Raw genomic sequence first — 57,671 nt, forward strand, 5'->3', positions numbered from 1 at the left:
TGTCGATGAAGCGCTGGTGGTCGCCGTAGACCGTGCGCATCTGGCCGGGCCAGGAATCGAGCAGCACCAGATTGCCCTCGGTGGCGCCTTCGAGCACCTTGCCCTCGCCATCGACGATGGCGGGGCGCACGCCGAAGAAGGGCAGGGTGGCCGAGCCGGGCTTCTGCGCGATCGCCCCGGGCAGCGGGGTGATCAGGATGCCGCCGGTCTCGGTCTGCCACCAGGTGTCGACAATCGGGCAGCGGCTGTCGCCGACCACGCGGTAGTACCACTCCCAGGCTTCGGGGTTGATCGGTTCACCCACCGAACCGAGCAGGCGCAGGCTGGCACGTGAGGTGCGCTTGACCGGCTCCTCGCCCTCGCGCATCAGCGCGCGGATGGCGGTGGGCGCGGTGTAGAACAGGGTGACCTTGTGCTTGTCGCAGACGTCCCAGAAGCGGCTGACGCTGGGGTAGTTGGGTACGCCCTCGAACATCAGGCTGGTGGCGCCATTGGCCAGCGGCCCGTAGACGACGTAGCTGTGACCGGTGACCCAGCCGACGTCGGCGGTGCACCAGAACACGTCGTCCTCGCGCACGTCGAAGATCGCTTCATGCGTCAGGCTGGCGTAGAGCAGATAGCCGCCGGTGGTGTGCAGCACGCCCTTGGGTTTGCCGGTGCTGCCCGAGGTGTAGAGGATGAACAGCGGGTCTTCGGCGTTCATGCGCTCGGGTTCGCAGGTGTCGGGCTGGCCTTCGACCAGCACGTCGTACCAGCGGTCGCGCGGGCTCTGCATGTCGATCGCGCCGCCGGTGCGGCGGACCACGATGACGGTTTCGACGCAGCTGGTCTCCGGGTGCTTCAGCGCCGCATCGACATTGGCCTTGAGCGGCACATGCTTGCCGCCGCGCATGCTCTCGTCGGAGGTGATGACGATCTTGCTGCCGCAGTCGGCGATGCGCCCGGACAGCGCGTCCGGCGAGAAGCCGCCGAACACGATGGAATGCACCGCGCCGATCCGCGCGCAGGCCAGCATGGCGACGGCCGCTTCGGGAATCATCGGCAGGTACAGGGTGACGCGATCGCCGCGCTTCACGCCGAGGTTGCGCAGCGCGTTCGCCAGCTTGCAGACGCGCGCATGCAGGTCGCGGTAGCTGACGTGGGCGGATTCCTCGGGGCTGTCGCCTTCCCACAGGATGGCGGTCTTGTCGCCGCGGGTGGCCAGATGGCGGTCGAGGCAGTTGACGCTGAGGTTGAGCTCGCCGTCCTCGAACCAGCGGATGTGCAGGTCCTCGGCCCTGTAGCTCACGTCCTTGATCTTTGTTGGCGCCTTGAACCATTCAAGGCGCTCGGCCATCCGCCCCCAGAAGCCCTCGTTGTCATCGACAGACTCACGGTAGAGCCGTTCGTAGTCGTCGCGGCGATAGCGCGCGTTCGCGCTGAATGCGTCGGAGGCGGCGTAGATCGGGCCGCTGGCAGCTTCGTTGGACATGGGCTTCCTCCCTTGGCAGAGCCGGTGCGGAGCTGCCATCGACGAATGCCGGGCGCCCGCGACTTCGAATGCATGGGTATCGAGTCTAGACCTGCGCGCGGGCAACAACACGCTTGCGTCGACCATGGTCGAAGGCATCTCGCGGGACCTTCGCGGAAGCGCTCGATCTATAGACCAATGTGGAATGGAATGCTGCAGTGCGGCGCGAACATGCTCGATCCGCATCCTTGGGAGGGAGTGCCTCATGTTCAGACTGAAAACAAGCAAACGGGCGGCCCTGGCCGTCGCCGTCATCGCTGCCCTGGGCAGCACCACCGCCTTCGCACAGACCGATCGCGAAGCCCAGCTCGAAGCACGCATCGCCGAGCTCGAGCGCATGGTCGGCGAGCTGGTGAAGCAGCAGGCCGCTGCACCGGCACCCGCAGCGGCACCAGCGGTGCCGGCGGGTCAGCAGCCGATCCAGGCCACGACCATCAGCACCGCCGCCAACCCGGGCACCAAGTTTAGCTATGGCGGTTTCATCAAGGTCAACAACTCGCTGTCCGACTACAGCGATGGCAATCCGCCAGCCTCGGGTCTGATCCGCGACTTCAATGTTCCCGGCGTGATCCCGGTCGGCGGGGTGGGAGAGTCGGCGACCTTCGACAGCCACGCCAAGTACAGCCGTTTCTGGCTGCGCACCGATACGGTGCTCGACAGCGGCGACAAACTCGGCTCCTACTTCGAGCTCGACTTCGGCGTGCCCACCGGCGGCGACGAGCGCGTCACCAACCGCTACAACCCCAGCCTGCGTCGCGGCTTCCTGACCTACAACAACTGGCTGTTGGGCCACGAGTGGTCGAACTTCATGGAGCTCGGCGCGCTGCCGGAGTCCACTGACTTCGTCGGTCCCACCGAGGGCATGGTGTTCATGCGCCAGGCGCAGATCCGCTACACCTCGGGTCCGTGGTCGGTGTCGATGGAGAATCCGGCCAGCACCATCATGCCGTTCGGTGGCGGAGCCCGCATCGTGCCGGACGAAAGCAGCCTTCCCGATTTCACCGCGAAGTACACCATGCGGGGCGACTGGGGCTTCCTCTCGGTTGCCGGCTTGCTGCGGCAGGTGAGCTACGACTCTCCCGCGGTGTCCGACAGCGTCACCGGGTTCGGCGTCAGCCTCACCAGCAAGCTGATGTTCGGACAGGACGATCTGCGCCTCATGGCGAGTGCCGGCACCGGTATCGGCCGCTACGTCGGCATCAACCTGTTCGAAGACGCGGTGATCGACGGCAGCGGTGATCTCGACGCACTCGATGTGATCGCCGCCTATGCCTCGTACCGGCACGTCTGGGGCGGCACCTGGCGCTCCAACTTCACCGTCGGCTATGCCTCGGTGGACAACGATCGCGCTCTCACGGGTCTCAGCGCCAATGCCGAAGCGAGCAGCGCGCGTGTGAACCTGTTCTGGTCGCCGGCACCGAAGTTCGATCTCGGCGTCGAGCTGTCCACCGTCAAGCGTGAACTCGAGAACGGCACCAGCGGCACCATGAACCGTCTGGACTTCCAGGCCAAGTACTCGTTCTAAACCCCAGGGCGTCCGCTGCGCACAACGCGCGGCGGACGACAACGGAATCCAGGGAGACACCCCATGTCAGGCAACAAGTCACCCGCCGAGTACTGGAAGGCCAATGTGCGGATCATCAGCATCTGCATGGCCATCTGGGCGCTCGTCTCGTTCGGCTTCGGCATCGTGCTGCGCCCGCTGATCTCGGGCATCAAGTTCGGCGGCACCGATCTCGGCTTCTGGTTCGCGCAGCAGGGCTCGATCCTGAGCTTCATCGCGCTGATCTTCTTCTACACCTGGTACATGAACCGGCTCGATCGCGAGTTCGGCGTCGACGAGCAGTAAGGAGTACGACCCATGGACCAGTTCACCATCAACCTGCTTTTTGTCGGCGGCTCGTTCGCGCTCTACATCGCGATCGCGATCTGGGCGCGTGCCGGCTCCACCTCCGAGTTCTACGCGGCCGGCCGGGGCGTGCATCCGGTCATGAACGGCATGGCCACCGCGGCCGACTGGATGTCCGCAGCCAGCTTCATCTCGATGGCGGGCCTCATCGCCTTCGTCGGCTACGGCAACTCCACCTACCTCATGGGATGGACCGGCGGCTACGTGCTGCTGGCCCTGCTGCTGGCGCCGTACCTCAGAAAGTTCGGCCGCTTCACGGTGCCGGACTTCATCGGTGACCGCTTCTACAGTCGCAGCGCGCGACTCGTCGCGGTGGCCAGCCTGCTGATCATGTCGATCACCTACGTCATCGGCCAGATGACCGGCGCCGGCGTGGCCTTCTCGCGCTTCCTCGAAGTCGACACCACGACCGGCCTGCTGATCGCATCGGCGGTCGTCTTCGTGTACGCGGTGCTCGGCGGCATGAAGGGCATCACCTACACCCAGGTGGCCCAGTACATCGTGCTGATCATCGCCTACACCATCCCGGCGGTCTTCATCTCGCTGCAGCTGACCGGCAACCCGATCCCGCAGCTGGGTCTGTTCTCCGAGCACACCTCGTCCGGCATGCCGCTGCTGGCCAAGCTCGATACCGTGCTGAAGGAGCTGGGCTTCAACGACTACACCGGCAACCACGGGTCCACCCTCAACATGGTGCTGTTCACCCTGTCGCTGATGGTGGGTACCGCCGGCCTGCCGCACGTGATCATCCGCTTCTTCACCGTGCCCAAGGTCTCCGACGCCCGCAAGTCGGCCGGCTGGGCCCTGGTCTTCATCGCCCTGCTGTACACGGTGGCGCCGGCGGTGGGTTCGATGGCGCGTCTGAACATCATCGACACCATCTACCCGGAAGGCACCACCGCACAGTCGGTCTCCTACGATGAGCGTCCGGACTGGATGCGCAACTGGGAGAAGACCGGCCTGCTCAAGTTCGAGGACAAGAACCAGGACGGCCGCATCCAGTACTACAACGAGGCCAGCGCCACCTTCAAGGCCGAGGCCGAAGCCCGCGGCTGGAAGGGCAACGAGATGGTGACCTTCAACCAGGACATCCTCGTGCTCGCCAACCCCGAGATCGCGCAGCTGCCCGGCTGGGTGCTGGGCCTGATCGCGGCAGGTGGCCTGGCGGCGGCGCTGTCGACGGCAGCAGGCCTGCTGCTGGCGATCTCGTCGGCAATCAGCCATGACCTCATCAAGTCGACCTTCAAACCGGACATCACCGAGAAGGGCGAGCTGCTGTGGGCGCGCGTGTCGATGGGCGTGGCCATCGTGGTGGCGACCTGGCTCGGCATGAATCCGCCCGGCTTCGCGGCCCAGGTGGTGGCGCTCGCCTTCGGTCTGGCGGCGTCCTCGCTGTTCCCGGCGATCATGATGGGCATCTTCTCGAAGAAGATGAACTCGGCCGGTGCGATCACGGGCATGCTGGTCGGCCTCGGCTCGACCGTGCTCTACATCTTCACCTACCTCGGCTGGTTCTTCATTCCGGGCACCAACATGCTGGAGAACGTGCCCGCCAACTGGCTGTTCGGTATCTCCCCGCTGTCCTTCGGTGCGGTCGGTGCGCTGCTGAACTTCATCGCCGCCTACGCGGTGCTGGCGATGACCAAGCCCGCTCCGATGCATATCCAGGAGCTGGTGGAGAGCATCCGCGTGCCGCGCGGCGCCGGCGCTGCCACCCACCACTGAGGTTCTGCCCTGCAGCCGGCGCAAGACCGGCATGATGTGGCGGCCCGTCCCCTCGCGGGGGCGGGCCGCTGCGTTTCCGGCTTGGACAATTGGTGCTGGGGGTCGACCGCCCGGGCTTGCGGCTGCTGCGGCCGCGCACTATTGATGAGCGGGTTTCGACACCCGCCTCCACAGGAAGTCTCGAATGCTGTTTGAACTGATCGCCACCTTCGCCGCCGGCTTCTGCCTCGCAGGTCTGGTCATGGCCCTGCGCTGGCTGCTGCGCGGGCGCGGGCTGCCGGCCTGGACGGTGCCGCTGGCGGCGGGGCTGGGCATGCTGTCGTATGCGGTGTGGTCGGAATACACCTGGCTCGATCGCGCCAGTGGCACCCTGCCGCCCAGCGTCGAAGTGGTGTCGACCAATGAGGTGCAGGTCTGGTACCGGCCTTGGACCTATGTGGTGCCGCAGGTCGATCGCCTGATCGCGCTGGATCGCGCTGAGCTCAAGCGCAATCCCGCGCAGCCGGGCAAGGTGCTGGGCGGCGTGATCCTGATGGGCCGCTGGGAGCCGACGCGGCGCTTCGGCGCGATGTTCGACTGCCGGGAGCGCCGCCGCGCCGACCTGCTGGACGGAGTCCGTTTCGACGAAGCGGGTGATCTGGTCGATGCACGCTGGATCGACCTGCCCGGGGACGATCCGCTGCTGGCTGCGGCCTGCCGGGAAGACCCGGCAGCCTAGGTCCGGAAGGCGACAGCGGCTGCTGCGGGCCCTCGCGACCCGGTTTCCAGCCGTAGGCGGAGCAGGGAAGCTAGGAAGAAACAGAACGCTCGCGACTCCCTTGATCGTCGCCCCCACGCAGGTGGGGGCCCAGTACCGCTTGCCTCAGCCGCACGAGTCCTGGATCCCCGCGTCCGCCCCGGCCCCCGCCTTCGCGAGGGCAGGCTCTGCGCGGGGATGGCGCCCCCATGTTTCTTCGAGAACACCCGCCCCGACGCGGGGCTGAGAGGCTCTCAAGAAACAGAACGCCTGCGACCCCATTGATCGTCGCCCCCACGCAGGTGGGGGCCCAGTGTCGCTTGCCGCAGTCGCACGAGTCCTGGATCCCCGCGTCCGCCCTGGCCCCCGCCCCCGCCTTCGCGAGGGCAGGCTCTGCGCGGGGATGACGCCCCCATGTTTCTTCGAGAACACACGCCCCGACGCGGGGCTGAGAGGCTCTCAAGAAACAGAACGCTTGCGACCCCATTGATCGTCGCCCCCACGCAGGTGGGGGCCCAGCATCGCTTGCCGCAGTCGCACGAATCCTGGATCCCCGCATGCGCGGGGATGACGACTCCGTGTTTCTTCGAGAACACCCGGCCCGCCGCGCGCGGGGCTGAGAAGCTCTCAAGAAACAGAACGCCTGCGACCCCATTGATCGTCGCCCCCACGCAGGTGGGGGCCCAGTGTCGCTTGCCGCAGTCGCACGAATCCTGGATCCCCGCATGCGCGGGGATGACGACTCCGTGTTTCTTCGAGAACACCCGGCCCGCCGCGCGCGGGGCTGAGAGGCTCTCAAGAAACAGAACGCCTGCGACCCCATTGATCGTCGCCCCCACGCAGGTGGGGGCCCAGTGTCGCTTGCCGCAGTCGCACGAGTCCTGGATCCCCGCATGCGCGGGGATGACGACTCCGTGTTTCTTCAAGAACACCTGGCCCGCCGCGCGCAGGGCTGAGAAGCTCTCAAGAAACAGAACGCCTGCGACCCCATTGATCGTCGCCCCCACGCAGGTGGGGGCCCAGTGTCGCTTGCCGCAGTCGCACGAATCCTGGATCCCCGCATGCGCGGGGATGACGACTCCGTGTTTCTTCGAGAACACCCGGCCCGCCGCGCGCGGCTGGGAGGTTCACAGGAAGCAGCACGCTCGGCGCATCATCGATCGCCGTCGTCCGCGCGAAGGCCGGCGGCGGCGCCAAGTATCTCGAAGCCCCGCCCCAGCCTCAGGCCGAAGCGGAGTCTTCGCTCGGTGCGCTTTGCTGGGCGCGCTTGCGCGCTTCGGCCTGGGCGCGCAGTCGCGCCACCTCGACCGGGTCGATCATCGGGCCGGCGCTCTGCGAGCTGCCTTCGATGCGCGACTGGATGAGCAGCAGGGTGCCCCAGACCATGGTGACCAGGGCGATCGCCAGCAGCAGCAGGGCGAGCCCGGCGGACTGGCTCTTCAGCACGACGGCGAAGCAGAGCAGGGACAGCCCGTACAGGGCCCAGGGTTTCCATGCCATCGGAAGCTCCAAACGCGCAGGCGCGCGGCGGCAGAGGTGGACTGGCCGACGCCGGAGCGCGACCGCGGGGCGCCAGTGTAGTGCGACTGCCGCCGCCTCGCCGGGCCGTTCATCGGCGCTGCGATGCGCCGGCCGACGCCGCGATGTCGTTTTCCGCCCCCGGATTTCGTACTTGCTCCGCAGGAGGGCCCGCCCAGGCATGTCGCCTGTCGCGCCGCCCGGCCGAGCCACGGAGCTGCTCCCATGAACTCTTCCACGATCCGCGCGACCCTCGCCGCACTCGCGCTCGGCCTCGCCCAGCTCGGCATTGCCGGCCCAGGCTACTGGACGGGCAGCGGCCCCGACGGCGGCTGGATCTATGACATCAAGGTCCACCCGACCACGCCGGCCATCGTCTATGCGTCCTCGCGCGGCGGCATCTACCGCAGCGTCGACGCCGCGGTGACCTGGCAGCGCATCGAGAACGGCTTCGGCGGCGGCACCCAGGTCGACGTCAAGCTGACCCTGGATCGCGAGGCGCCGTCGACCCTGTGGGCGCTGAACTATGGGGGTCGCCTGTTCCGCAGCGGCGACGGCGGCGACAACTGGGCGCCGACCGGCTGGACCGCACCCAGCGGCACCTGGGTGGTGCAGATGGCCGATGTCGCCGGCAGCAGCGGCGGGCTGTACGTGATGCTGGGCAACGGCAGCCTGCTGCGCAGCAGCGACAACGGCGCCAGCTTCAGCCCGACCGCGCTGGCCCTGCCCGCGCTGCCGCTGTCCGACGTGCGCCTGTGGACCGATGCCGCGCATGCGGGCGAACTGGTGGTTGGCGTGTCCTACCAGAACTTCAGCGCCGATCCCGCCGCCCGCGTCGCGCTGTACCGCAGCGGTGACGGCGGCGCCAGCTTCGCGCCGCTGCTGACCCTGCCCCTCGATCCGTCCTTCGGCACCGTCGACTTCAGCCGCGGCCCCGGCCTGCGGCGCTATGCAGCCGCCAACTACCAGCTGTGGCGCAGCGACGACGGCGGCGTCAACTGGACTTCTACCAGTCTGACTGCCGAACGCGTGCGCGCGCATCCGACCGTGGCCGACACGGTCTGGATCGGCCAGAGCCGGCAGGAAGGCACGTCCAACCTGCGGCGCAGCATCGATGCCGGCGTGAGCGCGGTGGATGTCGCCACCGGCCTTGCGCCGAACCCGAGCTATGGCTCGACCGTCGCGGTCTCCGAGATCGTGCTCCACCCGCAGTACCCGACGGTGCCGCGGGTCTATGTGGCCGCGATCGACGGCGGCCTGTACGTGTCTGACAACGACGGGGCGAGCTTCGCTACCGCCCAGCAGGGCCTGAGCTCGGTCAACGTGCGGGCGCTGGCCGTGCTGCCCAATCCGGCGTTCAGCGCGACCGCGAACCGGCGGATCTTCGCCGGCTATGGTGATGCCTTCCTGCCGGCCCTGCCCCTGCACTGGAGCGTCAACGGCGGTGTCGCGTGGAGCGGCCGCAGCAACGGCCTGCGTGCGCACCAGATCCGCAGCCTGGCGATCGATCCCACCACCGTTGGCAGCAGCGCGGCCAGCCTGGCCTCGACGGTGATCTATGCGGGCGGTCGCTCCTCGATGGCGCCGTCGCTGCGCAACGCCGGCCTGTACAAGAGCAGCGACGGCGGCGCGAGCTGGAGCGTCATCGATGCCGGCTTGCCGACCTCGGGCGTGCCGGCCTCGAGCTTCCTCGGCACGGTCAGGCAGATCACCCTCGATCCGCGCTCCTGCGCCGCGCCGCCGGTGTCGGGCCCCTGCATCAGCGGACCGCTGCAGACCCTGTACGCGACCAGCAACGGCTTCCAGGTGACGGTGGTCGACGTCGACGGCGTGCGTCGCCAGCAGCTCAGCCACCGCATCATCAAATCGAGCACGGCCGGTGCCGCCTGGGCCAATGCCGAGTCCGGCCTGCCGCTGCAGTACGGCCCGGTGCAGGGCACGCCGCCGGACCAGTTCCAGAACCTGCGCAGCTGGGCGGTGCCGGTGCCGCTGGTGCTGAATCCGCAGAACCCGCAGGTCGGCTACGCCGGCACCTTCCTCAGCACCACCGACGACATCACCGCGACGCCGCCGACGATCGCCAGCGGCGTCTTCAAGACCACCGACGGCGGCGCCACCTGGACCCATGCCAGCCTGGGCCTGCCGACCTATCCAGGCAGCGCAGCGACCGCCTTCGACGTGCTGGCCCTGGCCATCCATCCGACCAGCCCCGACACCCTTTGGGCCACCGCGGTGAACCTGCGCGACAGCAGCGGCCCGCGCCAGGGCTATGTCTACAAGAGCACCAACGGCGGGCTCAGCTGGAGCAACAGTTCGACCGGCCTGAGCACCGATGTCGATATCCGCGCTCTGCTGGTGGATGCCGGCAATCCGGACGTGCTGTACGCCGCTGGCGCCGGCACCCTGGCCAACCCGGGTTCGGTGTTCAAGAGCGAGGACGGCGGGGCCAGCTGGCGCTCGCTCAGCGTCGGGCTGCCGGCCGACGCGGCGCTGGCCCTGCACATCGACCCCTTCAACCCGACGCTGCTCTATGCCGGCACCAATGCCGCGGTCTGGCAGATCGAGCAGGTGCCGGATGCCGATGGCGACGGGGCTCCCGACCAGACCGAGGGCAATGCGCCCAATGCCGGCGACGGCAACGGCGATGGCCAGGCCGATGCGCTGCAGGCCAATGTCGGCTCCTCGATCGTCCTGCTGGCCGGGCGGCAGGGTGAGGCCGCACAGCTGGTCGCGGGCTCCTTCACCGCCACCGTGGTCAGCGGCAGCGGCAGCGGCTGTCAGCGCCTGAACGATGTGCAGGGCGTGGTCGCCGCCCGCAACGGTCGCGACTGGCTGCCCGGCGGCGAAGGCCTGGGTCGCTTCTACGCCTACCCGCAGGACCTGGTGCGCTTCGAGCTGCGCGACTGCAGCCAGGCCGTGGTCGACATCCGCTTCCATGCCCCGGGCCTCGACTTCGGCGGCCCCGACTGGAGCCTGCGCATGTACGGCCCTTCGGTGCCGGGAGATGACGCGAGCATGGGTTGGCACGATCTCTCGATGCGCGCGCAGCGCGTCGATGCCCGCACCTGGCGCCTCAACCTGCAGGCCAACGCCTTCGGCAGCTACCGGCCCAGCGACAGCGCCATCCTGTTCGTCGGCGGCCCGGCCTTCTTCGCCACCGGCGTGTTCGGCAACGGCTTCGAGGCAGTGCCCTTGGGGCAACACTGATCAAGTCCATCCTGGCCTTGATCAGTCGTCGCGAGTCCGGCACAGGTCCGGACTCGCCTTCGCTGGATCAAGCACTTCCGTGCTCGCTCCGCGGGCGCGCCCTCCATGGCGCGCGACAACGCTGAATTCTTCAGCGTTGTCTGAGGCGCAGGCGACGGTGGATGAAGCCGATGTCGCGAATGGCGCGGTGGCGCCGTAGCACGGCGGTGCGCTCTCTCAAGGAACAGCGATGAAGAACGGAAAACTCCTGGGCGGCTGTCTGGTCGTGGCCCTGCTGGTGCTCGTGGTCGGCGCGGGTGCGGTGTACTGGATCGTGCTGCGGCCGCTGTGGCAGGGCGCCAGCGCGCTGGTCGACAGCGCGCAGCAGTGGCAACAGGTCGCCCAGCTGGAGCAGCAGGTCAGCAAGCGAGAGGCCTTCCTTGAGCCCCCTGACGCGCGTCTGCAGTCGGCGCAAGTCGCCGCCTTCATCGCCGTGCAGCAGGCCATGGCCACCCAGCTGGGCGACCGCTGGCAGCAGCTCGAAGCCAAGTACGCCGAGCTCAAGGCCAGCCAGCAGCGCGACGGTCGCGAGCCGGGCGTGCAGGATATGTTTGTCGCCTATGCCGACCTCTCCGGCCTGATCGTCGAGGCCAAGCGCGCCCAGGTCGAAGCGCTCAATGCCCAGGGCCTGTCGCTGGACGAATACCGCTGGATCCGCGGCCAGGCCTTCGCCGCGCTGGGGCTCGCCGCGCAGGACACGGCCGCGCCCGCCATGGCGGGCACCGCGCTGGGGCACAACGCCGAGCTGCTGCGCCCGCATCGCGAGCTGCTGGTCAAGACCGCCGCCAGCGCCTGGCTGGGGTTCTGAGCGTTTCCGAGCCCCGCTTGGCCGGTCAGCGGTACCTGCGGAAACCCGGATTCGTCATCCGCGCGGAGACGGAGATCCAGTGGTCTTGCAACTGGCACGGGCCGGAACCCGGCCACGTCTCCGCCCCTGCGAGGACCGGCTCTGCGCGGGGGCGACGATTCACGGGGGCACACGTTCCACTACCAGAGACCCTCTCGGCCCCGCGTTGCGGATCAGGTGGTCTCAAAGAAACATCGGTTCGTCATCCCCGCGAAGGCGGGGATCCAGAGCTCTTGCGACTGAGGCCACTACTCTGGGCCCCGTCTCCGCCTTCGCAAGGACAGGCTCTGCGCCGGGGCGACGGTCCACTGGCTCGTGAGCGTTCTGTTTCCTGGGAGCATCCTGGCCCCGCTGCATCGGTCAGGTGCTCCGGGGAACACCTCGCACCTGCCTTCTGCACACTTGAGCGCGCTCGGCCGCTGCGATTCCGGTGGCAGGTCTGATCCCCGCCGGTGGCGGCATCGGGAATCGGTGGCCACGCGATGGGAGGTCCGTCGAACCGGGCGGCAGGCCTTTCGACTCTTCCGCCATGCAGGCGGGCTGACCCATACTCCGGCGTATTGCCGCTGGAGCCTGCCCCCGAATGCACAGCCATACCTATGCCGGCGCCTTCGGCCTGCGCCTTGCCGCCAGCGTTGGCGGACCGATGGAAGGCCAGCCGATCGTGCTGCTGCACGGCGGCGGCCAGACCCGCCACGCCTGGCGGCATGCCGCAGCCGATCTCGCCCGCGCCGGGCGTCGCGTTATCAGCCTCGATCTGCGCGGCCATGGGGACAGCGAATGGTCGCCCGAGGCCGACTACAGCTTCGACGCCTTCGCCGCCGACCTGCGCGCGGTGCTGGCGACGCTTGAAGAGCCCCCGGCTCTGGTCGGCGCCTCGCTCGGTGGCTTGACCGCGCTGCTGGTCGCGGGCGAAGACCCGCCGCTCGAGCTGCGCGCGCTGGTGCTGGTCGACGTGGTGCCACGGCTGGAGCGCGAGGGCGTGATGCAGATCGTGCGCTTCATGCTGGCGCATGCCGATGGCTTTGCCAGCCTCGACGAGGCGGCCGATGCGGTCGCCGCCTACCTGCCGCACCGCCCGCGCCCGGAGAGCACCGCCGGCCTGCGCAAGAACCTGCGCGAGGGTGAGGACGGCCGCCTGCGCTGGCACTGGGATCCGAAGCTGCTGCTGGGTGAGCGCGTGCCCGACCCCGAGCCGGCGATCGCCCGCTTCGAGGCGGCCTGCCGACAGGTGCGCGTGCCGACCCTGCTGGTGCGCGGTGCGCGCAGCGAAATGGTCACCGAGGCCGGCGTGCAGGACTTCCTGCGCCTGATTCCCGCCGCCGAGTTCGTCGACGTGCGCGAGGCCGGCCACATGGTCGCCGGCGACGATAACGACGCCTTCAACGTGGCGGTGGAAGGGTTCTTGGCGAGGCTGCCGTGACCTCAGCCCTTGGCATGGCGCACCCCGCGACTGTCATAGGGTGGGCCCTGGCCCACCACCGGCTTCATTCTTGCCTCGGTCTTACTTCATCGCTTCGTGTTTGGAAGCAAAGTGCAAGAGCTTTCGGTCCGCCCTTCGGTCGGCCCGAGTTACTTTTCTTTGCGTGGCCAAAGAAAAGTAACCAAAAGAAAGGCCACCCCTCGTCCGCGCCCTTCGCGCATCCGTGCGCGAAGGGGTCGCGTGAGTCGGTCGGGGTTTTCGGACAGGCCGTCCCTGGCCTGTCGAAAACCTTGGCCGCATCCCTGCGGCCAACCCTGCGGGCGGATCGACCGCCTCCCGCCGCTCCCCAGGGGCCCCTTGAAGAGCGCGGGCTCCTGCCCGCAGAAGCCACAGCGCGCGAGCGTTCTGGCTGCTTCCACATCCAGAGTGCGTTGGCCCAAGCCCAGGCTCGCTGCAGTTCAGTCACGAACCGACGTGCCGCGACCGCGTTCTGTCTCCCCTCTCCCCTACCCCTCTCCCGCAAGGGGGGAGGGGCTCGCCGCGGTGGCTTGCGACGGTGCACCCGAGCCCAAGCCCAAGCGACAGCCTCCCGCGCGCATCTGTAAGCGAATCCCGCCACTCCCTCCCCAAGCCACCGGAGCCCCCATGCCCCTTCCCGCCCTGCTCGAAAACCGCCTGCGCCTGCCTCTGGTGGGCTCGCCGATGTTCATCGTCTCCGGACCCGAGCTGGTCGCTGCGCAGTGCAAGGCCGGCATCGTCGGCAGCTTTCCTTCGCTCAATGCCCGGCCGCTGTCGCAGCTGGACGAGTGGCTGGCCCAGCTCAGCGAGGACATCGGCGCGGCGCATGCGGCGTCGACGCCTGCCGATCCGGTGGCGCCGTTCGCGGTCAACCTGATCGTGCACGCCAGCAACAATCGCCTCGCCGAGGATTTGAAGCTGGTCGAGAAGTACCGGGTGCCGGTGGTGATCACCAGCCTGTCGCCACCGTCCGAGGTGGTCGCAGCGGTGCATGGCTACGGCGGCGTGGTCTTCCACGACGTGATCAGCCGTCGCCACGCCGAGAAGGCCGCTGCCCAGGGCGTGGACGGGCTGATCGCGGTCTGCGCCGGGGCCGGCGGCCATGCCGGCCCGCTGAGCCCCTTCGCCCTGGTGCGCGAGATCCGCCAGTTCTATCCGGGCACGATCCTGCTGTCGGGGGCGATGGCCTCGGGCGCGGACGTGCTGGCGGCGCAGGCGATCGGTGCCGATCTCGCCTACCTCGGCACGCGCTTCATCGCCACGCCGGAGGCGCGCGCAGTCGACGACTACAAGCAGATGCTGGTCGACTGCCGCGCCGAGGACATCGTCTACAGCTCGCTGTTCACCGGGGTCAAGGGCAACTACCTGAAGCCCAGCATCACCCGCGCCGGCTTCGACGCCGACAATCTGCCCGAGGCCGACAAGTCGAAGATGGATTTCGGCTCCGGCGGCAACACCGACGCCAAGGCCTGGAAGGACATCTGGGGCGCCGGCCAGGGCGTGGGCGGCATCGACGCGGTGCAGCCGGTGCGCGAGCTGGTGCTGCAGATGCAGGCCGAGTACCGCGAGGCGGTGGCGCGTCTGGAGCGCATCCGCTTCCGCTGAGGCGCCGGGACAGCCTAGCCCGACGCACTGCAGCATCTGGCCGCGGGCGCCCCCCTCCGGTATCGTGCCGGCGCATGAACTATGCCTCGGACTCGCCGGTGCGCGCGCGGCAGCGCGATCCCTGGCGCGCGCTGCGCTATGCGCTGCGCGTGCCGGTGCTGCTGCTGCATCTGCTGCTGTGCCTGCCGCTGACCGTGCTGCTGATCAATCCGATCACCCGGCGCATCGGCCGCGGCCGCGATCGCCTGGACTTCCGCGTGATCCGGCTGTGGTCCACCGGTCTGCTGCGGATCTTCGGTTTCCGCGTGCGCCAGGTCGGGCAGCCGCTGCCGGGCGGCGTACTGTTCGTCGCCAACCATGTCGCCTGGCTGGACATCACGCTGATGCACAGCCGCCATGTGGTCGGCTTCGTCGCCAAGGCCGAGATCAGCCGCTGGCCGTTGATCGGCTGGCTGGCCGGCCGCGCCGGCACCATCTACCACCACCGCGGCAACAACGAGTCCCTGCACGGCGTGATGCACCAGATGGTGAGCCGCCTGCAGTCCGGGCTTCCGGTCGGCGTGTTTCCCGAGGGCCGCACCACCGACGGCCTCAAGGTCCACACCTTCCACGCGCGGATCTTCCAGCCGGCGCTGGCGGCCAACGTGACCGTACAGCCGGTGGCGCTGCGCTACGGCGAGCGCGGCAGCGCCCAGGCCCTGGTGGCATTCCAGCCGGGCGAGAACTTCCTGCAGAACTTCCTGCGCGTGCTGGGCGACCCGCCGCGCGTCGCCGAAGTGCATTTCCTGGCCCCGATCGAGCCCAGTGAGGAGGGCCGGCGGCGCATGGCCGAGACCGCGCGCGCGCGGATCGCCGAGGCGATGGACAGCTGATGCAGGCCGAGTTCCAGCCGCCGCGCCTGCTGCGCAACCCGCACCTGCAGTCGGTGCTGGCCAGCAGCCGGCTGCGCCGCTACGCCCTGCGCAGCCGCTCGCGGCTGGAACACGACGCCGACGTACGCGAGCTGCACTGCCCGGGCGGCGCCCGCCTGCAGGGCTATATGACCCGCCAGCAGGCCCTGCCCGAGAGCCGCGGCCTGGTCGTGCTGCTGCACGGCTGGGAAGGCAGCGCGCGTTCGAACTACATCCTCGACACCGGCGGTGAGCTGCTGTCGCGCGGCTTCGACGTGTTCCGCCTCAACTTCCGCGACCACGGCGACACCCACCACCTGAACCCGGAGCTGTTCAGCTCGAACCGCATCGAGGAAGTGGTCGAGGCGGTGGCCCTGGTCCAGCAGCAGTACGCGCCGCGACGGCTGGCGGTGGCCGGTTTCTCGCTGGGCGGCAACTTCGCCCTGCGGGTGGCGCTGCGCGCGCCAGCGGCGGGCATCCGCCTCGACCACGCCGCGGCGGTCTGCCCGGTGGTCAGTCCTGCTGCCGGGCTGGCCGCGATCGAGCGCGGGCCGTGGTTCTACCACCACTACTTCATGCTGAAGTGGACGGCGTCGCTGAAGCGCAAGCAGCAGCTGTTCCCCGACCGCTACCGCTTCACTCCGGCCGAGCTGCGCAGCGGCATCCGCGAGCTCACCCGCATCCTGGTCGAGCGCCACACAGCGCTGGGCAGCCTTGAGGCCTACCTCGACAGCTATTCGATCGCCGGGGATCGCCTGGCGGCGCTGCAGGTCCCGGCCAGCATCCTGACCGCGGCCGACGACCCGGTGATTCCCGTAGAGGATTTCCACCGGCTGCAGCTGCCGGCGCAGGCGCGCCTGCAGATCGCTGGCCACGGTGGCCACTGCGGCTTCTTCGACGGTTTCGGCGCCCGCAGCCACGCCAGCCGCTGGGTGGCGGATCGTGTGCAGCAGGCCCTGGGCGACGAGGCCTGAAAGCGCCCCTCGGAGGCGGACTTCGGCGCCGTCCGGCGCACTGGTAGACTCGGCGGCTTTCGTCTTCCAGGCCCACCCCCATGCTGCAGCCGATCCAGGATGCCCTGATCCGCAATGACCACGACGCCGCCATCCGCCTCGCCCGCGAGGCTCTGGCCGGCATGCCGAGCAGCCCCGACCTGCTGCATCTGCTGGCGCTGGCCCTGCTGGGCAAGGGAAAACAGGAGGAGGGCGAGGACGCGCTGGCGCAGGCGATCGCGCTGGCGCCGCATCGCGGCGCCTTCCTGATCACGCGCGGCGAACTGGCTTTTGCGCGCGGCAAGTACGATTCCGCCCACGAAGACCTGAAGGCCGCGATCGAACAGGATCCGAACCTGCTGGCGGGCTATGTCGGCCTGGCCCGACTTGAGATGCTGCGCGGTGATCTCGACGCTGCGGAAGGTCGCGTCAAGTACGGCCGCCGCGTCGATCCTGAGCATCCCGCGTTGCTTCGCATCGAGGGCGAGATCGCGATGGCGCGAGGGGACTTGGATACCGCCCTTTCCGTGCTTGACCGCGCCGTCAGGCAGCAGCCCAACAACCCCGAGCTGCATTTCGACCTGGCCCTGGTTTTCCAGCGGCGCGGCCTGCCGGCGGTGGCGGCGCAGGCGCTGCGCAACGCCCTGAAGTTGGCACCCCATATGCGCGTCGCCCAGCGCCTGCTGGTCACCGTGCTGCTGGATGCCAACGAACCCCAGGCCGCGCAGGAGCAGCTGCTGCAGATCCTGCAGCGCGAGCCGGGCGACGCCGGCGGCTGGACCCTGCTCAGCCGCATCGCCATGGGCCTGGGCAATATCGCCGGCTGCGAGCAGGCGCTGCTGCAGAGCCTCGCGCTGGAGCCCGAGCAGCCCGCGCTGCTGAACGCACTGATGGAACTCTGGGAGCGCGCCAACGCCCGCGATCGTGCGCGCGTCGGCCTGGATGCGCTGCTCCAGCAGCATGCGCAGTCGGTGTCGCTGTGGAACGCGCGGTTCAGCCTCGACGTGGCGCTTCCCGAGGGCGAGGCCGTGCTGAAGCGGTGGCGCGATGCGCAGCCGGGCAGTCTCGATGTCGAGGAAGCGACGGCCCAGCGCGCCAACCTGTTGGGGTGGCGCGACGAGGCCGAGGCCATCGCGCGCGCACTGCTGGAAAAGGACCCGCAGCGCGTCGGCGCCGAACTGGTGCTGGTCCGCGCCGAGCGCGAGCGCGATCCCGAGGCCGCGCTGGCGCGGCTTGCCGCCCTGGCGCAGCGTCCGCTCAACACCGGACTGCTGCGCGGCATCGCAAGCCTGCGCGGAATGCTGCTCGATCAGCTCGATCGTCCGGACGAGGCGTTTGCGGTGTGGTTGGGTGTGCACGGCGTTGAACCCGGGCAGTCGCCTTTGGGCCTGCCGCTGCCGGGCTTTCTGCCCGCCGGGCCCGAGCTGTCCGCCGACGCACCGCGCGGCGCCGAGGCGCGGTTGTTCTGGCTGCCTCCGGGCACGCCGGGTGGTGCGGTGCTGAACTGCATCGGCCCTCTGATGCCCTGTCTCGTTGACCGGTTCAACAGCAGCGAGCGAGCCGATGGCCTCGGCCCTCTGCGACCGCAGGCGGGTCACCATGGCGAACAGGGGGCCGAGCACCTGTGGCGCCAGCAGCTCGTCGGCCGCGGCATGCAGCCCGAACGGGTGATCGATGTGCTGCCGCATGTCGATGCGGAGATCCTGTCGGCGCTGCCTGAAGCCCGGCTGCTGGTGTTGATCGGCGATCCGCGCGACATGCTGCTGGGTTGGACCGCATTCGGCAGTCTGCACAACTACGCGATCGAGTCGCCTCGGCGCCTGGCCTCGTGGCTGGCCGAAGCGCTCTCGGTACTGCAGGCGCGCCTTCAGAACGCCCCCGCACTGACGCACGTCCTGCGCGTCGAGGATCTTGCCGCCAATGCCCAGCCAGCCTTGCTCGCGGCGGCCGGCTTCCTCGGCCTTGAGGGGGAGCCCGGCGACTACATGACGGCACGCGGTGAACCCGGCACGGTGCTCGATCTGGCGCCGGGACGCTGGCGCCGCTATGCCGAGGGCGAACTGGCCGAGGCCTTCGCCCTGCTGGCGCCGGCGGCACAGGCGCTCGGCTACGCGCCCTGATCGATGACGATCGCGCGGCGGGGTTCGCAGAACAGCACCCGCCGCGGCGCCCCGGGCGTGGCCAGCACGGCCGTGAAGCCCGGTGCCGGCTGCAGCCGCAGGAAGCGCCAGTCCGCCGCGCAGCCGGCCTCGGCGGGCGCCAGCAGCACGCACGGATCGATGGGGCTCGGGTCGACCTCGAACACCCAGGCATGCAGGCGATCGCGCAGGCCGCTGCCGGTGGCCTTGCAGGCGGCCTCCTTGGCCGTCCAGGCGTGCAGGAAGGCGAGCTCGCGCTGTGCCTCGGGCAGCGCCGCGAGCGCAGCGCTCTCGACGTCGGCGAAGTAGCGGCGGGCCAGGCGCAGCGCCGGCATCGCCCGATCGCTGCGCTCCACGTCGAGCCCCACCCGCAGGCCGCGCGCCACCGCCAGCAGGCAGCCGCCGACGGTGTCGCTCAGGTTGAACTGCAGGTCGGGCACACGCGCATTACGCAGGAAGGGCCGGCCGCGCGGCTCGCGGTCGAAGCGCAGGGCCGCCGGCGGCAGGCCGGCATAGGGCGCGAGCTGGGCGCGAAGATGCGCGTCCAGCCAGGCCCGACGGCCGCCGGGGCGGGGCTCCGGTGCGGGGCACCACAGCAGGTGCACATCGCCGGGCGCGAGTTCGGGGCAGTCGCTCATGGTCGGCAAGCATGCCACGGCCGTCCGCACCCCAACTTGCCGCGGCTGTCAAGCGTGGGCATAATGCGCGGCTCGCTGTGTCCCGCCGATCCGTCGGCCGGTGTTTCCGGGCTTGCGCAGTCGCCCCGAAAGCTCCGTTGGCCAGCGTCGTTGTCTCCCGACTGCGCGCGCCCGGCACATCCGTGTCGACGCGCGGGGCCGCTGCCGCCCTGGCCAAGGGCGGCCCCACAGCTACGATCGAGGTGCGCCATGGCACGTGTCTGCCAAGTGTCCGGAAAGGCCGTTCAGAGCGGCAACAATGTTTCCCACGCCAACAACCGAACCCGCCGCCGCTGGCTGCCGAACCTGCACGAGCGCCGGTTCTGGGTCCCCAGCGAGAAGCGCTGGGTCAAGCTGCGCGTTTCCACCCACGCCCTGCGCACCATCGACAAGAACGGCATCGAAGCCGTGATCGCCGAGCTGCGCGCCCGCGGCGAAAAGATCTAAGGAGCACACGTCATGGCATCCAAGCGCGACAAGATCCGCCTGATCTCTTCGGCCGGCACCGGTCACTTCTACACGACCGACAAGAACAAGAAGAACATGCCGACCAAGATGGAGATCAAGAAGTACGATCCCGTGGTCCGCAAGCACGTGATGTACAAGGAAGGAAAGATCAAGTAAGCCCGTCGAGCCCCGGCTCGACCGCTGCTGATCGACGACAAGGCCCGCCCAGTGCGGGCCTTGTTCGTTTCGGGCCGATGCCTGTCAAGTCGGATCGGGCTATGGCGACGCCAGTCGCCTGCCGCTCCAAGCCCCTCAGCGATACCGCAGCCGGATGCCTTCGATGATCCGACCGTCGGCGGCCGTGGCGAAGAAATAGTCGTCGCCAAAGTTGGCGAGAGGACCGATGAAGTAGCTGGAGGTGCCAACCGTCTCGCCACGGGTGCGGACAACGCAAAACACGCCAGGACCAATGCCCTCCAGGGCTTCATCCGGAACAAACGGAACGGGGGTGCCGGCAGCGAACCCTGCGCGGTCGTTACAGAACACCGAATAGTCGGTGATGATCTCGATGCTGCCCAACGGGTACCAGCGGAAGGATGCGATGACTGGCCTTCCAGCCGCTTCGCTCTGGCGGAATCCCGAGCTCCATCGAATTCCACCGGCACGGAATACATCCCAAGCATTTTGATTCTGAGGGCTAACAGGATCTCTGACTGAAATCTGCCATGGTGAGCTGTCAAAGAAGTGTGGCGGCGTCTCCGGGCTCTGAAACAGCCCTGCATCGGAGTGCTCAGGCGCCAGCTGCGCCATCTGGGTGCCGTACACCAGCGGCTGCACCCGGAACTCAGGCCCGCCGTCCAGCGAGTAGCTGATCAGATTGCGCTGCAGAACGGTCAGGCGCATGCGGTGCCGCACCTGCGGCGGCTGGTTGGGCCGGTGCGCGCAGTCGATGCAGCTGCCGCCGCTGAATTCCAGCAGGTCGGTTTCGACGGTCCAGTATTCACCCGGCTGTTCGGAGGGCTGCAGCGTACCGTTGAAGATGTACCAGGTGCGCGCACCCGTCTCGTCGAAGCCGTAGTAGGCGCCGGACAGAATCCCCCGCTGCATCTCGATGGTGAAGCCGGTGCCGGAGCGCTGCGGGTCGTACCAGAAGCCGGAGCGTGGATAGGGCCGCTCGACGGAAACCGGGCAGCCCTCGCAGGGCGGGACGCGGGGGCCTGAGTCGGCCACGGCCGGGGCGACCAGAGTTGTCAGAGCGGTAAGGATGATGGCGCGGAATAGCAGGTTCATGATGTTCTCCTGAAGTGGTTCACCGCCTTGGCGAGCAAAGAGCGGGGCAGCGGGCGGGCAAGGCGGTCGCCGACCGCCTTGCCCGCACCGATCACGGGCAGCCGCTGTAGCCGGCGCCGACAGCCTGTGGGCTGTAGCCGCTGCAGCCGCCCGCGTTGCAGGCCTGGGCACGCAGATAGCTGATGCCGCTGGTGCCGAGATTGATCAGGGTGGCCGTGCTCGGCCCTGAGTAGGCCACGGTCGGATTGCTGAAGTTCGACGACGTCGAGCGCGACAGCTGGTAGTAGGTGCTGCCGCTGACCGCCGGCCAGCCCACCAGAGTCTGACCGTTGCACGCCGCCGGGTTGGCCGTGAGCTGGCCCGGTGGCGAAGGCGGCGGCGGGTCATTGACCCAAGCGGATGCGGCGGGCATCAAGTCGTCGTCGAGCGCTCGGCTCATGTTGTGTCCGCCGTCGCCCAAGGGCCGGCCAAGGTAGCTCTGGTTGGGGTTGGACCAGCGCGGCAGGCGCACCGTGGTTTGGAGTGCGGGGTTTGGCTGCGAGGTGTTGAAGGTGCACTCGACATAGCCGCCCATCATCGTCTGCCAGCCGCACAACTTGAGCGCTCCTTGATGCTCATAGAAGCCGCGCGCGTCGCCAGGATTGGGGTAGCCCGAGATATCTTCGTGATGGCCGCCAAGGACGTGACCGATCTCATGCAGGGCAGTGAGATCGCCGAGCGCGTAGGTGTCGGTGCTTATAGCGATTGAAGGCGCGCCGTCCCCCTGATCCGTTGCGACGCCGCCCACGCGCCCGACCATCGGATGGCAGTCGATGTAGCTGGGCTCCGTCGATACGAGGATCAAGACCAAGTCTGCCGCATACGCTGCGCGGCGAACCTGCAGTTCGTTCAATGGAGAAGCGTTCTCTTCGATCAAGTCAGTTATGCGACCGCGGCATCGGTTGCCGAGCTCGCTGAGGTTGTGGTTCGACGTCTGCGCACTCGCCAGCAGTTCAAGACCCGCCAAGCTGAGATATCTGGTGCTGCCAACGCCGCTGCTCGCCATGCTCTGGTTGAACTGCGCCACGATGTCATTGGCCAGCAGGCTGGCGTTGTTGCGGGCAGCCACCGCCTGCGTGTACAGCACCAGCATCCGCACGTTTCCGCTGCCCGAACTCTTGGCAGAGGGGGCGGCTGTGGTTGCCCGCTTTGGCGGGCGCGGGGCGAAGTCGCGAAGCCCTGCCGGAGTGGGCCCGAACTTGCGGGTCATCGTGGGGCCTTCCTCCGGCAGCTGGGGCAGCCTGGCGCTGTCGACGACGGAAAGGCGGTAGTCGCTGCCCTCTTCGCCCTGCAGGATGTGGGTCACGCCTTCGGTGAGGATGCGCCCGAGCAGTGCCTCGCCCTGCAGGCTGAGTGTGACCAGCGAGGACGCGTCGCCATCCAGCGTGCCGGACCAGGTGATGACGCCGTCATCCGATTCTCGGACGGTGTCCAGACTGAGCCCGCGGCCGGGTTTGCTGAAGGGCAGATCCACCTGGAAGCGCAGGCCCGAGATGGGTCGCCGCAGGGGCTCGCCCTGGCGTATCGCGGCAGATCTGGCGGTACCGATCAGCGCGTTGGTGTCCAGGTGCAGGCGGAACTCCCCCAGCAGCTGCTCGCCGTAGTGCTGCGCGAGTCGCGCCTGGCGGGCGGGTGTTTCTTCACCGAGCTGAAACAGCTGGGGCGCCACGGCTTCGCCTTTGGGCTCAGGGGCGTCTTCCGCTAATGCGGGGGGGGGGGCTTAGGGCGACAAACAAGACGATTGCAGCCAAGGGCTTGGGCATGCGGGATCTCCAAACAAAAGTGAAGGTGCGCAATCGAAGACAACGCCGCCGGAGAACGCCGATGACGCCGGGCTGAAAAGTAGCATGGCAGTGCAGTCATGTGAGATTGACATCGTCGGTGTCGGCAGATCCAAGACGCCACGACTCGCGCTCACGAGCGCGAAGCGCATGTGCATGGCGGGCCGTCTTCGCCCAATCCCGCAACCGGCGGGGGCTGTCGCACGGTTTTGGTTTCAACCAAGCGTCGGCCTTCTCGGCGGTCTCTGCCCGCTTGTCGAAACTCCCCCACCTTGGCTGCCTCGATCTTCATGAGTCCCGCGCGTGCAGCCCCAGCCGCTACACTTGCGCGCGTCCTCTATCCCATGTTCGAGCAGGCGCGCTGTGCCGGCGCCCTGAACCAGACGCCCGGAGATCCGCGTGAGCGAAGTGCAGTCCAGCCCCGACCTCGAATCCGCCGGCGCTGCGCCCGTGCGCAGGCGCGGGCGCGGCGTGTGGGTGTTGGTCCTGCTGGTGCTGGCGGCGGTGGCTGCGGCGGGCGGCTATCTCTACTTCGAGCTGCAGCGTGCGCGCGAGCTGGCCGCCGAGGGCGAGGGTTGGCGCAGCGAGGCGGAAGCGCTGAACGCCCGATTGGTCGCGCTCGACCGTCAGCTCGCCGCACTTGACGGTGGCCGGCGTGGTCTGGATGAGCGCATCGCTGAAGTCGCCAGCAACCAGCGCGTGATCCGCCAGGAACTGCTCGGCATGGGCGAGCGCGCGGCGACCATCGAGGACGCGGTGGCGCGCCTGTCGGACCAGCGCCTGCGCGGCGAGACCGCGCTGAAGCTGAACGAAATCGAGGGTCTGCTGGTGCTGGCCGAGCAGCGTCTGCAGCTGGCGCGCGACCCCGAAGGCGCGCGCACCGCCCTGCGCCTGGCGGCGTCGGCCCTGGACACGCTCGAAGATCCCCTCTACGCCGGCCTGGCCCTGCCGCTGCGGGCGGAGCTGCAGCTGCTGCAGCAGCTGCCGGCGGACCCGCTGCCCGAGCTGCGCACCCGCCTCGGTGCGGCGCTGGCGGCAGCGCCCGCGCTGCCGCGCCGGCCGCTGGCGCAGGATGACGATAGGACTGCATCCGCGGTCGGCGGACGTTTGCAGCAGGCCCTGTCCGAACTGATCACCGTGCGTCGCCGCGGCGACGCCGAGCAGACCCTGTCGGGCAGCGCGCGCGAAGCCGCACTCGAAGCCCTGCAGCTCGATTTGCGCTCGGCGCTGCTTGCCGCCGAAGCCCGCGATGCGCAAGGCGTGGCTGCGGCGCTGGCGCGCGTGCAGCCGCTGTTCGAGCGCCTGTTCGATCCGGCCGATGCGCGGGTCGCGGCGATCGCCGAGGGCCTGGCCGGCATCGATGCCGCAGCGCTGGCACCCGAGCTGCCCACGCTGGGCGCCAGCCTCGCCGAGCTGCGCGCGCTGCGCGGCAGTCGCCAGCGCCTGCAGCCCTCGCGCCTCGAATCCGAAGCGCCCGCCGCCGACGCCGCGACAGACGCACCGCTGCCGCAGCCGGAAGCGGCTCCAGCGTCCGGCCCCTCTCCGCGGCTTGAAGCCGAGCCCGAAGTCGAGCCCGAAGTCGAGCTGCCCGAGCTGGAACGCGCCCGTGATCAAGGGTCGCGCGCATGAGGGGCTATCGCCTGCTGCTGTGGAGCCTGGCGCTCGCGGCGCTGGGCGCGCTGTTCTACGGCGTGCTCGCCGACGATCCCGGCTACCTGCTGCTCGAGTGGCGCAGCTACAGCATCGAATCGACCGCGGTCGCCGCGCTTGCCCTGGTGCTCGCCGGCTGGCTGCTGCTGCGCGTGCTGATGGCGGTGCTGCTGTGGCCGCTGCGCGCCTGGCGTCGCCACGGCGAGCGCTCGGCGCGACGGCGGCTGGCCGACGGCCTGCGCGCGGCGCAGCGCGGCGAGCATGCGACCGCGCTGAAACTGCTCAATCGCGCCGCCCGCCGCGCGCGCTTCCGCGTGCCCGCACTGGTGACTGCGATCGCCAGCGCCCGTGCCCTGGGCGACGAGGCCGCCGAGCAGCGCGCCCTGGCCAGCCTCGAAGCCGAGGATGGCGAGGCTGCTCGCCAGGCGCGCGCTGAAGCGCTTCTGCAGCAGGGCAACAGCGGCGCCGCCCTGGCCCTGCTGCAGGCCGCCGCCGAACCGCCCGCGCCGGCCCTGCGCCTGCTGCGCATGCGCGCCGCGCTGGCCGAAGCCGAGGCCCTTGCCGCCTTGGCCGACCTGCGCGCGCTCAAGGCCGCGGGGGTCAGCCTGCCGGACGCGCTCGAACTCGAGGTGCACTGCGCGCTGCTGCGCCATGCACCGGATCTGCAGGCCCTGCAGCTGCGCCTGGCCGAGCTGCCGCGTGCGCAGCGCAGCCAGGTTCCGATCGCGGCCGCTTTCAGCGCGCGCGCGCGCAGCTTCGACGCCGCAGCGATCGCCGACGACGCCGTCGAGCAGGCCCTGCGCAAGCAGTGGGATGAGGCCCTGGTCGCCGACTACGGGCGTGCCGCTCAGGGCAACCAGCGCGAGCGCATCCGCACGGCCGAAGACTGGCTGCAGGCGCATCCCGACAGCGCCGCCCTGCAGCTGGCGCTGGGCCGGCTGTGCCGCATCGACGGCCTGTGGGGCAAGGCCGAGGCGCATCTGCTGCGCGCCAGCCAGGGCCGCTTCGCGGCCGAGGCCTGGGAAGAGCTGGCCCTGGCCCTGGTCGCACAGGGCGAGGAGGCGCGCGCGCGCCAGGCCCTGCAGAACGCGCTGGCTGCGCGGCGCGGCCAGGCCGTCTCGGCACTGGCGCCACGGCCGCGCAGCCTGGCCTCCACCGGCAGCGAAGCGATCGAGCGCCGCAGCACCATGGGCGTGCCCCTGCTGGCCGACGGCAGCGCGCCGGAAGCGGACTAGTCGGCTGTTGTTGAAGGCAGCCTGCCAGCCCGGCCAGCGATGGCCGGGACGACGAAGCAAGCGCGCAATCGATTGATGTGTCGTGAGGCGGTACGGACCTGCGCCGGACCGCCGACCAGAAGAACTCCCCGGCAGGGCGTTCTTCGACGAGCTGCCAGGCGCCGCCGCAGCGCGGCCATCGAACAGCGGCGATAACAGCAGGCTCCGCAGCGTCGAGCACTGCAACCCACCGGCCGTCACTTGCCGACTACGGCCGGCTGGGCGATTCTCGGCGGCTTGCCCGGGGGGAGCCGGGCGTCCAACCGGGAACCCGCATGATCCGTACGTTGTTCGCGCGCCAGGCCAGCCTGGCGCTGGTCCTGCTGCTGCTGTTCGCCGTCCTGCCTGCCGCCGCCCAGACCGGCGCCGAGTCCGCCGACGGGCTGTGGCGCTGGAGCGAGGAGGCCGCCATCCAGCGCAGCAGCGAGCCGCGCCGCATTGTGCCGCAGCGCTACCGCACCGCCGCGCTCGATCTGCAGTCGCTGTCGGTGCTGCTGGCCGATGCCCCGCACGAGGACCAGGTCCAGGTGGAGAGCAGTGCGCGCGAGCTCAGCCTGCCGCGTCCGGACGGCAGCTTCGAGCGCTTCCGCATCGTCGAGTCGCCGATCATGGAGGCCGCGCTGGCGGCGAAGTATCCGGAGATCCGCACCTACCTCGGCCAGGGCATCGATGATCCCAGCGCCAGCCTGCGCTTCGACCTGAGCAAGCAGGGCTTCCGCGCCCAGGTCATCGGCTGGCGCGGCAGCTACTACATCGACCCCTACCAGCCGCGCGACACCGGCAACTACGTGGTCTATGCCAAGGCGGATGCGCCCGACGACGGCGAAGTCCTGCGCTGCGGCGTGACCGGCGAGGCCCTGCCCAAGGACCTGCCGAACTTCCAGCGGAAGGGCAGCCAGCCCAAGCTGAGCTCGGGCACGGTGCGTCGCACCTATCGGCTGGCGATGGCGGCTACCGGTGAGTACACCGCGTTCAACGGCGGCACCGTTGCCGATGGCCTCGCCGCGATCGTCACCACGATGAACCGGGTCAACGGCATCTACGAGCGCGAACTGTCGGTGCGGATGGTGCTGGTGGCGAACAATGACCTGATCATCTACACCGATGGCAACACCGACCCGTACACCAACAACAATGGCTCAACCATGCTGGGCCAGAACGCAACCAATCTGAACAGTGTGATTGGTTCTGCCAACTTCGATATCGGCCACGTGGTCAGCACCGGTGGCGGCGGCATCGCCGGGCTTGGCGTGGTCTGCGGAAGCGGCAAGGCGCGCGGCGTCACGGGTTCCGGCTCGCCGGTGGGCGACCCCTTCGACGTCGACTACGTCGCCCATGAGATCGGCCACCAGTTCCGCGGCAACCACACCTTCAACGGCTCCGGCGGCAGCTGTTCCGGCGGCAACCGCAACGGCACCACCGCCTACGAACCCGGCAGCGGCATCACCATCCAGGCCTATGCCGGCATCTGCGGGGCCGACAACCTGCAGCCGAACAGCGAGGACTATTTCCACCGGGTCAGCCTGAACGAGATGCTGGCCTTCACCACCAACGCCAGCACCGGCGCGAGCTGCGGCACCACCAACGCGACCGGCAACACCCCGCCGGTCGTGAATGCGCCGGCCGCCTTCACGATTCCCGCGCGCACGCCCTTCGAGCTGACCGCCAGCGGCAGCGATGCCAATGGCGACAGCCTGACCTGGCTGTGGGAGCAGTTCGACCTCGGTGCGGCCAATGCGGCGGGCTCGATCACCGACACCGGCTCCGGCCCGCTGTTCCGCTCGTTCGCGGCGACGCCCTCGCCCAGCCGCGTGTTCCCGAGCTGGCGCTACATCCTCAACAACGCCAATGTCGCGCCCGCTACCGCGCCGCTGCCGGGCACCAGCTCGCCGAGCTACCTCACCGCCGAGGTGCTGCCCAGCACCAACCGCACCCTGAACTTCCGCGTCACCGCGCGCGACAACCGCGCCGGCGGCGGTGGCACCAACGAGGCCAGCACCGCGGTGACCGTGGTGGCGGCAGCGGGCCCGTTCGCGCTCACCGCGCCCAACACCGCAGTGAGCTGGGCGGCAGGCAGCACGCAGACGGTCACCTGGGATGTCGCCGGCACCACCGCCAACGGCATCAATACCGCCAACGTGCGCATCACCCTGTCGCTGGACGGCGGCGCGAGCTGGCCGATCGAGCTGGCCGCATCGACGCCCAATGACGGCAGCGAGAGCGTCAGCATTCCCGCCAACACGCCGGCCAGCACGCAGGCACGCCTGCGCGTGCAGGCGGTTGGCAACATCTTCTTCGACGTCAGCGACGCCAACTTCAGCATCACCGGCGCCAATACCCCGCCCGCCATCAACGTCACTGCGGCGCTCAGCACCCGCCAGGGCAGCCCCACGGCGACCGCGAACGTCGCCACGGTCAGCGATACGCAGGATGCTGCCGGCAGCCTCGCCCTCGTCGTCAGCGGCGCACCGCCGGGACTCGCGGCCAGCGTGCAGAACAACGCCGGCACGGTCGCCTTGTCGGCCACCGCCAGCTGCGAGCTGGTGGCACCCGGCGGCAACCGCGCCTATCCGCTGCAGCTCAGCGTGACCGACAGCGCCGGCGCCAGCACCGTGGCACAGGTGGTGGTCAACGTTTCGCGCAATCTGACGCCGACGCTGGGCACCTATGCCAACCAGACCCTGGCGCGCAATGCGTCGGCCACAGTCGCGCCCTCGGCGGCACCCGCCGACGGCAACGGCAATCTGCTGGGCGTGAGCGTCAGCCCGACCACGCTGGCGGGCGGCGGCAGCCTCAGCGTCGCCGCAAACGGCCAGGTGACGATCAACGTCGGCGCCAGCACGCCCTTCGCCACCTATCCGATCGAGGTCGAGGTGGCCGACAGCTGCGGCGCCGTCGAGCGTCGCCTCTTCGATCTGGTGGTCGACGGCGTGCCGCCGGAAGTACTGCTGGTGCAGAGCGGCGGCAGCACCGCGGTGACGGAAGCGGGCGGCAGCGACAGCTACACGGTGGCTTTGAGCCAGGCGCCGACCGCCAACGTCAGCTTCACAGCCACACCGGATGGCCAGCTGCAGCTGAGCCCGTCGACGCTGCAGTTCACGACCACGAACTGGGCCACGCCGCAGACCATTACCGTCAGCGCGGTCAACGACAGCGTGGTCGAAGGCCCGCACAGCGGCGTGATCACGCACGCGGTCAGCGGCGGCGGCTACAGCGGCGTCAGCGTGCCGCCGATCACGGTGAGCATTACCGACAACGACAGCGCCACCCTCAGCACCGCGCCGGCGCTGGTGGCCGAAGGCGACAGCGGCACCCGCCCGCTTACCTTCACCCTGCAGCTGAGCGGGCAGGTCGCGGGTGGATTCAGCGTCGCCTACAGCACCCGTGCAGACACCGCGACGGCGGGCGAGGACTTCGTCGCCGCCAGCGGCAGCGTGAGCTTCGACGCCAGCGTGAACCCCAGCCGCACGGTGACCGTGCAGGTGATCGGCGACACCGTCGCCGAAGCCGACGAGCGCTTCTTCCTCGATCTGTCCAGCAGCCAGGGTGGCCTGGTGCTCAGCCCGGTCTCTGCGATCGGTGAGATCGTCAACGACGACTTCATCGCCGACCTGGCGCTGCGCCTGTCGCGCCTGCCCGGCGTGGTCGCCGCGGGCCAGCCGATCAGCTATGTGGTCGACGTCGAGAACCGCAGCAGCGTGCTCGCCGTGCCGCAGGCCAACCTCGCCTTCACCCCGGCGGCGCAGCTGCAGGCACTGGCCTGGACCTGCACGGCCTCACCCGGCTCGAGCTGCTCCAGCGCGAGCGGGAGCGGCGCGCTGCCGACGCTGGCCCTGGCGGTCGGCGGCAGCGCCCGCGTGCAGCTCAATGCCACGGTGCTTGCCGGCACGGCGCTCGGCACGCGCTTTGTCAGCAGCGCTGCGGTCAGCCTGGCGGCGCCGTACACGGACCCCGAGGCCGGCAACAATACCGACAGCCTGCAGAGCGAGGTCGGCATCGACGACGTGTTCGCCGACGGCTTCGAGTAAGCCCCGACACACGCAGCAAACAGGAAGGGCAGGCCGCAGGGCCTGCCCTTCTTCATTGCGACGCGGCGATCACCAGCTGCCGACGTTGGGCATCGACACCCAGGGTTCGACCGGCGCCAGCGCCTCGCCCTTCTGCAGCAGCTCGACCGAAATCAGGTCCGGGCTGCGCACGAAGGCCATGCGCCCATCGCGCGGCGGACGGTTGATGGTGATGCCCTGCGCCTGCAGATGCGCGCAGGTGGCGTGGATGTCGTCGACGGCGAAGGCGAGATGGCCGAAGTTGCGCGCTGACCCGTAGTCCTCGTCATCGTAGTTGTAGGTCAGCTCGACCTCGACCTCGGGGTTCTCGGGCGCAGCGAGGTAGACCAGGGTGAAGCGCCCCTGCGGATAATCGCGGCGACGCGTTTCGATCAGGCCGAGGCCGTCGCACCAGAACTTCAGCGAAGCGTCGAGGTCGCGGACGCGGACCATTGCGTGGAGATATTTCATGTTGAGCCGGGATTCGTTATTCGGGATTCGGGATTCGAGAGTAACCGCCATGCGGCAACGTAGAGGGCATCACTGCAAAATGCTAAGCCAGCCGCCCGGCAACAGACCACGGCACGCCCAAACGCTTCGGCTCTCACGAATCCCAAATCCCGAATCCCCAATCCCAGCTCAAAGAAACAAATCCGCCATCAGCGGATGCCCTGGCCTCACCGCATAGCCTTCGAAGTCCTCGACGCCTTGGATGCGCAGCACGTCCTCGTCGATCAGGAACTGGCCGTTCAGGCGCGTGGCCGGGGTGCACAGCACCGCGTGCGCCGCATCGGCGACGATCTCGGGCCGGCGGCAGCCGTCGTGGTCGACGCCGGGGATCATGTTCAGCGCATCGGTCAGGATCACGGTCTTCGGCCACAGCGCATTCACCGCCACGCCCTGCGGGCCGAACTCGGCGGCCAGGCCGAGCGTGGCCAGGCTCATGCCGTACTTGGCCATGGTGTAGGCGGTATGCGGCGCGAACCACTTGGGGTCGAGGTTGGGCGGTGGCGCCAGGGTCAGGATATGCGGGTTGGCCGACTTCAGCAGGTGCGGCAGGCAGGCCTGGCTGCACAGGAAGGTGCCGCGCGCGTTGACGCCGTGCATCAGGTCGTAGCGCTTCATCGGCGTGTCCAGCGCACCGCGCAGCCAGATCGCGCTGGCGTTGTTGACCAGGATATCGATGCCGCCGAAGCGCTCGACCGTCGCCGCCACCGCCGTCTGCACCTCGTCCTCTTCGCGGATATCGCACTTCAGCGCCAGCGCCTGCCCACCGGCCGCGACCACGGCCTCGGCCGCGCTGTGGATGGTGCCCGGCAGCTTCGGATTGGGCACCGAGGACTTCGCCGCGATCACCACGTTCGCCCCATCGCGCGCCGCCCGCAGCGCGATCGCGAGCCCAATGCCGCGCGAGGCGCCGGTGATGAACAGGGTCTGGCCTTTGAGGGACATGGCGTGTGGGCTCCGTCGAACTTATGGGGGGCCTGGAGTGTAGGGCGTGCGCTGTGGGGTCGGTGCTGCCTTCGGGATTGGGGATTCGGGATTCAGGATTGGTCAGAGCGCGGCTCCAAAGCCTCCGGGACGCTCAAGGCAGGTTGGGCCATGCGCAGCGCGGCCCAACGTCGCAGCGTGGGCATTCGCCCGTCTGCACTGCGTCCTCGCCTGCTCTCCGCCACACTTGCGCCCATGCACCTCACCGTCCGCCAGCTGCAGCGCCGATTCGGCGATACCCCGGTCCTCGATGGGCTGGATCTCGACCTCGCGCCTGGCGAGTGCGTGGCCCTGGTGGGCCGCAGCGGGGCGGGCAAGTCGACGCTTCTGCATTTGGTGGCGGGCATCGATCGCGCCGACGGCGGCGAGATCCGCTTCGATGACACGCGGCTCGACGCGCTCGATGAGACCGCGCGCACGCGCTTCCGGCGGCGGCATCTGGGGCTGGTGTTCCAGAGCTGGAACCTGGTGCCCAGCCTGTCCGCGCTAGACAATCTCTGCCTGCCGCTGGAGCTGGTCGGGATCAGCGGCACCGACGCCAGGCGGCGTGCGCAGGCGCTGCTCGATCAGCTCGGTCTGGGCGAGCTTGCCAAACGCTTCCCCGATGAACTCTCCGGCGGCCAACAGCAGCGGGTGGCGGTGGCGCGCGCGCTGGTGCACGGGCCCTCGGTGCTGCTGGCCGACGAGCCCACCGGCAGCCTCGATGCCGAAAGCGCGGCCGCGGTGATGCGGCTGTTGATCGGTGCCTGTCGCGAGGCCGGCGCCAGCCTGCTGCTGGTGACTCATGCAGCCGAGGTGATGGGCCAGGCCGATCGCCTGCTGCGCATGCAGGACGGCCGCCTGGTGCCGGCCTGAGGCGATGACGAAGCGACTCGCACTCACGCTGTGGAACGCGCACCGGCGCGCGCCGGGCGAGGCGCTCTTGATGCTGCTCGGCCTCGCGCTCAGCGTGGCGGTGGTGGTGGCCATCGACCTCGCGGTCGACTCCGCGCGTGGCGCCTTTCTCGAATCGCGGCGCGCGCTGTCGGGCGCGGCCACGCACCAGATCACCGCCGATGGCGCCGAGGTGCCGGTGCGTCTGTTGGCCGAGCTGCGCGCGCAGGGGCTGTGGCGCAGCGCACCGCTGATCGAGCGCGAAGTGCTGCATGCGGGCAGCGGCGCGCGTCTGCGCCTGCTCGGCATCGAGCCCCTGAGCGAGGCTGCGCTGCGCCCATGGCTCGCGGGCGGCGTGGGCCGACGGAATGGAGCAGGCGCAGTGCCGCTCGACCCGGGCGCGCTGATCGGTCGCGACGACGTCGTGCTGCTGTCGCAGCGCTTGGCGGCGCGCTTGCAGCTCGCGCCGGGCGACACGCTTGCGCTCAGCGTAGACGGCCGCGCGAAAGCGCTGCGCGTGCTGGCCCTGCTGCCCGACGACCGTCTGCCCACCGGCAGCGGCGACTGGCTGCTCGCCGACATCGCCGCGGCCCAGGCCATCACCGGCCTCGAAGGCTTGACCCGCATCGATCTGATCGCCGATGAAGCCCGCGCCGCCGGAATCGCGCAGTCCCTGCCGCTGGGCCTGCGTCTCGTCGCCACCACCGAACAGGACAGCCAGCTCGCGGCAATGAGCGGCGCCTTCGAGATCAACCTGAAGGCGCTGAGCCTGCTGGCCCTGCTGGTCGGCGTGTTCGTGGTGTTCCAGACCCTGAGCTTTCTCGCCCTGCAGCGGCGTCGCCTGATCGGTCTGCTGCGCGCGCTGGGCGTGTCGAACCGTGAGCTGGGCGCGCTGATGCTCGGCGAGGCGGCGCTGGTCGGCGTGCTGGCCGCGGGCATCGGCATCGCGCTCGGCATCGCGCTGGGCAGCGTGCTGCTGCAGGGCCTGGCGCGCAGCTACGGCGAGCTGTTCTACCGGGTTGAAGTCAGCGCGCTCAGCCTGTCGCCGCTGCTGCTGGGCAAGGCGGCCGTACTTGCCATCGCCGGTGCCATCGTCGCCGTGTTGCTGCCGCTGCGTGATGCGCTGGGCGTGCCGGTGCTGGATGCGCTGGGTCGCGACAGCGCGGGCCTGCGCGCGCCCGAGCAGCGTCTGCGCGCACTGCTGCTGCCGGCGGTCACGCTGTTCGCCGCGGGACTCGCGCTGATCCTCTACGGCCCGCAGGGATTGTTCTGGGGCTTCGCGGGTCTGTTCGCCTGCCTGATCGCAGCCCTCGGCCTGATCCCGTGGGCGGCTGGCCATGCGCTGGGCGCGCTGGAAGCGGTGCTGCGCGAAGCCCCGGTGCGCTGGCGCTGGCTGATCGCCGGCACCCGCCGCACGCTCGGCCGCACCGGCATCGCACTGGCCGCGCTGGCGCTGGCCATCGCCACCGTGATCGGCATGAGCAGCATGATCCACAGCTTTCGCGAAGCGCTGAGCGTGTGGATCGACCGCAGCCTGCAGGCGCAGGTCTACCTCTCGGCCGGTGGCCGCAGCGCGCTGCCGGACGGACTGGTGGAAGCCGCAGGGGCACTGGAGGGCGTCGAGGGCATTGGCCTCAACCGCCGCAGCCAGCGCTTGCCCGAGTCCGGCCCCGTGGAAGTCGTGGGCTTGCAGCTGCCCGCGCAGGGCCGCAGCGGCTTCGAACTGATCGCGGGCGCGGAAGACCCGCAGCTCTGGTCGCGCTTCGCGGCCGGCGAGGCCCTGATCAGCGAGCCGCTGTCGCAGCGCCTGAAGCTCGCTGTCGGCGATGCGTTCCGGATGCCCACGCCGCAGGGCCAGGTCGATCTGCGTGTCGCCGCCATCTACCGCGACTACAGCAGCCCGCAGGGCGTGCTGACGCTGGACCTGGCGCGCTACCAGCAGCTGTTCGGTGATCGCGCGGTGGGCGCCCTGGCTCTGTACGCGCCGGTGAGCGAAGCGGCGCGACTCAAGGCTGAACTCGAAGCGCTGATCGCCACGCGCTTCGCCGAGCACGCCGGCCTGCAGGTGGTAACTGCCGGCGAGATCCGCGCGATCAGCCTGGAGGTGTTCGCACGCACCTTCGCGATCACCGACGTGCTGCGTCTGCTGGCGGGCCTGATCGCCGTGGTCGCGGTGCTGGGCGCGCTGTCGGCGCTGGCGATCGAGCGCAGCCGCGAGTTCGCCCTGCTGCGCGCGCTGGGCCTGACGCCGGTCGAACTCTCGCGCCTGCAGCGCGTGCAGGGCGGCGTGCTCGGCCTGATCGCCGGCCTGGCTGCCTTGCCGCTGGGCCTCGGCCTCGCCGTGCTGCTGATCGAAGTGATCAACCGCCGCAGCTTCGGCTGGAGCATGCAGCTCGATCTGCCCTGGGCGCAGATCGCCAGCGCCATCGTGATCTCGACCCTGGCCGCGGTGCTCGCTGCCTGGTGGCCGGCGCGACGCAGCGCGGGCGCGGACCTGAGTCGACAGCTGCGGGGGGCAGGGGCATGACTGTTCAAAGGCGCTCCATGCCGCGCAGCGGCGCGGATGTTGTCGAGAAAGTCCCGGATCGTCGTGCCCGCGAAGGCGGGCACCCAGCGTGGAACTGGGCCCCCGCCTGCGCGGGGGCGACGGCAACGGCACGCAAGGCGGGAACTCTGCTTGGCGAGAGGAGCGCGTGGTTGCCACCGCCTGCGTGGGTGCGAATCGCAGGCTTCGCGCTGGCGCTGCTGCTCGCTGGCTGCGGCCTCGATCAGGCCCCGCTCGATGCAGCAAACGCGCGCTCTGACGTGCAGCGCTCCGGGCGGCCGCCTGTGGCGGCTGCAAGCAGCGAGCAAGCCACCACCACCCCGGCACCACTCGCCCGAACCCTGCAGCTCGGCGAGGACACCGCAGGCTTCGACACCGTCGCGCCGCGCGCGCTCGGCTTCCCCGCCGACCACGGCGCGCATCCGCGGCATCGCATCGAGTGGTGGTACCTCACCGCGCGCCTTCAGAACGCGCAGGGCCGGCGATTCGGCGCGCAGTGGGCGCTGTTCCGCTTCGCGCTGCGCCCGGAAGACGCGGCCACCCGCGCCGACTTCGCGGGCGGGCAGGTCTACATGCTGCACGCGGCGGTGAGTGATCTCGACCGCGGCGGCTTCCGCCACGTCGAGCGCTTCGCCCGCGGTGCTGTCGGGTTGGCGGGCGTGCAGACCTCGCCCTGGCGCGGCTGGCTGGGCGACTGCGTGGGTGCGTCGTCCGACGCGCAGCAGCTGCTGCCGCTCACGCTCGACTGCGGTGGCGAGGATTTCCGTTACCGGCTGGAACTGTCGGAATCGGGCCCAAGAGTGCTGCACGGCGAGGGCGGCTACAGCGCGAAGTCGGACCTGCCGGGTGCCGCCTCGTACTACTACGCCTATCCGTTTCTCGACGCGCGCGGCGAGATCGAGATGGACGGCGAGACGCATGCGGTGCAGGGCGGCGCCTGGTACGACCACGAGTGGACCTCCAGCCTGCTCGGCGACGCCCAGGTCGGCTGGGACTGGTTCTCGCTGCGCTTCGATTCGGGTGAGGCCCTGATGCTGTTCCACATCCGCGATCGTTCTGGCGAAGTCGTTTCCAGTCGCGGCAGCTTTATCCACGCCGACGGCAGGGTCGAGCCGTTCGCCGATGGCATGGTGGAAGCCAACGCACAGCGCCAGTGGCTCAGCCCCAAAACCGGCGTGCGCTATCCGCTGGGCTGGCGCCTGCGCTCGACGCGCTTCGACTTCGATCTCGAAGTCGACAGCGTGCAGGACGCGCAAGAGCTGGACACCACGGTGCGCTACTGGGAGGGCGCGATCGATGCGCGCGGGCGCCTGGGCGGGCGCGAGGCGCAGGCCGAGGGCTATCTGGAGCTGACCGGCTACGGCGAGTGATTGGCGCCGGCGGCATCGCAACCGCCGGCCACGAGGCCCGCATAGGGTGGGCCCTGGCCCACCGCGGTATCGCGCTCGCTCGGGTGCAGCCGCGTCCGCGCATTTCGCCTTGCGCCTCATCGGTGAAGAGGACCGGGGCCAGTGTTCGGCTCATGGTGGGCCAGGGCCCACCCTATGAGCGATTGCCGCTATCGAGGCTTCGATCAGCTCATGGTGGGCCAGGGCCCACCCTATGCGCGATTGCCGTTATCGAGGCTTCGATCAGCCATGCGCGATCCGCGGTGCGCGCCCCGGAAAACGCGTGGCGCATTGACCTGAGCAGAGCCCGCAGCCCCAGTCCTCAACCCGCCGCCGGCAGCGCGCAGCTCTGCAGGGGCTCGGCGCTCGCCTGCGCCCAAGCCTCGGCTGCCACCGGTGCGGGTGTCTGCGGGAACGCGATATGTGCGACCACATTCTTGCGTGCGCTCTCGCGGATATTGGTCATGCCCTCGAAGCGCAGCAGCCACTGGTCGGAATCGCGGTAGATCACGTCGATGGCCGGCGCGAACAGCCCGAACACCCCGCTCAGCGACAGGCGCATCCGGCTGGCGGCCTCGCCCTCGATCTCAAGCGCCTCGACCTTGCTCAGCCGGAAGCCGTAGCTGCGCGCCCGCGAGGGCACGAGGAAGTCGATGGGCACGCTCTCACCGGCCTGCAGCTGCGCCCAGTGCTGACGCACGAAGGGCTCGAAGCCAGCGTCGGCAACGATGGACTCGATGTCCTCCAGCGGCGTCTGCTGGGCGCGCTCGCCGGCGCCACCGAAGACAATCCAGGCCTCGCCCTCGCGGCGCAGGCCCTCGCGGTAGTCGAGCCGCGCATCGACCAGGTCGAAGGCCGGCGCGAAGGGCTGGGCGCCGTACTCGACCTGCTTGCGCGCGAACGGCGTACCGTCGGCGCAGCGGTACAGCACCAGCCGTTCGACCGGCTGCCCGGCCTGCTCGCGCAGCAGGTGCTCTTCGACGTAGATCAAGGCACCGCTTCCGGGCGACCGCGCTTCGCCGGAGTAGCCGAGCAGGCGCGCGCCCTCGCCCGGCTCGGGCACGGCGGCGTGGGCGACCGCGAGCGAGGCGCTGAGTCCGATCGCGAGCAGGGCAGGGCGCGGCAGGCGTTGCAGGAGGCGGCTTGGAGATGTCATGGACGCATGCTCGGTGAGGACCGCGTAAGCCGGCGTGCAGGCCGCGTGCGCAGCGCGTCAAGGCGCGCACGCGGCCCGATCGCCTTACGCTGCCCGCAGAGTCGCCATGTCGATGACGAAGCGATAGCGCACGTCGTTCTTCAGCAGGCGCTCCCAGGCCTGGTTGATGTCGGCCATGGCCACGGTTTCGATGTCGGCCAGCACGCCGTGCTGCGCACAGAAGTCGAGCATCTCCTGGGTCTCGGCGATGCCGCCGATCAGCGAGCCGGCCAGCCGGCGACGGCGGCCGATGATGGCAAAGGGCTGCACCGGCAGGGCTTCCTCGGGCACGCCGACCAGCACCAGGGTGCCGTCGGTGCGCAGCAGGTTGAGGCCGGCGTTCAAATCGTGCACCGCCGACACGGTGTCGAGGATCAGGTCGAAGCGTCCTGCCGCGGCCTTCATCGCCTTGGCGTCGGTGCTGACCAGGAAGTCGTGCGCACCCAGTTCGGCGGCGTCTGCGCGTTTGCGCTCGGAGGTCGAGATCACGGTCACCTCGGCCCCCATCGCGCGGGCGATGCGCACGCCGACGTGGCCCAGCCCACCCAGACCCATCACCGCGACCTTCTTGCCGGGGCCACAGCCAAAGCGCTTCAGCGGCGAATACGTGGTGATACCCGCACACAGCAGCGGTGCGGCGCGATCCAGCGGCAGGGCCTCGGGCACGCGCACCACGAAGGCCTGATCGACGGTGATGCGCTGGCTGTAGCCGCCGAAGGTCATCGTTTTGCCGTCCTGCTCGAAGCCGTTGTAGGTCATCGACGCGCCGCGGTCGCAGAACTGCTCCTCGCCGGCCGCGCACTGCTCGCAGGTCCGACAGGAATCGACCATGCAGCCAACGCCGACGCGGTCACCGACCTTGTACTCCAGGACCCCGGCGCCGACCGCGGTGACATGGCCGACGATCTCGTGCCCGGGCACCATCGGAAACAGCGCCGGACCCCAGTCCTCGCGCGCCTGGTGCAGATCGGAATGGCAGACCCCGCAGTAGGCGATTTCAATCAGCACATCGGTGGGGCCGACTTCGCGGCGGTCGAGCTTGAAGGGGGCCAGCGGGGCTTTGGCGGAGGGGGCGGCGTAGGAGAGGGTGGGGTGGGGCATGGTTTAGCTCCGGTCGATTGAACCGGCGATGCTAGTCCACTGACTGCAGTCGCGGGGTGGGGGTTCGCTCAAGTCGCTCCGGCCTCCGCTGCAGCCGAGGGCCCGAGCGAAGCGAAGGCCAAGGGCTTGGGGTGAGGGCCGGGCGCAGCGCGTGCTCCGAACTTCGCCGAGCACCGACTCGGCTCCGCGCCAACATCGCCTTGGCCGACGTGCAAGGGCGTTCACCACCGCCCTTGCCCTGAAGCTCTCCGGGAGCTGGATAGGGTGGGCCCTGGCCCACCATGCACCCGGCACTCGCCCCACACTCCTGATGCATGGGTCGCGCAGCGCGACGGACAAGCTCTTCTGCTCGGCTCTCGGTGGCGGCCGAACGACGACGCGGCAGTCCTTGCTCTGTGCCCTTCTGGCCTGCAGCGAAGTTCAGCCACGGGGAAGCCCAACGTGCAGTGGCCGAGGGCCCGCCCCATGACGCTCCGCAGCGAATGCCGCGGGCATGCACGAAGCGCGCGACGGACTGACTTCGTCTGACCTATGGCGAATGCGGCGCAGTGGATGCCGCGCAGGACTTGAGCCGAAGCGGTTCCGAGATCTCCTGCAGCAGACGTTCGCCAAGGTCGTCAGGCCTGCCCGCCAGCTGGGGAAACTGCGCCTCCCAGGGGCTGTGCTCGAAGTGCCGACGGTAGGTCGAATCCACTTCGTCGACCTGCTCCGGGCTGAGCGGCCTGCCGTGCACCTCGCGCCAATCTTCGCCGCCCAGGTAGACGCGACGAAACAGGGCCGAGGCGACCTCGGGTTTGCGCCAGTCCTCCGGAATCACCCCGCCGAGCGCGTTCGCACCCGAGCTGGCGCTACTCCAATCCAGCAGAACGTCGGGATGGCCCGCCTCGAAGGCCAGCCGGAACAGGCGCCAGGCATGCAGGCGGTACATCGCATACAGCTGCGGATCGCGCACCAGATCGCCCGGCTGCGTCGCCATGGAAACGAACTGCGCGGCCGAGTGCACGTTGCCCTGCAGGGCGGCGACCAGATGATAGCGAGGCAGATCGCGCCTGAGTCTTGCGTCGACACGCGCACAGGATTCGACCAGCCTCTCGCCGCGCTCGATCGCTTGCGTGATTTCGGGAAGCAATCGGTCGATGCCCTCCTGCCCGGCGGCGCGCCGCACGAACTCTTCGGACCACTCTCGTGTTTCCCAGTAGCGCAGCTTCTCGCAGCGCATGAGCTCGTTGCCGACGCGGCAGGCCGCCTGAGCGTCACCCGCACGTGCAGCCGCGTCGAGCTGGGCGATGACGTGGTCGACCGGCGCGTCGTCGGGCAGGAGGGCAGCGGCGATGCCGGAGGCGCTTGTCTGCCTTGTGCCCGCACGGGCAGGAGCCGCCCCAAACACGGCGCCAGCTTCAGCGCCCTCCTGCACGTGCCCGGGTTCCCGTGCTGCGACGGACGGCATCGCGGCAGGATCGGGGTGGCCAGGTCGGGCTGCGCGGGAAGAAGAGACCTGCCACACGGCTGCAAGCGCGAAAAGGACCAGAGCTGTCCCGAGCAGGACGCGATAGTGACGGGTCATGGAAGGCAGACAGGCAAGCACCGAAAGGTGCGGGGCCCGAACAGACTGTGGGTTTGGCGCTGAGTTCCGTGGGCAGGATCTCGCGGTCGGGAATCCGCACTGCTCAGCGGGGGCGCCAGGCAAGCGCTCGATCAGGCCAGAAGCGTAAATGGCCGTGGGTAGCCAGACATCGCGAGCGCGGTAGGGCTGATCGAGAGCGATCACTCTTCGCTTCGAGCACAGAAGCACCGAAGCACCGAAGCAAGACCGAGGCGAGCGTGGAGCACATGGTGGGCCAGGGCCCACCCTATGAAAGCAGTGCGCGGCGCGCTGCAGGGCTGGACGAAGGCGTTCGCGCTTCGTCTGCGGAGAGCTTGCAGAAGCGCAGCGAAACCGTGGCGAGTGCGAAGCTCATGGTGGGCCAGGGCCCACCCTATGCGTCCCGAGAATGTCGGGACCAGGCCCGCGCACTGCAGCGGTCGGGCGAGAACGACCCGCGGCGGCGCGGCTGCGGCTGAGCGATGGCCTGCCCCGTTGACCGTGACCCGTCCTGCCGACCGCTCCCCACGCCGTGAAACCGCTGATCACATTTTTCCGGCAGCCGCGTCTGGCCCCGTGCACGCTCACTGTGCACACCTATCCGGGGAGACCACCATGACCGCTTCGCGCAACCTGCCTTCCGCTCTGCTCGACACCTATCTCGCGCCCTCCCAGGCGTTTGCCGCACTGCGCGAGCGTCCCGCCTGGTCCTGGGCGGCGCTGGCCCTGGTGATCGCGGTCACCGTGGCCAGCCTCTACACCCTGTACGCGGGCATGAGCCACGAGTGGATCGTCGAGCAGCAGCTCGCCGGCATGCCGGACATGCCGGCCGACCAGCTGGCGGCGGCTCGCGCCCAGGTCGCCGCAGTCGCGCCGTACAGCGCGCATCTCGGCGCAATCATGGTGACGCTGATGATGCCGCTGGCCTGCCTGGTGTTCGGCTTCGCCTACTTCCTTGGCGAGCGCCTGCTGAGCCGCGAGCGCAACAGCTTCGGCCGCTGGTTCGCGGCGGCCGCCTTCGGCCAGCTGCCGATGGTGATCAACGCGCTGGGCCTGATCGCGCTGGTGCTGGTCCGCGGCGGCGGCAACCTGCCGCTGGATCTGGGCAACTACGCCAGCCTCAACAACCTGGTGTTTGGCATTCCCAACGGCGAGAACGGCTACGCGCTGGCGAGCTTCGCCAATCTGTTCTACCTGTGGAGCATCTTCCTGGTCGCCGTCGCCGCCCGCGTCTGGAGCGGTCTGGGCTGGGGCAAGGCCCTGCTGCTGGCGGCGCTGCCCAGCCTGCTCATCTACCTGCCGTGGCTGGCCATCGTTCTGGCCCAGGGTTGACCCTCATGCGCAAGCCTCTGATCGCACTCGCCATCGTCGCCGGCCTCGGTGTGCTGCTTTGGGCCGGCTCGCGCGGCGGCCAGCAGTCGCCGCAGGTCGACGTCGCCACGGTCGAGCGCGGTGCCTTGAACGACACCGCGCTGGCCTCCGGCAACCTGGTCTACGAGACCCAGATCCAGCTGCGCTCGGAAGTCACCGGCCGCGTCGCCGAGGTGCTGGTCGAGGAAGGCCAGCGCGTGCAGCGCGGCGATCTGCTGATGCGGCTCGACCAGGAAGCCTTCCAGGCCGATCTGGATGCCGCCGATGCCGGCGTGCGCGCGGCCGAAATCGAGATCCGCTCGCGCCGCGCGCGGCTGGCCGACCTGTCGCGCCAGCTGGAGCGCCAGCGCACCCTGCGCGAGCGCGGCCTGGTCGGCCAGGATGGCTTCGAGCAGCTGCAGAGCCAGCACGAGATCGCGCGCATCGCGGTCGAGGCCGGCGAGCAGACCCTGGCGCAGGCACAGGCCCAGCGCGAGCTGTCGCGCGACCGCCTGCAGCGCACCCTGTTCACGGCGCCGATCGACGGCGTGATGATCTCGGTCGACATCAAGCCGGGTGAGACGGTCATCGCCGGCACCACCAATATCGTCGGCTCCGACCTGATGGTGCTGGCCGATCCGTCGGTGCTGCTGGCCGAGCTGCGGGTGGACGAGGCCGACATCGCGCGCATCCGTCTGGGCCAGCCGGTGCAGGTGTTCGCCGCGGCGCACCCGAACACCCCGCTTGCCGGCACCGTCGTGCAGATCGGCACCTCGGCGCGCGCGCAGGGCGTCAGCCAGAGCCTGAGCTTCAAGGTGCAGGTGCAGATCGCGGCCACCGAGCTGGTGCTGCACCCGGGCATGAGCTGCCGCGCCGAGATCGAGACCGCGCAGGGCGAACCGGGCCTCAATGTGCCGGTGGCGGCGGTGCGCAAGGACGGTGAGCAGCACTACGTCTGGCGCGTGGGCAGCGAGCTCGTCGCCGAGCGCGTCGATGTCGAGGTCGGCATGGCCAACGACTTCTCGCAGGAAGTGCGCGGCGGGCTGCAGGAAGGCGATCGCGTGGTCACCGGCCCGGGTCGCGTGCTGGCGACGCTGGCGGCGGGTCAGAGCCTGCGCCAGCGTGAGCCTTCTTCATCGGACCCGGCTGCCGACAAGGACGCCGACGAATGAGCGCGCAGCCGCTGCCAAGCGCCAGCGAGGTGATCCGCCTCGAAGGCGTGCGCAAGCGCTACCGCATGGGCGAGAGCGAGTTCATGGCGCTGGACGGCATCGATGTCGCCATCGAAGCCAATGAGTACGTCGCCATCGTCGGCCCCTCGGGCTCGGGCAAGTCGACCCTGATGAACATCCTCGGCTGCCTGGACGTGCCCAGCGAGGGCCGCTACCTGCTGCGCGGGCGCGACGTCGCGAAGATGGACGAGACCGAACTCGCGCACGAGCGCAACCGCTCGGTGGGCTTCATCTTCCAGAGCTTCAATCTGCTGCCGCGGGCGTCGGCGCTGGCCAACGTGATGCAGCCGCTGGTCTATCGGGTGATGTCGCGCGGCGAGCGTCGCGAGCGTGCGCTGCATGCGCTGGAACGGGTCGGACTCGCTCAGCGCGTGAACCATCTGCCCAACCAGCTCTCCGGCGGCCAGCGCCAGCGCGTGGCGATCGCCCGTGCGCTGGTGACCGAGCCGACCATCCTGCTGGGCGACGAGCCCACCGGCAACCTCGACAGCCGCACCACGGTGGAGATCATGGCCCTGTTCGATGCCCTGCATGCGGAAGGCCACACCATCCTGCTGGTGACCCACGAGCAGGAGATCGCCGACCACTGCCGGCGCAGCCTGCGTCTGGTCGACGGCCGCGTCGTCGAGGACCGCCGCCAGAGCGGACGCGCGGGGATGGCCCATGGCGCGCACTGAGAAGGCTCGCGGCGCGCCCGCGGTGATCGAATCCGGTCTCGGCCACGCCGTGCTGGAGGGCAGCTTCGCGGCGATCGCAGCGATCCGCGCCAACGCCCTGCGCAGCGCGCTGACCGCGCTCGGCATCATCATCGGCGTGGCCGCGGTCATCGCCGTGGTGGCGGTGATGCAGGGTCTGTCCAGCTCGGTCACCAAGCAGCTGGATGACCTCGCCTCGGACATGGTGATCGTCAGCGCCTACACGCCGCGCCAGCAGGCCATGCTGGGCCTGCGCAACACCCTGTCGAGCGAGGACTTCCTGGCCGTGCGCGAGCGGGTGCGCGAGGTCGAGGACATGACCGCGGTGACCCAGCCGATCGGCCTGGGCGGGCAGCTCCGCAGCGCGACCTCGACCACCACCGCGCAGATCCTCGGCACCACCGCCAACTACCAGCACGTGGTGCGCGTCTACACGGACCAGGGCCGCTTCATCTCGGACAGCGACGATGCGCGGCGCCGTCGCGTCGTCGTATTGGGCACCACCGTGGTCAAGGACCTCGAGCTCGGCGACAACCCGGTCGGCCAGTTCGTGCAGCTCGGCAGCGAGTGGTTCCGGGTGATCGGTGTGGGCGAGTCGCGCGGCACCCTGTTCGGCTTCGACCAGGACAACTACGTGTTCGCGCCCTTCTCGACCCTGCGCTCACTGTCGGCGCCGGGCGCGCGCGAGGACGTGCAGATCTACTTCCGGCCGAAGGCGGGCGGCGACATCAAGCAGCTGGAAGCGCAGGTCAAACAGGTGATCCGCGCGCGTCGCGCGCTGGCCAAGGACGCGCCCGACCCGGTGCAGTTCCAGACCGCCGAGCGCACCCGCGAGAACTTCGACAGCATCGTCAGCGGCGTCACCATGGTCGCTGGCGCGGTGGTCGGTATCAGCCTGCTGGTCGGCGGCATCGGGGTGATGAACATCATGCTGGTCTCGGTCACCGAGCGCACCCGCGAGATCGGCATCGTCAAGGCCCTGGGCGCGACGCCGCGCTTCATCCTGCTGCAGTTCCTGGTCGAAGCCCTGGTGTTGAGCCTGTTCGGCGGGCTGATTGGCCTGGCGCTGGGCTGGGCGTTTGCGCTCGTCATCGGCATGGGCGTGCCCGGCCTCAGCGGCGCCTCGGTGCCGGGCTGGGCGGTACTGCTCTCGCTGGGCTTTACGACGGCGATCGGCGTGATCTTCGGGCTGGCGCCGGCGGTGAAGGCGGCGCGGCTCAATCCGATCGAGGCGTTGAGGTATGAGTAGCCGGGAATTGGGAATCGAGATTCGGGAATCGGGATTGGCGAGAGCCATCGGTGCTGAGCGATGTGCAAGCTCCCCTCTCCCCTCGTGGGAGAGGGGTAGGGGGAGAGGGGGCGCACGCTCGCCGCAAGGTTTCTCCCCCTCTCCCCAACCCCTCTCCCACCAGGGGAGAGGGGCTCGATATCGTCTGTTCTTCTCGTATCCCAGATCTGGTGTCGCTGCCCGAAATGCGTTCAGTCCAGACCGATTCCCAAGCCCCCCTCTCCCCTTGTGGGAAGCGGAGCAGAGCGCTTGTCGCCTGCCGGTGGCAGCCGACGCTCTCTGGAGCCCGAGCGAAGCGAAGGTGGGCTGGGGGAGAGGGGGCGAATGCTCGCGGCGAGCTTCGTTCCTCTCTCCCCAACCCCTGCCTCAATGGAGGAGAGGGGAGACGCACTTTGTAGGTTGGGCCAAGCGCAGCGCGGCCCAACGTCGCGACATCGAACGCCACCGCGAGATCCAAGGCTGCGTGCGTTGGGCCACGCTGCGCTTGGCCCAACCTACTTGGCAGTCGTTCGTTCGAATTCCGCCGCATCGCTCGCGATGCGGCGGCTGCGAAGCGCGGGATGCGCTTCGACCCGGGGCGCGTTCGCGCGTCCCGTCGTACCGCGCGCAGGGACGCGCGCGGGCGGCATCTTCGATTGTGTCTGGGCGATGATGCGCGGACCCGCGCACTGACAGGGAATGCATGGACGCCGAATCACATTCGCCATCGACGCTGATGTCGCTGCTGGTCGCGTGGCGGCGCACGCTGTTCATCGCCTCACCGGCCTACTGGGCGCTGCAGGCGGCGGTGTTCATCGGCTCGATCCTGCTCAGCGCCACCCTGCTGCAGAAGATCGTGGGATCCGGCGGCGCCAGCAGCCAGGCCTGGATCGCGCGCATGGCGCTGGAGTCCTGGGTCTTCTTCCTGATCACGCATGCAGGGCTGCGCCCTGCGCTGCGCCTGTTCTTTCTCGGCCAGGTGCCGCGCTGGCCGGCTTGGCTTGCGCTGCTCGGGTGGATCGTCGTGCTGGCCCTGCTGTCGCTGGGCGCGACGCTCGCCATCGACTCTCTGAAATTGATGCAGGCCGGCACCATCACCTCGGTGCGCTTCAATTCCGAGGGCGCGGAGTTCGGCGTCAGCATTGAGGGCGCGCAGTTCTACGTGCTGGCCGTTGCCAACCTGGCCTCGACCCTGTGTGTGTGGACCGCGCTCTACCTCGGCTGGCACGCCTTCCGCCAGCGCCGCCGCCTGCAGCAGCAGGTGCGTCAGGCGCGGCTGGACCAGCTCACCCGCCAGCTCAATCCGCATTTCCTGTTCAACGCCTTCAACACCATCCGCGGCACCATTTTCGAAGACCCCCAGCGCGCGGCGGATCTGGTGACCCAGCTGTCCGAGCTGTTCCGCTTCCACCTCTCGCAGGCCGAGCGCAGCACGCAGACGCTGGAGGAGGAATGGCGGCTGGCGCAGCGCTACCTCGCCATCGAGCAGGCGCGGCTCGAACAGCGTCTGCGGGTGAACGTCGATCTCGATCCGGTCTGCCTGAGCCGCAGCCTGCCCTCGCTGGCCCTGCTGCTGCTGGTCGAGAACGCGATCAAGCACGGCATCGCGCCGCGGCCGGAAGGCGGCGAGCTGCTGATCCGCGCGCGTCCGCAGGCCGATCACTGGTGGCTGGAGGTGGTCAACCCGCTGTGTCCCGAGGCTCAGCCGGACGGGACACGCACCGGATTGGCCAATCTGCGCGAGCGCCTGCAGCTCGGCTATGGCGATGCGGCGCGGCTGGAGCTGCAGGCGCTGACCACACAGTTCCGGGCGCGGCTGTGCCTGCCCTGGCGTTCGAATGGGGAGGGCGCATGAAGGCGCGGGTCTGCATGTTGGCCTCGCCATGCGGGTTCGTGGGGACAGGTCTGCGCTACGGTGGGCCAGGGCCCACCCTATGTCACGGCGAGCGGGGAGGTCGCATGGGGTTGCAGGCTCGGGTTTCGGACACGCTGGCCGTGTTCGTCACGACACGCCTTCGCTCCGGTGGGCCAAGGTCCACGCAATGGTCTTCCGTGCACGCGTGCGCTTGGAGCACGTCGACATGAGTGCCCGCATCCGCACCCTGCTGGTCGATGACGAGCGCCTTGCCCGCGCCGAACTGCGCCGCCTGTTGGCGGTGCATCCGCAGATCGAGATCGTCGGCGAGGCCACGCATGCGCAGGAGGCGCTGGCGGCGCTGGAGCAGCTGCAGCCGGATCTCGCCTTTCTCGACATCCAGATGCCCGGCATGAGCGGTCTGCAGCTGGCCGAACACATCGAGGACCGCTGCCAGTTCGTGTTCTGCACGGCCTTCGACAGCTTCGCCATCGATGCCTTTGGCTTGAATGCGCTCGACTACCTGGTCAAGCCGGTGGAGCCCGAGCGCCTCGCGAAAACCATCGCGCGCCTGCGCCCCCCGGAAGCACAGTCGACGGTGGCGACGCTGCCGATGGAGCATGGCCTGCTGCTGAAGTTCGGCGAGAGCGCGCGCATCGTGCGGCTGCGGGAAATCGAGCGCTTCGAGTCGGTCGGCAACCACGCCGCCGTGTACAGCGCGCACGGCCAGAGCTTCGTGCTGAGCTCGCTCAACCGCATCGAGCAGCGCCTCGACCCCGCGCATTTCTTCCGCGTCAACCGCAGCTGCATCCTGCGGCTCGACGCCATCCGCAGCCTGGAGCCCGATGTCGGCCAGGGGCTGGTGGCACGCACCACCAGCGGTGCCGAGATCGAAGTCAGCCGGCGCGCGGCCCAGCAGCTGAGGGCGCGGATGGCGCTTTAAAGCCGGGATTCGGGATTCGGGATTGGGGGTGAGGCGGCGCGTTCGCGCGGCATGCCGCGCGCGCCGCCGAACGCCCGAGCGCCGTGCGCGAGGGCCGGGGCCGTAGGCAGGCGGCGCGTTCGCGCGGCATGCCGCGCGCGCCGCCGAACGCCCGAGCGCCGTGCGCGAGGGCCGGGGCCGGAGGCAGGCGGCGCGTTCGCGCGGCATGCCGCGCGCGCGGCCGAACGCCCGAGCGCTATGCGCGAGGGCCGGGGCCGTCGGAGGCGCTTGTGGCGCAGCCACCCGCTGCGCGCCTCACTGGTCACCTGCCACCGATCCGCGATGCATCGCGCGCGAATGCGAATAGGGTGGGCCCTGGCCCACCGTGGCCTTGCTGCTCGCCCCGGTCATTGCACTCGGGGCGGTGACGACGGCGATGACGATGACGGTGGTCCGATGGGGACCGCGGCGAGGTTGGCGCTCATGGTGGGCCAGGGCCCACCCTATGCACCCGCACCCGCACCCGCACCCGCACCCGATCCCGAATCCCGAATCCCGAATCCCGGCTTCACCCATGAAAGCCGTCGATCTCCACGGCCAGCTCGCGGCGGCAGATGTCGCCTTCAAGGATCAGGCGCGGGACTTCGGCAGGCAGCAGGCGTGTCAGCGTGGCCTGCAGTTCGGGCAGTGCGCTGGCGTCGCGCAGATAGACCTTGAGCAGGCTGTGCGCGCCGAAGGCGGGCACGATCCGGGCGTCGGCGGCGCGCGCCGCACCCAGCAGGCTGTCGAAGTTGTCGAAGGTCTCGCGCAGCTGGGCGACCACCGAGTCGTGGTGCAGGCTGGCGTGGCCGACCACGGCGGCGGTGCCGGACAGCAGCAGGGGCAGGGCATCGGCCGGATCGGCGCGCATCGCCCGTGCAAAGCTGGGCGAACGCGGCCCGTAGCTGCGCGGATAGCGGTAGGCCGGCACCTGGCGCGGGTTCTCCACCGGCAGGCCGGGGCGCGTCGAGGCCAGCCAGTAGACCTGCAGCAGTCGCGTGCCCTCGCGGTGGCCGATCGCGGTGGCCGCCGGCAGCGCGGCATCGGGGATGTCCAGCGCTTCGGCGCGACCGACGCAGAACTGCCGGTAGCGCTCCGCGTCGCCCTCGCCCGCGACGATGGCGTCGAGGTAGTTCCACAGGCGCAGCAGATGCGGATGTGCAGCGCGCTGCCGATGCACGGCCAGCAGCCGGTAGGCCTGCTCGGCGGCGGCCGCCGGGCCAGACGGATCTTCCGAGAGCTGCAGCGCGCCAAAGCACAGCGAGGCGCTGCGGCCGCCGCCGATCGCCCCGTCACGCCAGGGCTCGACCGCTTCGCTGCAGGTCCAGACCTCGTAGGTGTCGGCGCCCTCGGCTTCCAGCGGCTGTAGCGGCACGCGCAGGTAGCGCGGGTCGTCGAGCTGGGTCGGCGCTGCCGCACCGAAGCCGAACACCGCCAGCGTGCGCGGGCCGAGCAGGCTGCGTGGATCGCGCGAGCGCACATAGCCCGGGGTCAGCGCGAAGGCAGGCTGGTCGAGTCGCGGCTGCGCGCTCATGCGGCTTCCGTTCGCGCCGACGCGGGCAGGGCCGGCGCGCGCCGCTCGCCGCGCAGCTTCTGCAGCAGGGCGGTGACGGCGTAGATCACCCGGAACGCGCGCAGGCGCCTCAGCACGGCGCGGTCGTCGAAGACATTGCCGGCGAGCATGGCGATCACCGCCTGCTCGATCTGCCAGATATTGCGCGGGTTCTGGAACAGCTCGCGCATCACCGGCGTGGTGAAGCGCTCGATGAACCAGCTGAACACGCCGATGCCGCCGTCGATGCGTTCACGGTAGGCCTGCTGCAGCGCGGCCTCGCGGGCCGGCTCGCGCAGCACGGCATCGACCAGTTCGGCCGCGCACTCGCCGCCGTGCATGGCGAGGAACACGCCCGACGAGAAGATCGGGTCGACAAAGGCGTAGGCATCCCCGGCCATCACCCAGCCGGGGCCGGCGATGCGGCCGCAGGCATAGCTGTAGTTGCCGGTGGCCTCAGGCTCGGAGACGCGTTCGGCGCCCTGCATGCGGCGCGCGGCGTCGGGGTGCTTCAGGATCGTGTCCAGCAGGAACTGGTCCAGCGGGCCGCGCCGGGTCTTCAGATACTCGGGCGTGCAGACCGCGCCGATGCTCATGACTTCGTCGGGTAGCGGGATCATCCACATCCAGCCGGAAGGCAGGCGATAGATGGTGATGTTGCCGGCAGCCTCGCCTGGCTGGCGCGCCACGCCGCGGAAGTGCGCATAGACCGCCGCCGATCGGTGGCGCGGATTGGCGCGCTTCACATCGAACTGGCGGCCGAGCAGGGTGTCACGGCCCGAGGCATCGACCACATAGCGGGCCTCCAGGCTGCGCTCGCTGCCGTCGATGCGCAGGCGCAGGCGCGAGCGCCCGGACGCAAGCCGCTCGATGCCCAGCACCTCGATGCCCTCGTGCGCCTCGGCGCCAGCCGCCGCGGCGTTGGCGAACAGCAGCTCGTCGAACTGGTCACGGCGGACCTGGAAGGCGTGGTCGGGCACGGCGCCCAGCGCACGCGAGAAGGCGAAGCTGCTGTAGCCGCCGACGTCGGCCGGAAAATCGGCCGCCGGCTTGCGTACGCCGATGGCCTCGACCTGGGCCAGCACGTCGAGGCGTTCAAGGATCGGCAGGTTCATCGGCAGCAGGCTTTCACCGATGTGGAAGCGCGGGTGACGCCCCTTCTCGAACAGGCCCACGCGCCAGCCGGCGCGCGCCAGCAGGGTGGCCGCCGTGCTGCCCGCGGGGCCACCGCCGATCACTGCGACGTCGAGGTGCTCTGGGAGGTCGCGTGCGGCGCTGGAACTCATGCAGGAATCGAGGGCGTAAAGGGCGCCGGCAGGGCTGGCGAAAGTGGCGTGAATGATACACTCCGCGCCCGCTCGAGGCCGGCTGCGACGTGCTGCCCCTCGTTTACGTAAAGACGGGCCAGCACAGTGCACGCCCCGAGGATCCACGCCCCATGTCGAACCAGTCGCCCGCCGAGCGCGAGCTCGCCGAACTCCTGATCGAAGCCCTGAACCTCGAAGACGTCGAGGCCGCATCGATCGATCCCGCCGCTCCGCTGTTCGGCGACGGCCTTGGCCTCGACTCGATCGACGCGCTGGAGCTGGCGCTGGCGATCTCCAAGAAGTACGGCTTTCAGCTGCGCTCGGACAACGCCGACAACCGCCGCATCTTCGGCTCGCTGGCGGCGCTCTCGGCCCACGTGCAAGAGCACCGCACGGTGTGAGCCGGCTGCTGCCGGTCGCGCTGGCGCTGGCCTTTCCCGTGCTGGCGCATGCCTCGGCGGTGACCGCCTCGCTCGAACTCGCCAGCGCCGCCGTGGCCTGCCTGCTGATCCTCTCCTGCCTGCCGCTGCGGGCCAAGCCCGTGCTCGCGCTCGGTCTGCTCGCGGCGGGCGTGGCCCTGCTCACGCTGCTGCATGCCAGCGGCCATGCACACCTGCCGCTGATGTTGCCGCCGGTGCTGTTCAACCTGGCGGTCGGCCTGTACTTCGCGCGCAGCCTCGCGCCCGGGCGCATGCCGCTGATCGAGCGCATCGTGCGCGCGCTGAACCACGGCGAGGTGCATCACCCCGAGGTGCCGGCCTATGCGCGGACCTGGACGCGGGCCTGGGCCACGATCCTGCTCACGCTGGCTGCGATCAATGCCGCGCTGGCCCTGCTCGCCGAGCCCAAGGGCCTGCTGCTCGGGCTCGGCCTCAGCCCGCCGCTGAGCGTGCCGCTTGAAGTCTGGTCGCTGTTCGCCAACCTGCTCAACTACCTGATCGTGGCCGTGGTCTTCGTCGGCGAGTACCTCTATCGCAGCCGTCGCTTTCCGCACAGCGACTACGGTGGCTTCGTCGGCTTCCTGAAACGCATCGGCCGGCTCGGCCCGGCTTTCTGGCGCGGCAGCGATGCCGCCGCAGGCTCGAAGGGATGAGCGGCTTCCGCATCGCCGCCGATCACCCCTGCCTGCCCGGCCACTTCCCCGGCCAGCCGGTGGTGCCGGGCGTGGTCGTGCTCGATGAAGTGCTGGCACTCGCGCGTTCTACCTTCGGCGAGCGCGCGCTGCTGCGCATGCCGCAGGTGAAGTTCGCCGCCCCGCTGCTGCCCGAGCAGGACGCGACGGTCGAGTTCGAGCCGCGCGCCGAGCGCCTGCGCTTCCGCGTGCTGCGCGGCGAGGATGTGATCGCCAGCGGCGAGCTGGTGTTTGCGGATCCCGTGTCCGCCGGTTCGCCATGAGCCGCGCCGGTCAAGCCGAATGGCAGCAGCGCCCCGAGGGCGGCGGGCGCTCCGCGATCTGGCTGATCCGCAGCATCGCCCGCTACGGCGGGCGCTGGCTGTCGCGGCCGCTGCTGATCCCGATCACGCTGTACTTCCTGATCGTGCGCGGGCCCGAGCGGCGTGCATCCAGGGCCTATCTGGAACGCGTGCTCGGCCGCCCCGCCACGCTGTGGGAATGCGCGAAGCACGTGCACGCCTTTGCCTCGACCATTCTCGACCGGGTGTTCATGCTCTCCGGCCAGTTCCGCCGCTTCGATCTGCAGATCACCGGTTTGAAGGAGCTGCACGAGCAGATCGACCTCGGCCGCGGCGTGCTGCTGTTCGGCTCGCACCACGGCAGCTTCGAGGCCCTGCGCGTGCTGTCGCGCGAGCGGCCGGATGTGACCGTGCGAGTGGTGATGGACCGCGGCCAGAACGCCACCGTCACCCAGCTGCTGGAAGCGCTCTGCCCGGACATCGCCGAGACCGTGATCGATGCCGCGCAGGACGGCACCGCGATCACGCTGGCGATTCGTGATGCCACCGAGCAGGGCGCCCTGGTCAGCCTGCTGGTGGATCGCGCGAGGGGCGCCGAGCCCGTGCAGTGGATCGACTTTCTTGGCAGCCCCGCGCCGTTTCCCAGCGCGCATTTCCTGATCGCTGCGGCGCTGAAGGTACCGGTGCTGATCTGCTTCGGCCTGTACCTGGGCGGCCGCAAGTACGCCTTGCATTTCGAGCTGTTCGACCCCGGCATCGAGCTGCCGCGGCGCGAGCGCGCGCAGAAGCTGTACGCCCTGCAGGAGCGCTACGTGCGCCGGCTGGAGCACTTCGTGCGGCTGGCCCCCTACAACTGGTTCAACTTCTACGACTTCTGGAGAAGCGATGACCCCGCGCATCCGCATCGCCGCGACGCTGCTGCTGCTGGCCAGCCTGACGGCAGGGGCGGAAGTCCCTGAGCTTGACGCTCTGCTGGCCGGTTTCGCCCAGCCCGCGCCGGCGCGCACGGCCTACTTCGAGCGCCGCGACTCGCCGCTGCTGATGCAGCCCCTGCTGTTCGGCGGCGAGCTGTCGCAGCCGAATGCCGATGAGCTGGTCAAGACCGTTGAAGGCGCCCAGCCCGAGCGCCTGCGCATCGCTGGCGAGCGCGTCGAGGTGCAGCGCGAAGGGCAGGGCACGCGGCGCTTCTCGCTGAAGCGCGCGCCTGAGCTCGCTGCGCTGGCGGCCAGCCTGCGCGCGCTGCTGGGCGGCGACCGCGGTCTGCTGGAGCGGCACTTCACGATCCATCTCGCGCCTTCCGGCGCGGGCTGGACGCTGGACCTCAAGCCCACCGACGCCCGCGTCGCCCGCAAGGTGCGCGGCATGCGCCTGCATGGCGTGGCCGGCGAGTGGCGCTGCTTCGATCTGGATCTGGCCGAGGACGAACGCAGCCGCATGTGGCTGGGGCCCTGGGCGGAATCCGCGCGCGCGGCCGCTGATGAGCCCACGCGCGACGCGCTCTGCGGTACGTCGGCGCAATGAGTACGCCGGGCGTCGGCACGCGCCTGCTGCAGATCGCGCTCTGGTTGGGCGCGCTCGCGCTGATCGCCGTGCTCGCGCTCGGCGAACTCAAGCTGAGCGGCGACCTGCGCCTGTTCATGCCGGCGGCGCGCACCGCCGAGCAGCGCCTGCTGCTGGAACAGCTGGGTGAGGGCCCGGGCGCGCGTCTGCTGCTGGTGGCGCTGTCGGGCGCGGAGCCCGAGGTCTTGGTCGAACGATCGCGCGCGCTGCGCGAGCGGCTTGATGAGAGCGCCGAATTCGTCTGGGTCGGCAACGGCGAGGAAGGCCTGGAGTCGATTCCCGACACCCTGGCCGATTATCGCTACCTGCTCTCGCCCGGCGTGCAGCCCGGCGCGTTCGAGGCGTCTGCACTGGCGGAGGCCCTGAAGCAGCGCCAGCAGGATCTGGCCTCACCTGCAGCGGCGCTGATCGCGCCCCTGCTGCGCGTCGACCCCACGCTGGAAACCCTGCGCGTGCTAGAAGCCTGGACGCCGGCGATCGAGCCCGAGCGCCTGGATGGCGTGTGGTTCGGCGAGGCCCGCGGCGAAGCCCTGCTGCTGGTCGAGACCGCCGCGCCCGGCTTCGACCCGGATGGCCAGACCCGCGCGCTGGCCGCGCTGCGCGCCGCGCATGCGCAGGTGCTGGCTGATGAGGGCGAGGCTGCGGCTGGCGCGATCGAAATCAGCGGTCCCGGCGCCTTCGCCGAGAAGATGGCCGCGCAAACCCGCGGGGAGGCCTCGACGCTCGGCGGCTTCGGCATCGCCGGCCTGCTGCTGATGATGACCTTTGCCTACCGCAGTCTCGCCCTGCCCCTGCTCGGCGCGCTGCCCTTGGCCACCGGCGCAGTGCTGGGTCTGTCGGCGACGGCATGGCTGTTCGGCGAAGTCCACGGCATCACGCTCGCCTTCGGCCTGACCCTGCTCGGCGTGGCCCAGGACTACCCCGTTCATCTGTTCAGCCATCGACGCAAGGGCGAGCCCGCCATGCACAGTGCGCGGGCGATCTGGCCGACGCTCGCCACCGGCGCGTTCTCCAGTGCGCTGGCCTATCTGGTGTTCTTCTTCGCCGGCGTCGACGGCCTGCGCCAGCTGGCGGTGCTGACCGTGGTCGGCCTGATCAGCGCCGCGCTGGCCACCCGCTTTCTGCTGCCTGGTGTGCTTGCTGAGCCGCGGCGCGAGGTGGGCGAGGGGGCGTTCGTGCAAGCGATGCAGCGCGTGCTGATGCGCGTGCATCGCCTGCGCTGGCTGGCGCTGCTGATCGCCGCAATCGCGGGGCTCGCCCTGCTGCGCGGCGGCCCGTGGTGGCAGGACAGTCTCGCCGCACTCACGCCGGTGCCCGTCGAACTGCTGCAGCGCGATCGCGAGCTGCGGCAGGCCCTGAATGCGCCGGACGTGCGCTGGCTGCTGGCCCTGCGCGCCGACAGCGAAGAGGCCGCGCTCGCCCGCAGCGGCGAGCTGATGCCCGGCCTGCAGGGCCTGGTCGAAGCCGGCGCGCTGGGCCACTTTGAGCTGGCAGCGCGCTACCTGCCGCCCGCTGAGGTGCAGCGCGCGCGTCAGTCGGCGCTGCCCTCGCCTGAAACGCTGCGCGCAGCGCTGGCGCAAGCGCAGCAGGGTCTGGCCTTCCGGCCCGATGCCTTCGAGGGTTTCGTGGCCGCGATCGAGCGCGCGCGCGGCCTGCCGCCGCTCACGTCGGAGGCCCTGATCGACACGCCGCTGGAGCTGCGCCTTGCCGGCCTGCTGATCCGCGATGGCGCGGAGACGGTGGCGCTGGTGCAGCTCTCCGATCTGCGCGATGTCGAGGCCGTGCGCACCTTCGCTGCCGCCCATCCTGATCTCGATCTGATCGACTTGAAGGCGACCGCAGATTCGCTGGCCGCGAGCTGGCGCGCGCAGGTGCTGCTGGCGATGGCGGTGGGCGCATTGCTGCTCGCGGCCCTGGTGTTCGCGGCGCTGCGCCTGTCGCCGGCAGGCGGCAGCAGCAACAGGCACAGCGGCAGCCACGACGGCATCGCCGATGACATCGGCCTGGCTGGCGCGCCCTTGCGGGCCACGCGTGCTGGCGCCTTCGCACGTGGCCTGCGCGTGCTGCTGCCGGTGGCCCTCTCCAGCCTCGTCGTGCTGGCCCTGCTGCACGGCTTCGGCGTGGCCCTGACCTTGTTCCATCTGATCGCGTTGGTGCTGGCTGCAGGTCTGGGCCTCGACTACGCCCTGTTCTTTGAGCGCAGCGCTGGTGCCGCCGATGCCGGCGCCGCGGCGGAGCAGCGCCGCACCCTGCATGCGCTGCTGGTCTGCGTGGCCTCGACCGGACTGGTGTTCGGGCTGCTGTCGTTCTCCAGCATTCCGGTGTTGAACGCGCTCGGCGGCACCGTGGCGCTGGGTGTCGCCGTGCACTTCGCCCTGGCCCTGCTGCTGGCCGGCAGCCATCCAGCTGATCCCGAGGACATCCGATGAAACTGCCCGGCTCCCGCGCCGAGATCGAACAGCTGATTCCGCATGCCGGCAGCATGTGCCTGCTCGAACGCGTGCTGGCGTTCGACGACAGCGGTCTGCACGCGCAGAGCGATGCCCACCGCGACCCCGCGCACCCGTTGCGACGCGAGGGACGCCTGTCGACCCTGCACCTCTGCGAGTACGGCGCCCAGGCCATGGCCGTGCACGGCGGCCTGCTGGCCGCCCGCGAAGGCCGTGTGGCGCCGCCCGGCCTGCTGGTGTCGCTGCGTGGGGTCGAGCTCGCACGCGAGTTCATCGACGAGTTGCCCGGCCCGCTCGACGTGTTCGCGGTCGACGTGTCCGACAGCGGGGCGGGCTGGCAGTGCGGCTTCCGCATCGAGCATTCGGGTGAGGTGCTGGCCACCGGGCGCGCGGCGGTGCTGCGGCGGGATCCATAGGGTGGGCCCTGGCCCGCCATGAGCTCCACGCTCGCCCCGGTCGCGTTGCATTGCTTCGGCGCTCGAAGCGAAGAGCAGGAGCTTTCGGTCAGCCCTTTGGGCTGCCCGACCTCGGTGCTGTCATAGGGTGGGCCCTGGCCCACCATGAGCCCAATGCTCGCCCCTGTCCTGTTTCGCCGCTTCGCCGCTCGAAGCAAAGAGCAAGAGCTTTCGGTCAGCCCTTCGGGCTGCCCGACCTACCTTTCTTTGCGTGGCCAAAGAAAGGTAGGCCAAAGAAAGGCCACCCCTCGTCCGCGCCCTTCGCGCATCCGTGCGCGAAGGGTTCGCGAGAGTCCGTGGGTGTTCGTGGACAGGCCGTCCCTGGCCTGTCACGAACATCGGCCGCATCCCTGCGGCCGCCCCTGCGGGCTGATCCACGAACTCCCGCCGCTCCCCAGGGGCCCCGTGGAAGAGCGCGGGCTCCTGCCCGCAAAAGCGCAGAGCCAAAGCCGAGGCGCAAAGCCGGAGCGAGAAGCCGCAGCGAGAAGCCGCAGCGAGAAGCCGGAGCGAGAAGCCGGAGCGAGAAGCCGGAGCGGAAAGCTTCGGCTGCCTTGTCTCGCTCCAAGCCCAAGTGCGCTAGGGTTGCCTCCCCTGCTGCACTGCCTCTCCCCGTGTGATCGCCCGACGCCAGAGCCTTCGCGAAGCGAAGGCGAATGGGCAGAGGAGGCCGCGTGCCGCAAGATTTCGTCCCCTCTCCCCAACCCCTCTCCCACAAGGGGAGAGGGGCTCGAACCTTCGCTTCCGTCGCCCGGCCCTCAGCTGCCGAGTGCCCAATCCCCAATCCCCAATCCCCAATCCCCGCGCTCACCCATGACCACCCTCCCTAAACGCGCCCTCGTCACCGGCGGCAGCGGCGATCTCGGCAGCGCCATCTGCCGATCGCTCGCCGAGGCCGGCCACCACGTCTACGTCCACGCCAACAGCGGCGTCGATCGCGCGCAGGCGCTGGTCGATGAACTGCTTGCGGCGGGGCGTTCCGCCGAGGCCATCGCCTTCGATGTCGCCGATGCCGAGGCCTGTGCCCAGGCCACCGCGAAGATGCTCGAAGCCGGCCCGATCCAGATCGTCGTCAACAATGCCGGCATCCACGACGACGCGCCGATGGCCGGCATGAGCGAGGCGCAGTGGAAGCGCGTCATTGACGTCAGCCTGCACGGCTTCTTCCACGTCACCCAGCCGCTGCTGCTGCCGATGGCGCGCACGCGCTGGGGCCGCGTGATCAGCATTTCCTCGGTGGCCGCCGTGCTCGGCAACCGTGGCCAGACCAACTACGCCGCCGCCAAGGCCGGACTGCACGGCGCCACCCTGTCGCTGGCGCGCGAGATGGCCAGCCGCGGGATCACCGCCAACGTGGTCGCGCCGGGGGTGATCGCCGGGCGCATGGCGGCCGATGCGTTCCCACCCGAGATGATCAAGGCGACCGTTCCGGCGGGCCGCGCGGGTCGACCCGAGGAAGTCGCAGCGCTGGTGGCCTTCCTTGCGTCGGAGGGCGCGTCCTATGTGAACGGGCAGGTGATCGGGGTGAATGGGGGGATGGGGTGATCGGTAACGCAGGCGGTGTGTAGTTGGGGGCTTGAGGCCTGCACCGGTGACCTGGAGTGCTGCGACAGGGCGAATGTCGGCGACTGAGGGGACGAA

General features: G+C 69.7%; 45 protein-coding genes. 33 read left to right on the forward strand and 12 right to left on the reverse strand.

Features of this window, described 5'->3' with window-relative positions:
- A partial coding sequence (gene acs, locus Q0654_RS18945; protein WP_298856562.1) for an acetate--CoA ligase occupies positions 1 to 1,471 on the reverse strand: 1,471 nt, incomplete at its 3' end.
- A gap of 244 nt (positions 1,472 to 1,715) precedes the next feature.
- On the opposite strand from acs, the gene Q0654_RS18950 reads away from it, so the two are divergent.
- From Q0654_RS18950 to Q0654_RS18965, 4 genes are all read left to right on the forward strand, one after another.
- Positions 1,716 to 3,035: a DcaP family trimeric outer membrane transporter gene (locus tag Q0654_RS18950; RefSeq protein WP_298856563.1), complete on the forward strand. Its 1,320-nt coding sequence runs from the start codon at positions 1,716 to 1,718 to the stop codon at positions 3,033 to 3,035.
- 63 nt (positions 3,036 to 3,098) lie between these two features.
- Positions 3,099 to 3,359, forward strand: a complete 261-nt coding sequence (locus Q0654_RS18955; RefSeq protein WP_298856564.1) for a DUF4212 domain-containing protein — start codon at positions 3,099 to 3,101, stop codon at positions 3,357 to 3,359.
- A gap of 12 nt (positions 3,360 to 3,371) precedes the next feature.
- Complete coding sequence (locus Q0654_RS18960) at positions 3,372 to 5,144, forward strand: sodium:solute symporter family protein (RefSeq protein WP_298856565.1); 1,773 nt, start codon at positions 3,372 to 3,374, stop codon at positions 5,142 to 5,144.
- Positions 5,145 to 5,328: 184 nt separating this feature from the next.
- Positions 5,329 to 5,862: a hypothetical protein gene (locus tag Q0654_RS18965; protein WP_298856566.1), complete on the forward strand. Its 534-nt coding sequence runs from the start codon at positions 5,329 to 5,331 to the stop codon at positions 5,860 to 5,862.
- Positions 5,863 to 7,101: 1,239 nt separating this feature from the next.
- Here Q0654_RS18965 and Q0654_RS18970 read toward each other — a convergent pair.
- Positions 7,102 to 7,380, reverse strand: a complete 279-nt coding sequence (locus Q0654_RS18970; RefSeq protein WP_298856567.1) for a hypothetical protein — start codon at positions 7,378 to 7,380, stop codon at positions 7,102 to 7,104.
- A gap of 243 nt (positions 7,381 to 7,623) precedes the next feature.
- On the opposite strand from Q0654_RS18970, the gene Q0654_RS18975 reads away from it, so the two are divergent.
- From Q0654_RS18975 to Q0654_RS19005, 7 genes are all read left to right on the forward strand, one after another.
- The gene (locus Q0654_RS18975; RefSeq protein WP_298856568.1) at positions 7,624 to 10,605 is read left to right on the forward strand and encodes a sialidase family protein; all 2,982 of its coding nucleotides are present in this window, start codon (positions 7,624 to 7,626) and stop codon (positions 10,603 to 10,605) included.
- A 229-nt stretch (positions 10,606 to 10,834) separates the two neighbouring features.
- The gene (locus Q0654_RS18980; RefSeq protein WP_298856569.1) at positions 10,835 to 11,452 is read left to right on the forward strand and encodes a hypothetical protein; all 618 of its coding nucleotides are present in this window, start codon (positions 10,835 to 10,837) and stop codon (positions 11,450 to 11,452) included.
- A 622-nt stretch (positions 11,453 to 12,074) separates the two neighbouring features.
- Positions 12,075 to 12,914 (forward strand): alpha/beta hydrolase, encoded by an 840-nt coding sequence (locus Q0654_RS18985; protein WP_298856570.1) that lies wholly within the window; start codon positions 12,075 to 12,077, stop codon positions 12,912 to 12,914.
- Positions 12,915 to 13,559: 645 nt separating this feature from the next.
- Positions 13,560 to 14,537, forward strand: coding sequence for a nitronate monooxygenase family protein (locus tag Q0654_RS18990; protein ID WP_298856571.1), 978 nt, complete (start codon positions 13,560 to 13,562; stop codon positions 14,535 to 14,537).
- Between the two features lie 74 nt (positions 14,538 to 14,611).
- Positions 14,612 to 15,409, forward strand: coding sequence for a lysophospholipid acyltransferase family protein (locus Q0654_RS18995; protein WP_298856572.1), 798 nt, complete (start codon positions 14,612 to 14,614; stop codon positions 15,407 to 15,409).
- On the forward strand, positions 15,406 to 16,401 hold the full coding sequence (locus Q0654_RS19000) for an alpha/beta fold hydrolase (RefSeq protein WP_298856613.1): 996 nt from the start codon (positions 15,406 to 15,408) through the stop codon (positions 16,399 to 16,401). Before Q0654_RS18995 ends, Q0654_RS19000 begins: the two co-directional genes overlap by 4 nt.
- An 80-nt stretch (positions 16,402 to 16,481) precedes the next feature.
- Positions 16,482 to 18,539, forward strand: a complete 2,058-nt coding sequence (locus Q0654_RS19005; RefSeq protein WP_298856573.1) for a tetratricopeptide repeat protein — start codon at positions 16,482 to 16,484, stop codon at positions 18,537 to 18,539.
- Here Q0654_RS19005 and Q0654_RS19010 read toward each other — a convergent pair.
- On the reverse strand, positions 18,527 to 19,195 hold the full coding sequence (locus Q0654_RS19010) for a 4'-phosphopantetheinyl transferase superfamily protein (RefSeq protein WP_298856574.1): 669 nt from the start codon (positions 19,193 to 19,195) through the stop codon (positions 18,527 to 18,529). The genes Q0654_RS19005 and Q0654_RS19010 overlap by 13 nt on opposite strands.
- Before the next feature lie 249 nt (positions 19,196 to 19,444).
- Between Q0654_RS19010 and rpmB the strand changes: the two genes are divergently transcribed.
- On the forward strand, positions 19,445 to 19,681 hold the full coding sequence (gene rpmB, locus Q0654_RS19015; protein ID WP_298856575.1) for a 50S ribosomal protein L28: 237 nt from the start codon (positions 19,445 to 19,447) through the stop codon (positions 19,679 to 19,681).
- 12 nt (positions 19,682 to 19,693) lie between these two features.
- A complete protein-coding gene (gene rpmG, locus Q0654_RS19020; RefSeq protein WP_298856576.1) occupies positions 19,694 to 19,858 on the forward strand; it encodes a 50S ribosomal protein L33 in 165 nt (54 codons plus the stop codon).
- Positions 19,859 to 19,993: 135 nt separating this feature from the next.
- Here rpmG and Q0654_RS19025 read toward each other — a convergent pair whose 3' ends face one another.
- The gene (locus Q0654_RS19025; protein ID WP_298856577.1) at positions 19,994 to 20,971 is read right to left on the reverse strand and encodes a hypothetical protein; all 978 of its coding nucleotides are present in this window, start codon (positions 20,969 to 20,971) and stop codon (positions 19,994 to 19,996) included.
- Positions 20,972 to 21,062: 91 nt separating this feature from the next.
- Positions 21,063 to 22,679: a hypothetical protein gene (locus Q0654_RS19030; protein WP_298856578.1), complete on the reverse strand. Its 1,617-nt coding sequence runs from the start codon at positions 22,677 to 22,679 to the stop codon at positions 21,063 to 21,065.
- A 511-nt stretch (positions 22,680 to 23,190) separates the two neighbouring features.
- On the opposite strand from Q0654_RS19030, the gene Q0654_RS19035 reads away from it, so the two are divergent.
- From Q0654_RS19035 to Q0654_RS19045, 3 genes are all read left to right on the forward strand, one after another.
- On the forward strand, positions 23,191 to 24,420 hold the full coding sequence (locus Q0654_RS19035; RefSeq protein ID WP_298856579.1) for a uroporphyrinogen-III C-methyltransferase: 1,230 nt from the start codon (positions 23,191 to 23,193) through the stop codon (positions 24,418 to 24,420).
- The gene (locus Q0654_RS19040) at positions 24,417 to 25,676 is read left to right on the forward strand and encodes a heme biosynthesis HemY N-terminal domain-containing protein (protein WP_298856580.1); all 1,260 of its coding nucleotides are present in this window, start codon (positions 24,417 to 24,419) and stop codon (positions 25,674 to 25,676) included. The genes Q0654_RS19035 and Q0654_RS19040 overlap by 4 nt, the downstream gene beginning before the upstream one ends.
- Before the next feature lie 314 nt (positions 25,677 to 25,990).
- Positions 25,991 to 29,743 (forward strand): zinc-dependent metalloprotease family protein, encoded by a 3,753-nt coding sequence (locus Q0654_RS19045; RefSeq protein ID WP_298856581.1) that lies wholly within the window; start codon positions 25,991 to 25,993, stop codon positions 29,741 to 29,743.
- A 69-nt stretch (positions 29,744 to 29,812) separates the two neighbouring features.
- On the opposite strand, the gene Q0654_RS19050 is transcribed toward Q0654_RS19045, so the two are convergent.
- Both Q0654_RS19050 and Q0654_RS19055 read right to left on the reverse strand, forming a co-directional pair.
- Positions 29,813 to 30,232, reverse strand: coding sequence for a VOC family protein (locus Q0654_RS19050; RefSeq protein WP_298856582.1), 420 nt, complete (start codon positions 30,230 to 30,232; stop codon positions 29,813 to 29,815).
- A gap of 168 nt (positions 30,233 to 30,400) precedes the next feature.
- Entirely contained in the window at positions 30,401 to 31,213 is an 813-nt protein-coding gene (locus Q0654_RS19055; protein ID WP_298856583.1) for an NAD(P)-dependent oxidoreductase, read from the reverse strand.
- Positions 31,214 to 31,447: 234 nt separating this feature from the next.
- Between Q0654_RS19055 and Q0654_RS19060 the strand changes: the two genes are divergently transcribed.
- The 3 genes from Q0654_RS19060 (at position 31,448) to Q0654_RS19070 (ending at position 36,040) form a co-directional block, all read left to right on the forward strand.
- Positions 31,448 to 32,107 (forward strand): ABC transporter ATP-binding protein, encoded by a 660-nt coding sequence (locus Q0654_RS19060; RefSeq protein WP_298856584.1) that lies wholly within the window; start codon positions 31,448 to 31,450, stop codon positions 32,105 to 32,107.
- Positions 32,108 to 32,111: 4 nt separating this feature from the next.
- Positions 32,112 to 34,652 carry an FtsX-like permease family protein gene (locus tag Q0654_RS19065; RefSeq protein WP_298856585.1) on the forward strand — a complete coding sequence of 847 codons (2,541 nt, stop codon included), beginning with the start codon at positions 32,112 to 32,114 and terminating at the stop codon, positions 34,650 to 34,652.
- A gap of 170 nt (positions 34,653 to 34,822) precedes the next feature.
- Positions 34,823 to 36,040: a lipocalin-like domain-containing protein gene (locus Q0654_RS19070; RefSeq protein WP_298856586.1), complete on the forward strand. Its 1,218-nt coding sequence runs from the start codon at positions 34,823 to 34,825 to the stop codon at positions 36,038 to 36,040.
- Between the two features lie 340 nt (positions 36,041 to 36,380).
- Here the strand turns inward: Q0654_RS19070 and Q0654_RS19075 are convergent, their stop codons facing one another.
- The 3 genes from Q0654_RS19075 to Q0654_RS19085 form a co-directional block, all read right to left on the reverse strand.
- Positions 36,381 to 37,214, reverse strand: a complete 834-nt coding sequence (locus Q0654_RS19075) for a hypothetical protein (RefSeq protein ID WP_298856587.1) — start codon at positions 37,212 to 37,214, stop codon at positions 36,381 to 36,383.
- A gap of 84 nt (positions 37,215 to 37,298) precedes the next feature.
- Positions 37,299 to 38,354: an NAD(P)-dependent alcohol dehydrogenase gene (locus Q0654_RS19080; protein ID WP_298856588.1), complete on the reverse strand. Its 1,056-nt coding sequence runs from the start codon at positions 38,352 to 38,354 to the stop codon at positions 37,299 to 37,301.
- A gap of 529 nt (positions 38,355 to 38,883) precedes the next feature.
- On the reverse strand, positions 38,884 to 39,741 hold the full coding sequence (locus Q0654_RS19085) for a hypothetical protein (RefSeq protein ID WP_298856589.1): 858 nt from the start codon (positions 39,739 to 39,741) through the stop codon (positions 38,884 to 38,886).
- An 810-nt stretch (positions 39,742 to 40,551) separates the two neighbouring features.
- Between Q0654_RS19085 and Q0654_RS19090 the strand changes: the two genes are divergently transcribed.
- The 6 genes from Q0654_RS19090 to Q0654_RS19115 all read left to right on the forward strand — a co-directional run bounded on the left by Q0654_RS19090 (position 40,552) and on the right by Q0654_RS19115 (position 47,278).
- On the forward strand, positions 40,552 to 41,268 hold the full coding sequence (locus Q0654_RS19090) for a YIP1 family protein (protein ID WP_298856590.1): 717 nt from the start codon (positions 40,552 to 40,554) through the stop codon (positions 41,266 to 41,268).
- Positions 41,269 to 41,273: 5 nt separating this feature from the next.
- Positions 41,274 to 42,458, forward strand: a complete 1,185-nt coding sequence (locus Q0654_RS19095; RefSeq protein ID WP_298856591.1) for an efflux RND transporter periplasmic adaptor subunit — start codon at positions 41,274 to 41,276, stop codon at positions 42,456 to 42,458.
- On the forward strand, positions 42,455 to 43,195 hold the full coding sequence (locus Q0654_RS19100) for an ABC transporter ATP-binding protein (protein ID WP_298856592.1): 741 nt from the start codon (positions 42,455 to 42,457) through the stop codon (positions 43,193 to 43,195). The genes Q0654_RS19095 and Q0654_RS19100 overlap by 4 nt, the downstream gene beginning before the upstream one ends.
- The gene (locus tag Q0654_RS19105) at positions 43,182 to 44,462 is read left to right on the forward strand and encodes an ABC transporter permease (RefSeq protein ID WP_298856593.1); all 1,281 of its coding nucleotides are present in this window, start codon (positions 43,182 to 43,184) and stop codon (positions 44,460 to 44,462) included. The genes Q0654_RS19100 and Q0654_RS19105 overlap by 14 nt, the downstream gene beginning before the upstream one ends.
- 721 nt (positions 44,463 to 45,183) lie before the next feature.
- Entirely contained in the window at positions 45,184 to 46,335 is a 1,152-nt protein-coding gene (locus Q0654_RS19110) for a histidine kinase (RefSeq protein WP_298856594.1), read from the forward strand.
- Between the two features lie 226 nt (positions 46,336 to 46,561).
- On the forward strand, positions 46,562 to 47,278 hold the full coding sequence (locus Q0654_RS19115; RefSeq protein WP_298856595.1) for a response regulator: 717 nt from the start codon (positions 46,562 to 46,564) through the stop codon (positions 47,276 to 47,278).
- Between the two features lie 547 nt (positions 47,279 to 47,825).
- On the opposite strand, the gene Q0654_RS19120 is transcribed toward Q0654_RS19115, so the two are convergent.
- Positions 47,826 to 48,830 (reverse strand): pteridine-dependent deoxygenase, encoded by a 1,005-nt coding sequence (locus Q0654_RS19120; protein WP_298856596.1) that lies wholly within the window; start codon positions 48,828 to 48,830, stop codon positions 47,826 to 47,828.
- A complete protein-coding gene (locus Q0654_RS19125) occupies positions 48,827 to 50,134 on the reverse strand; it encodes an NAD(P)/FAD-dependent oxidoreductase (RefSeq protein ID WP_298856597.1) in 1,308 nt (435 codons plus the stop codon). The genes Q0654_RS19120 and Q0654_RS19125 overlap by 4 nt, the downstream gene beginning before the upstream one ends.
- Positions 50,135 to 50,286: 152 nt before the next feature.
- On the opposite strand from Q0654_RS19125, the gene Q0654_RS19130 reads away from it, so the two are divergent.
- The 8 genes from Q0654_RS19130 (at position 50,287) to fabG (ending at position 57,575) form a co-directional block, all read left to right on the forward strand.
- Complete coding sequence (locus Q0654_RS19130) at positions 50,287 to 50,556, forward strand: phosphopantetheine-binding protein (RefSeq protein ID WP_091245678.1); 270 nt, start codon at positions 50,287 to 50,289, stop codon at positions 50,554 to 50,556.
- Positions 50,553 to 51,248 carry a ketosynthase gene (locus Q0654_RS19135; RefSeq protein WP_298856598.1) on the forward strand — a complete coding sequence of 232 codons (696 nt, stop codon included), beginning with the start codon at positions 50,553 to 50,555 and terminating at the stop codon, positions 51,246 to 51,248. The genes Q0654_RS19130 and Q0654_RS19135 overlap by 4 nt, the downstream gene beginning before the upstream one ends.
- The gene (locus Q0654_RS19140; RefSeq protein WP_298856599.1) at positions 51,245 to 51,550 is read left to right on the forward strand and encodes a hypothetical protein; all 306 of its coding nucleotides are present in this window, start codon (positions 51,245 to 51,247) and stop codon (positions 51,548 to 51,550) included. The genes Q0654_RS19135 and Q0654_RS19140 overlap by 4 nt, the downstream gene beginning before the upstream one ends.
- Positions 51,547 to 52,527 carry an acyltransferase gene (locus Q0654_RS19145; protein WP_343230152.1) on the forward strand — a complete coding sequence of 327 codons (981 nt, stop codon included), beginning with the start codon at positions 51,547 to 51,549 and terminating at the stop codon, positions 52,525 to 52,527. Before Q0654_RS19140 ends, Q0654_RS19145 begins: the two co-directional genes overlap by 4 nt.
- The gene (locus Q0654_RS19150) at positions 52,454 to 53,089 is read left to right on the forward strand and encodes a LolA-related protein (RefSeq protein ID WP_298856600.1); all 636 of its coding nucleotides are present in this window, start codon (positions 52,454 to 52,456) and stop codon (positions 53,087 to 53,089) included. Before Q0654_RS19145 ends, Q0654_RS19150 begins: the two co-directional genes overlap by 74 nt.
- On the forward strand, positions 53,086 to 55,557 hold the full coding sequence (locus Q0654_RS19155; RefSeq protein ID WP_298856601.1) for an MMPL family transporter: 2,472 nt from the start codon (positions 53,086 to 53,088) through the stop codon (positions 55,555 to 55,557). The genes Q0654_RS19150 and Q0654_RS19155 overlap by 4 nt, the downstream gene beginning before the upstream one ends.
- The gene (locus Q0654_RS19160; RefSeq protein ID WP_298856602.1) at positions 55,554 to 55,994 is read left to right on the forward strand and encodes a phosphotransferase; all 441 of its coding nucleotides are present in this window, start codon (positions 55,554 to 55,556) and stop codon (positions 55,992 to 55,994) included. Before Q0654_RS19155 ends, Q0654_RS19160 begins: the two co-directional genes overlap by 4 nt.
- Positions 55,995 to 56,843: 849 nt before the next feature.
- Positions 56,844 to 57,575 (forward strand): 3-oxoacyl-ACP reductase FabG, encoded by a 732-nt coding sequence (fabG, locus tag Q0654_RS19165; RefSeq protein ID WP_298856603.1) that lies wholly within the window; start codon positions 56,844 to 56,846, stop codon positions 57,573 to 57,575.
- Positions 57,576 to 57,671: the final 96 nt, after the last annotated feature.

Source organism: uncultured Aquimonas sp. (genome assembly GCF_937888285.1).
In the GTDB taxonomy this organism is placed as follows: domain Bacteria; phylum Pseudomonadota; class Gammaproteobacteria; order Xanthomonadales; family Xanthomonadaceae; genus Aquimonas.

Coding starts and splice junctions, on each gene's coding strand:
- Q0654_RS18990 (WP_298856571.1), top strand. CDS start 13,560: ATGCCCCTTCCCGCCCTGCTCGAAAACCGCCTGCGCCTGCCTCTGGTG.
- Q0654_RS19090 (WP_298856590.1), top strand. CDS start 40,552: ATGACCGCTTCGCGCAACCTGCCTTCCGCTCTGCTCGACACCTATCTC.
- Q0654_RS19140 (WP_298856599.1), top strand. CDS start 51,245: ATGAGCGGCTTCCGCATCGCCGCCGATCACCCCTGCCTGCCCGGCCAC.
- Q0654_RS19115 (WP_298856595.1), top strand. CDS start 46,562: ATGAGTGCCCGCATCCGCACCCTGCTGGTCGATGACGAGCGCCTTGCC.
- Q0654_RS19150 (WP_298856600.1), top strand. CDS start 52,454: ATGACCCCGCGCATCCGCATCGCCGCGACGCTGCTGCTGCTGGCCAGC.
- Q0654_RS18955 (WP_298856564.1), top strand. CDS start 3,099: ATGTCAGGCAACAAGTCACCCGCCGAGTACTGGAAGGCCAATGTGCGG.
- rpmG (WP_298856576.1), top strand. CDS start 19,694: ATGGCATCCAAGCGCGACAAGATCCGCCTGATCTCTTCGGCCGGCACC.
- rpmB (WP_298856575.1), top strand. CDS start 19,445: ATGGCACGTGTCTGCCAAGTGTCCGGAAAGGCCGTTCAGAGCGGCAAC.
- Q0654_RS19095 (WP_298856591.1), top strand. CDS start 41,274: ATGCGCAAGCCTCTGATCGCACTCGCCATCGTCGCCGGCCTCGGTGTG.
- Q0654_RS19040 (WP_298856580.1), top strand. CDS start 24,417: ATGAGGGGCTATCGCCTGCTGCTGTGGAGCCTGGCGCTCGCGGCGCTG.
- Q0654_RS19125 (WP_298856597.1), bottom strand. CDS start 50,134: ATGAGTTCCAGCGCCGCACGCGACCTCCCAGAGCACCTCGACGTCGCA.
- Q0654_RS18980 (WP_298856569.1), top strand. CDS start 10,835: ATGAAGAACGGAAAACTCCTGGGCGGCTGTCTGGTCGTGGCCCTGCTG.
- Q0654_RS19145 (WP_343230152.1), top strand. CDS start 51,547: ATGAGCCGCGCCGGTCAAGCCGAATGGCAGCAGCGCCCCGAGGGCGGC.
- Q0654_RS19005 (WP_298856573.1), top strand. CDS start 16,482: ATGCTGCAGCCGATCCAGGATGCCCTGATCCGCAATGACCACGACGCC.
- Q0654_RS19100 (WP_298856592.1), top strand. CDS start 42,455: ATGAGCGCGCAGCCGCTGCCAAGCGCCAGCGAGGTGATCCGCCTCGAA.
- Q0654_RS19075 (WP_298856587.1), bottom strand. CDS start 37,214: ATGACATCTCCAAGCCGCCTCCTGCAACGCCTGCCGCGCCCTGCCCTG.
- Q0654_RS19130 (WP_091245678.1), top strand. CDS start 50,287: ATGTCGAACCAGTCGCCCGCCGAGCGCGAGCTCGCCGAACTCCTGATC.
- Q0654_RS18975 (WP_298856568.1), top strand. CDS start 7,624: ATGAACTCTTCCACGATCCGCGCGACCCTCGCCGCACTCGCGCTCGGC.
- Q0654_RS18995 (WP_298856572.1), top strand. CDS start 14,612: ATGAACTATGCCTCGGACTCGCCGGTGCGCGCGCGGCAGCGCGATCCC.
- fabG (WP_298856603.1), top strand. CDS start 56,844: ATGACCACCCTCCCTAAACGCGCCCTCGTCACCGGCGGCAGCGGCGAT.
- Q0654_RS19065 (WP_298856585.1), top strand. CDS start 32,112: ATGACGAAGCGACTCGCACTCACGCTGTGGAACGCGCACCGGCGCGCG.
- Q0654_RS19055 (WP_298856583.1), bottom strand. CDS start 31,213: ATGTCCCTCAAAGGCCAGACCCTGTTCATCACCGGCGCCTCGCGCGGC.
- Q0654_RS19155 (WP_298856601.1), top strand. CDS start 53,086: ATGAGTACGCCGGGCGTCGGCACGCGCCTGCTGCAGATCGCGCTCTGG.
- Q0654_RS19060 (WP_298856584.1), top strand. CDS start 31,448: ATGCACCTCACCGTCCGCCAGCTGCAGCGCCGATTCGGCGATACCCCG.
- Q0654_RS18960 (WP_298856565.1), top strand. CDS start 3,372: ATGGACCAGTTCACCATCAACCTGCTTTTTGTCGGCGGCTCGTTCGCG.
- Q0654_RS19110 (WP_298856594.1), top strand. CDS start 45,184: ATGGACGCCGAATCACATTCGCCATCGACGCTGATGTCGCTGCTGGTC.
- Q0654_RS19025 (WP_298856577.1), bottom strand. CDS start 20,971: ATGAACCTGCTATTCCGCGCCATCATCCTTACCGCTCTGACAACTCTG.
- Q0654_RS18970 (WP_298856567.1), bottom strand. CDS start 7,380: ATGGCATGGAAACCCTGGGCCCTGTACGGGCTGTCCCTGCTCTGCTTC.
- Q0654_RS18965 (WP_298856566.1), top strand. CDS start 5,329: ATGCTGTTTGAACTGATCGCCACCTTCGCCGCCGGCTTCTGCCTCGCA.
- Q0654_RS19080 (WP_298856588.1), bottom strand. CDS start 38,354: ATGCCCCACCCCACCCTCTCCTACGCCGCCCCCTCCGCCAAAGCCCCG.
- Q0654_RS19120 (WP_298856596.1), bottom strand. CDS start 48,830: ATGAGCGCGCAGCCGCGACTCGACCAGCCTGCCTTCGCGCTGACCCCG.
- Q0654_RS19010 (WP_298856574.1), bottom strand. CDS start 19,195: ATGAGCGACTGCCCCGAACTCGCGCCCGGCGATGTGCACCTGCTGTGG.
- Q0654_RS18985 (WP_298856570.1), top strand. CDS start 12,075: ATGCACAGCCATACCTATGCCGGCGCCTTCGGCCTGCGCCTTGCCGCC.
- Q0654_RS19160 (WP_298856602.1), top strand. CDS start 55,554: ATGAAACTGCCCGGCTCCCGCGCCGAGATCGAACAGCTGATTCCGCAT.
- Q0654_RS18950 (WP_298856563.1), top strand. CDS start 1,716: ATGTTCAGACTGAAAACAAGCAAACGGGCGGCCCTGGCCGTCGCCGTC.
- Q0654_RS19105 (WP_298856593.1), top strand. CDS start 43,182: ATGGCGCGCACTGAGAAGGCTCGCGGCGCGCCCGCGGTGATCGAATCC.
- Q0654_RS19045 (WP_298856581.1), top strand. CDS start 25,991: ATGATCCGTACGTTGTTCGCGCGCCAGGCCAGCCTGGCGCTGGTCCTG.
- Q0654_RS19050 (WP_298856582.1), bottom strand. CDS start 30,232: ATGAAATATCTCCACGCAATGGTCCGCGTCCGCGACCTCGACGCTTCG.